The 57,671-nt window shown below is 59.2% G+C and carries 47 protein-coding genes and 1 tRNA gene (1 of these 48 running past the window's edge); 43 read left to right on the top strand and 5 right to left on the bottom strand.

What is annotated here, in order from left to right; genetic code table 11:
- The 6 genes from AAA021_RS00240 to AAA021_RS00215 form a co-directional block, all read left to right on the top strand.
- Positions 1–115, top strand: partial view of a YbaB/EbfC family nucleoid-associated protein gene (locus AAA021_RS00240; RefSeq protein WP_006235174.1) — the end only. Its footprint begins 206 nt before the window's first position; 115 of the gene's 321 nt are visible here — the last part of the coding sequence; the start codon falls outside the window, past its left edge; the stop codon is at positions 113–115.
- 13 nt (positions 116–128) lie between these two features.
- Positions 129–725, top strand: a complete 597-nt coding sequence (gene recR / locus AAA021_RS00235) for a recombination mediator RecR (protein WP_349087498.1) — start codon at positions 129–131, stop codon at positions 723–725.
- Positions 726–970: 245 nt separating this feature from the next.
- Positions 971–1,876: a hypothetical protein gene (locus AAA021_RS00230; protein ID WP_349087497.1), complete on the top strand. Its 906-nt coding sequence runs from the start codon at positions 971–973 to the stop codon at positions 1,874–1,876.
- Complete coding sequence (locus tag AAA021_RS00225; RefSeq protein WP_349087496.1) at positions 1,873–3,717, top strand: hypothetical protein; 1,845 nt, start codon at positions 1,873–1,875, stop codon at positions 3,715–3,717. Before AAA021_RS00230 ends, AAA021_RS00225 begins: the two co-directional genes overlap by 4 nt.
- 3 nt (positions 3,718–3,720) lie before the next feature.
- Entirely contained in the window at positions 3,721–4,659 is a 939-nt protein-coding gene (locus AAA021_RS00220; protein ID WP_022094220.1) for an FHA domain-containing protein, read from the top strand.
- A gap of 1,289 nt (positions 4,660–5,948) precedes the next feature.
- Positions 5,949–7,577: an ABC transporter ATP-binding protein gene (locus AAA021_RS00215; protein WP_117564924.1), complete on the top strand. Its 1,629-nt coding sequence runs from the start codon at positions 5,949–5,951 to the stop codon at positions 7,575–7,577.
- Positions 7,578–8,463: 886 nt separating this feature from the next.
- On the opposite strand, the gene AAA021_RS00210 is transcribed toward AAA021_RS00215, so the two are convergent.
- From AAA021_RS00210 to AAA021_RS00200, 3 genes are all read right to left on the bottom strand, one after another.
- Positions 8,464–8,643, bottom strand: coding sequence for a hypothetical protein (locus AAA021_RS00210; protein WP_147324165.1), 180 nt, complete (start codon positions 8,641–8,643; stop codon positions 8,464–8,466).
- 30 nt (positions 8,644–8,673) lie between these two features.
- Positions 8,674–8,877, bottom strand: coding sequence for a hypothetical protein (locus AAA021_RS00205; RefSeq protein ID WP_124785779.1), 204 nt, complete (start codon positions 8,875–8,877; stop codon positions 8,674–8,676).
- Positions 8,878–9,046: 169 nt separating this feature from the next.
- Positions 9,047–10,405 (bottom strand): SPASM domain-containing protein, encoded by a 1,359-nt coding sequence (locus tag AAA021_RS00200; protein ID WP_082421808.1) that lies wholly within the window; start codon positions 10,403–10,405, stop codon positions 9,047–9,049.
- 516 nt (positions 10,406–10,921) lie between these two features.
- On the opposite strand from AAA021_RS00200, the gene AAA021_RS00195 reads away from it, so the two are divergent.
- The 3 genes from AAA021_RS00195 to arcC all read left to right on the top strand — a co-directional run bounded on the left by AAA021_RS00195 (position 10,922) and on the right by arcC (position 17,045).
- Complete coding sequence (locus tag AAA021_RS00195; protein ID WP_349087494.1) at positions 10,922–11,404, top strand: FHA domain-containing protein; 483 nt, start codon at positions 10,922–10,924, stop codon at positions 11,402–11,404.
- Positions 11,405–11,887: 483 nt separating this feature from the next.
- Complete coding sequence (gene nifJ / locus AAA021_RS00190) at positions 11,888–15,427, top strand: pyruvate:ferredoxin (flavodoxin) oxidoreductase (RefSeq protein ID WP_349087493.1); 3,540 nt, start codon at positions 11,888–11,890, stop codon at positions 15,425–15,427.
- A 655-nt stretch (positions 15,428–16,082) separates the two neighbouring features.
- Entirely contained in the window at positions 16,083–17,045 is a 963-nt protein-coding gene (gene arcC / locus AAA021_RS00185; protein WP_006235166.1) for a carbamate kinase, read from the top strand.
- Between the two features lie 188 nt (positions 17,046–17,233).
- On the opposite strand, the gene AAA021_RS00180 is transcribed toward arcC, so the two are convergent.
- The gene (locus AAA021_RS00180) at positions 17,234–18,235 is read right to left on the bottom strand and encodes a C39 family peptidase (protein ID WP_229090551.1); all 1,002 of its coding nucleotides are present in this window, start codon (positions 18,233–18,235) and stop codon (positions 17,234–17,236) included.
- 355 nt (positions 18,236–18,590) lie between these two features.
- Here AAA021_RS00180 and AAA021_RS00175 point away from each other — a divergent pair, with 355 nt between their 5' ends.
- The 25 genes from AAA021_RS00175 (at position 18,591) to AAA021_RS00055 (ending at position 46,724) form a co-directional block, all read left to right on the top strand.
- Positions 18,591–20,042 carry an APC family permease gene (locus AAA021_RS00175; RefSeq protein ID WP_349087490.1) on the top strand — a complete coding sequence of 484 codons (1,452 nt, stop codon included), beginning with the start codon at positions 18,591–18,593 and terminating at the stop codon, positions 20,040–20,042.
- A 131-nt stretch (positions 20,043–20,173) separates the two neighbouring features.
- Positions 20,174–21,451, top strand: coding sequence for an amidohydrolase family protein (locus tag AAA021_RS00170; protein WP_349087488.1), 1,278 nt, complete (start codon positions 20,174–20,176; stop codon positions 21,449–21,451).
- Positions 21,452–21,563: 112 nt separating this feature from the next.
- Complete coding sequence (locus AAA021_RS00165; RefSeq protein WP_349087486.1) at positions 21,564–22,955, top strand: histidine kinase; 1,392 nt, start codon at positions 21,564–21,566, stop codon at positions 22,953–22,955.
- Between the two features lie 38 nt (positions 22,956–22,993).
- Entirely contained in the window at positions 22,994–23,728 is a 735-nt protein-coding gene (locus tag AAA021_RS00160) for a response regulator (protein WP_148332787.1), read from the top strand.
- A 92-nt stretch (positions 23,729–23,820) separates the two neighbouring features.
- On the top strand, positions 23,821–24,765 hold the full coding sequence (locus AAA021_RS00155; protein ID WP_349087484.1) for a zinc dependent phospholipase C family protein: 945 nt from the start codon (positions 23,821–23,823) through the stop codon (positions 24,763–24,765).
- A gap of 101 nt (positions 24,766–24,866) precedes the next feature.
- Positions 24,867–26,126: an MFS transporter gene (locus AAA021_RS00150; RefSeq protein ID WP_195233901.1), complete on the top strand. Its 1,260-nt coding sequence runs from the start codon at positions 24,867–24,869 to the stop codon at positions 26,124–26,126.
- A 171-nt stretch (positions 26,127–26,297) separates the two neighbouring features.
- Complete coding sequence (locus tag AAA021_RS00145; RefSeq protein ID WP_152067295.1) at positions 26,298–27,485, top strand: glycosyltransferase; 1,188 nt, start codon at positions 26,298–26,300, stop codon at positions 27,483–27,485.
- A complete protein-coding gene (locus AAA021_RS00140; RefSeq protein ID WP_349087482.1) occupies positions 27,482–28,825 on the top strand; it encodes a histidine kinase in 1,344 nt (447 codons plus the stop codon). The genes AAA021_RS00145 and AAA021_RS00140 overlap by 4 nt, the downstream gene beginning before the upstream one ends.
- Positions 28,826–28,897: 72 nt before the next feature.
- Positions 28,898–29,614, top strand: coding sequence for a response regulator (locus tag AAA021_RS00135; RefSeq protein WP_006235156.1), 717 nt, complete (start codon positions 28,898–28,900; stop codon positions 29,612–29,614).
- A 95-nt stretch (positions 29,615–29,709) separates the two neighbouring features.
- Positions 29,710–30,177, top strand: a complete 468-nt coding sequence (locus AAA021_RS00130) for a YfcE family phosphodiesterase (protein WP_022094114.1) — start codon at positions 29,710–29,712, stop codon at positions 30,175–30,177.
- Positions 30,178–30,585: 408 nt separating this feature from the next.
- Positions 30,586–30,663, top strand: a tRNA-Asp gene (locus AAA021_RS00125).
- Positions 30,664–31,022: 359 nt separating this feature from the next.
- Positions 31,023–31,508: an Rrf2 family transcriptional regulator gene (locus AAA021_RS00120; RefSeq protein ID WP_022094514.1), complete on the top strand. Its 486-nt coding sequence runs from the start codon at positions 31,023–31,025 to the stop codon at positions 31,506–31,508.
- Positions 31,509–31,529: 21 nt separating this feature from the next.
- Entirely contained in the window at positions 31,530–32,435 is a 906-nt protein-coding gene (locus AAA021_RS00115) for an adenine glycosylase (protein ID WP_349087480.1), read from the top strand.
- A 114-nt stretch (positions 32,436–32,549) separates the two neighbouring features.
- Positions 32,550–33,089, top strand: a complete 540-nt coding sequence (gene rbr, locus AAA021_RS00110; RefSeq protein ID WP_006235152.1) for a rubrerythrin — start codon at positions 32,550–32,552, stop codon at positions 33,087–33,089.
- 271 nt (positions 33,090–33,360) lie between these two features.
- The gene (locus AAA021_RS00105; protein ID WP_349087478.1) at positions 33,361–33,993 is read left to right on the top strand and encodes a hypothetical protein; all 633 of its coding nucleotides are present in this window, start codon (positions 33,361–33,363) and stop codon (positions 33,991–33,993) included.
- A 433-nt stretch (positions 33,994–34,426) separates the two neighbouring features.
- A complete protein-coding gene (locus tag AAA021_RS00100; RefSeq protein WP_349087477.1) occupies positions 34,427–34,849 on the top strand; it encodes a hypothetical protein in 423 nt (140 codons plus the stop codon).
- Between the two features lie 123 nt (positions 34,850–34,972).
- A complete protein-coding gene (locus tag AAA021_RS00095; RefSeq protein WP_349087475.1) occupies positions 34,973–35,503 on the top strand; it encodes a DUF6036 family nucleotidyltransferase in 531 nt (176 codons plus the stop codon).
- Entirely contained in the window at positions 35,500–36,063 is a 564-nt protein-coding gene (locus AAA021_RS00090) for a transcriptional regulator (protein ID WP_195361561.1), read from the top strand. Before AAA021_RS00095 ends, AAA021_RS00090 begins: the two co-directional genes overlap by 4 nt.
- A gap of 51 nt (positions 36,064–36,114) precedes the next feature.
- Positions 36,115–37,470: a DNA recombination protein RmuC gene (gene rmuC, locus AAA021_RS00085; protein WP_196026332.1), complete on the top strand. Its 1,356-nt coding sequence runs from the start codon at positions 36,115–36,117 to the stop codon at positions 37,468–37,470.
- 127 nt (positions 37,471–37,597) lie between these two features.
- Positions 37,598–39,400 carry an ABC transporter ATP-binding protein gene (locus tag AAA021_RS00080; protein WP_196026333.1) on the top strand — a complete coding sequence of 601 codons (1,803 nt, stop codon included), beginning with the start codon at positions 37,598–37,600 and terminating at the stop codon, positions 39,398–39,400.
- 63 nt (positions 39,401–39,463) lie between these two features.
- Positions 39,464–40,129: an endonuclease III gene (gene nth / locus AAA021_RS00075; protein WP_035136768.1), complete on the top strand. Its 666-nt coding sequence runs from the start codon at positions 39,464–39,466 to the stop codon at positions 40,127–40,129.
- Between the two features lie 157 nt (positions 40,130–40,286).
- Positions 40,287–43,919: a transcription-repair coupling factor gene (gene mfd / locus AAA021_RS00070; RefSeq protein WP_349087472.1), complete on the top strand. Its 3,633-nt coding sequence runs from the start codon at positions 40,287–40,289 to the stop codon at positions 43,917–43,919.
- Between the two features lie 211 nt (positions 43,920–44,130).
- Positions 44,131–44,994 (top strand): phosphatase PAP2 family protein, encoded by an 864-nt coding sequence (locus AAA021_RS00065; RefSeq protein WP_349087470.1) that lies wholly within the window; start codon positions 44,131–44,133, stop codon positions 44,992–44,994.
- 45 nt (positions 44,995–45,039) lie between these two features.
- The gene (locus AAA021_RS00060) at positions 45,040–46,065 is read left to right on the top strand and encodes an aminotransferase class V-fold PLP-dependent enzyme (RefSeq protein ID WP_349087468.1); all 1,026 of its coding nucleotides are present in this window, start codon (positions 45,040–45,042) and stop codon (positions 46,063–46,065) included.
- Positions 46,066–46,142: 77 nt separating this feature from the next.
- Complete coding sequence (locus tag AAA021_RS00055; RefSeq protein WP_035136775.1) at positions 46,143–46,724, top strand: GNAT family N-acetyltransferase; 582 nt, start codon at positions 46,143–46,145, stop codon at positions 46,722–46,724.
- Positions 46,725–46,769: 45 nt separating this feature from the next.
- Here the strand turns inward: AAA021_RS00055 and AAA021_RS00050 are convergent, their stop codons facing one another.
- Positions 46,770–47,492, bottom strand: a complete 723-nt coding sequence (locus tag AAA021_RS00050; RefSeq protein ID WP_161145298.1) for a GntR family transcriptional regulator — start codon at positions 47,490–47,492, stop codon at positions 46,770–46,772.
- A 205-nt stretch (positions 47,493–47,697) separates the two neighbouring features.
- Between AAA021_RS00050 and AAA021_RS00045 the strand changes: the two genes are divergently transcribed.
- From AAA021_RS00045 to AAA021_RS00005, 9 genes are all read left to right on the top strand, one after another.
- Entirely contained in the window at positions 47,698–48,690 is a 993-nt protein-coding gene (locus tag AAA021_RS00045; protein WP_349087467.1) for an SIS domain-containing protein, read from the top strand.
- Between the two features lie 397 nt (positions 48,691–49,087).
- Positions 49,088–50,170, top strand: coding sequence for a DMT family transporter (locus AAA021_RS00040; protein WP_349087465.1), 1,083 nt, complete (start codon positions 49,088–49,090; stop codon positions 50,168–50,170).
- 182 nt (positions 50,171–50,352) lie between these two features.
- Entirely contained in the window at positions 50,353–51,276 is a 924-nt protein-coding gene (locus AAA021_RS00035) for a PTS mannose/fructose/sorbose transporter subunit IIAB (RefSeq protein ID WP_349087463.1), read from the top strand.
- A gap of 36 nt (positions 51,277–51,312) precedes the next feature.
- Positions 51,313–52,107, top strand: coding sequence for a PTS sugar transporter subunit IIC (locus AAA021_RS00030; protein ID WP_006235136.1), 795 nt, complete (start codon positions 51,313–51,315; stop codon positions 52,105–52,107).
- A 13-nt stretch (positions 52,108–52,120) separates the two neighbouring features.
- A complete protein-coding gene (locus AAA021_RS00025; protein WP_035136780.1) occupies positions 52,121–52,954 on the top strand; it encodes a PTS system mannose/fructose/sorbose family transporter subunit IID in 834 nt (277 codons plus the stop codon).
- Positions 52,955–53,152: 198 nt separating this feature from the next.
- Complete coding sequence (locus tag AAA021_RS00020; protein WP_349087460.1) at positions 53,153–54,136, top strand: SIS domain-containing protein; 984 nt, start codon at positions 53,153–53,155, stop codon at positions 54,134–54,136.
- A gap of 159 nt (positions 54,137–54,295) precedes the next feature.
- The gene (locus AAA021_RS00015; protein WP_035136782.1) at positions 54,296–54,925 is read left to right on the top strand and encodes an HAD family phosphatase; all 630 of its coding nucleotides are present in this window, start codon (positions 54,296–54,298) and stop codon (positions 54,923–54,925) included.
- A gap of 354 nt (positions 54,926–55,279) precedes the next feature.
- Positions 55,280–56,287, top strand: a complete 1,008-nt coding sequence (locus tag AAA021_RS00010) for a YitT family protein (protein WP_349087458.1) — start codon at positions 55,280–55,282, stop codon at positions 56,285–56,287.
- A gap of 220 nt (positions 56,288–56,507) precedes the next feature.
- Positions 56,508–57,227: a GntR family transcriptional regulator gene (locus tag AAA021_RS00005; RefSeq protein WP_271747344.1), complete on the top strand. Its 720-nt coding sequence runs from the start codon at positions 56,508–56,510 to the stop codon at positions 57,225–57,227.
- The last annotated feature ends 444 nt before the right edge of the window (positions 57,228–57,671 follow it).

Raw genomic sequence — 57,671 nt, 5'->3', positions numbered from 1 at the left:
GCAGGACATGATCATGGCTGCCGTCAACGAGGCCGTCCGCGGCGTCAACGAGCTCGCCAACAAGCAGATGGGCGCCATCACCGGCGGCCTCAACATCCCGGGCATGCCGTTCTAAGACACGCATATATATGAGTGCGAATCACAGTCTGCAAAAACTGCTCGATGAGCTGGGCCGTCTGCCGGGCATTGGTCCCAAGTCGGCCCAGCGCATCGCCTATTACCTGCTCGAGGCCGATGCCGAGGAGGCCCGCCGCCTGGCCGAGGCCATCCTGGAGGTCAAGCAGGAGGTCCACTTTTGCAGCCGCTGCTTTAACTACGCCACGGCCGACGAGTGCTCCATCTGCCAGGACCCGATGCGCGATACCACTCGCATTTGCGTGGTGGGCGAGCCGCGCGACGTCCAGGCGATCGAGCGCACGGGCAGCTACCACGGTCTCTACCACGTATTGAGTGGCGTGATCAGTCCCATGGACAAGATTGGTCCCGAGCAGTTGCACATCCGCGAGCTGCTGGCGCGTCTGGGCCACGAGGATATCCATGAGGTCATCATCGCCACCAACCCCAACATCGAGGGCGAGACCACGGCGAGCTATCTGGCCCGTACCATCAAGCCGTTGGGCGTCGAGGTGTCGCGTCTGGCAAGCGGCCTTCCCGTGGGCGGCGACTTGGAGTATGCCGACGAGCTTACGCTTGGCCGTGCCATCGAGGCCCGTCGCGCGATTTAGGTGGCGAGCCTGCTCCTGCCATATGTTTTCCTCGCGACGCACGGGGTAGTCATAATTTCCCCGTGCGACTGTGAGTTTGTTGTGCAACAAAGATGCTTCGTATCCGCTTATCGCATGGATGCTTCCGCTCGCATCCTTAATTTGCCCATTCGTTGCGCAACCTTTTGGGTTCGCTGATACACTCAAATATGGATTTGAATGAATGCGCCGCTTCTGAGCGGCGTGTTTTTCTTGGAGGAGAACGCATGCGGCCCGGTGGCACTCAGACAAAGCGCGGCGCCGCGGTGCGCATGCGACGCCGACTGGGCTTGGCGCCGCGGGCGTACGCACTGCTGTCCTGCTCGCTGGTGCTGGTCATAGCTGGCGTTTCTGCCTATGGCATGACCGTGCCGTCCATGATGCAGGCGCATGCCGCACGCGAACCGCGCGTGGGGCATGAGGTCAAAAGTGATCTGGGCACCACGACTGGATATGCTTGGGCAAGTGTGGTCGGGCATATTGTGTTTGGCACTGACGATGCGGACGGCGCCGAGGCCCCGGACAACGAAGTCACGCTTGCCAATGGCAAAACCATCGTGCTCACCAACACCAAGATCATCGATCGGTTGTCCAACAATAGCGTGGCGGCAACGGTGAATAAGGTCGAGCAGCAGAAGGAGCAGGACGCCCAGCAGTCCGGAAAGCCCGGTAGCTCGGATACTTCTGGCTCCGGCTCGAATTCGTCGAGTTCGAGCGGCGGCTCTGGGTCGGGCTCCTCTACCGGAGGGTCTGGAAATGGCGGCTCGACGGGCGGCAACACTGACAACGATGCAAACTCCGGTGGCCTTTCCGCTGCTGAGGAAGAGAGCATTCACAGTTGGCTTGTGACCAAGTACAACATGCTCGACGGCTACGTTTCTCGTGCCAATGACGTGGTCTCGACCTATAACTCTACGGGAGATCCCAGGCCGTGCGACAGCCTGGTCGGGGAGATGTTTGTCATTCGAGCCGAGTTCGGTCGTCAGACATTCTCGCCCCGGTCAAAGTGGTATCAGCAGTATGCCAATCTGTGGGGCTGTTACACCAACCTATGTCAATGGGTCGGCCATTACGGCGATGATGACGTCGCACTCGGTAACTTCAACAATAACGTGGCGGCGCTTGCCCTATGATGACCGATCTTGCATCCACCACACCACAATCGCTCGGTCGCGATCCCATGGTCGGCCTGCGCCTGGCGCGTGTCGACGGGTTTGAGCCGGCCATTGCGCTCGGTCAGGACGAACTGCCTGCCTATCTGCGTCGTTTTACGATGCTGTTTGCCGACGATGCCACCATGCGCCGTGGCGGTATCGGCCGCGTGACGCGTGCCGTCAACGCCCAAGGCGAGGCCGTGGCACTCAAGCAGCTCATCTTGCCGACGCGCGATGAGTTTGACGACGATGCCGCTCACGAGGCGCTGGTCGCCAAGTTCAAGGCGGCGTTTCGCGAGGAATACGAATGCCATCGCGCCCTTTCGGGCCTTAAGGGCTTTCCCCGCCTCTATGGCTGGGGCGAGGTCGACGGTGTGCCTGCAATTGTCATGGAATGGGTCGAGGGCGAGACGCTTGCCCGCTTGCGTTCGCGACTCGCCGTGGACGATGCCGGACGCCTGTCGCCGCTTGTAGCGGCGCGTCTGGGTCGCGACCTGTTCGATCTGCTCTGCCGTATGAGCCTGGTGGGTGAGGGCTTTGTCCATCGCGATATCTCGCCCGCTAATATTATGGTGCGCACGGCGCGTCTACCGCTTGACCGGCAGCTTGCCGAGGGCACCTTTGACCTGTGCCTGATCGACTTTGGCTCGTCGCTGGCGCTTGAGCCTGCGTCGGCCGTGGCCGGTACCGGCGGCAAGGCATCCTTTACCGAGCGCTATGCCACGCTGCGTCGCGCGACGGTTGCCTATGCCCCGCCCGAGATGCTCACCGACGATATTCCCGACCTGCGCGCTTTGCGTATGTCGCCGGCGATTGACGTCTATGCCGCGGCAAGCACGGTTTACGAGCTCATTGCCGGCGTCGCGCCATACGAAGCCGCGCCGAGCACTTCGGGCACCTCGGGTTCGCGCAAAAAGACGCGCGACATCGCGAGCCCCTACCGTCTCAAGATGGACACGCGGCCCGGCTATCCCATTGGTGCCCATGCGCCCGGTTGTGATTTGACTCAGCTGCTTCGTCGTGAGCCCGATGTGGCGCTCGCCGCGGCCGAGCAGGCCCAGCAGCTAGGGCTTGAGCCGGATTCCGAAGAGCTACGCGATGCGCTGGCGTTTGTCGATGCCCAGCTGTTCGACGTGGTGATGGCCTGTCTGTCCAGCCATCAAAAAGATCGTCCCGAGCCGGCGGCGGTCGAGGCGGCGCTCTCGGCGTTTTGTGACCACTATGCGCAAAATGTCGGTCGTTCGCTCCGCGGCGAGCCGCTCACGCCGTGCCCCATGGATGCATCCGGCCGCGCGGTTCGTCGCACGGCGATGATCGGTGCGGCGGTCGTTTGCAGCGTGGTTTGGGCTGTGGTCGTGGTTTCGGCCGCGCTGCTGGCGTCGGGCGCCCGCGTGACGGCGACTTTGGGATCGCTCGTGTGGTCTGGGTCGCTACCGGGTATTATTGCCGCACTGGCGTTGGCACTGCCAGGCATAGCCGGCGTTGTCACGGGGGCATTTGCGCGCAATCGGCGCTCGGGGTTCCTGCAGGGTGTGCTTGCGCTTTCTGCCTGCGAGGTTCCGGTGTTGGTTGTGGCTGCATGTAGCGTATTTTCCCAACGCGCCGTGATGGGCGGCCTTGTTGCCGCTCTGGTTGCAACCTATACGCTTACGTGGTTTTTGCTTGCGATGGGCTTTGCCTTTGAACTTCCCGTTTCGGCACCGCGACGCACAAAAGCCCAGATGGCGACTCCGCTTGCCGGTGGAGCCGCAGCTGCCCGTACTTTTGGCGGACCTGTCGAAGTATCGTCCGATTCTATTTCTACGACCAAGGAGGCCTAGGTCATGGCATCTCAAGTTGAGCTCACCCCATGCGGGGCCATGTTTGACATCTTTAAGCGCGCAGCGCATCTGAGCCATATCGAGCTGTGCGGCTTGGTGCTTTCGTCCCGTCCGCTCGCCGACGGCCGCAGCCCGCAGAGCCGAGCCGCCGATCGCTCTTGGGTTTCCCGCTTTATCGTTCGCGCGCCGGTCGGCACGCTTCAGCAGCGCTACTTTGCCGAATACGGTACCTCGGCTGCGCGTATTATGTCGCAACTGGCCCTGCGCCAGCGCAATCCCATGGACTCCACGGCTGTGATCAATATGGTGTGCGGTCCTGCAGGTGAACCGATGGTACGCGCGCTCGAAGAGTGCCACCAGGACACGAATCTCTATCGCAACGCGCTCGATCGCCTGTCCCAGGCGGCGGAACTCATGCCCGCCGAGCGCGCCGAGGCCGTGCTGGTGCTGTTTGTCGCCGTCGGTTGTTCGGCGGATGTGCGGTCCTCGGTGAACTATGCCATCGACTACGCGCACGCGACCTGTGGCGGAGGCACATCCACGCCGCGTTCGCTTGGCATGTCGATGACCGCGGGCGAACGCGAACCCGCCCCGGCGCACCCCTTGGGCTTGCTGCGCGTACAAAACAGTTTTGTCGTGAGCGCCCCGCGCTGGATTCAGCCGAGTGAGCAGGGTGTTGAGATTGGCGCGCTGGCCACTGGCGAGGGCGATATTACCGACGTCGGCGACGATGTCTCGGCCCGCCATGCCCATATCTGGTGCGATGCTCAAAATATCTGGCACGTCGAGGACTTGTCGTCCACCAACGGAACCGTGGTGGTAAACGGGGCCACGCGCGTCTGCATTCAGGTCGAGCCCGGCCGTTCCGCCCAACTCAATCCCGGCGACGAGCTCAAGCTCGGCGAATCCACTACCTACGCCATCCTCTTCGGTGCCCTCTAGCCGGCAGATAGGGACGTTTCTTTTCTGCCGGCACTTGGGGACACTCCTCGGCGCGCCAGAGCCAGTCGCCCGGGGATGGAGGGGCCATTTTGGCCCTTGGCGGTCAGTCGGGGCGAAACTAGAAGATCTTTCCGATTCGCGGCTGTTCATGCTTGTAGAGCATCTAAAACAATAGGATGTTATTCTGGAATATGCCGGGTGCGTGAACTTGCCTGTCTTAGCCTTAATAAGGTATAGGGGAGTTTGGCTCAGGGGTTCCGTCTTGTTCTTCAGCGCAGTATTGTGGGACAGATTTGCTGAGATTGGCGCCTTACACCGCAGAGCGCACGGAAGGCTCTCGATTTGTGTTCTGGCCCCAGAATACAGGGCCTGATACTTACCAACTGTGGCATGGATGTAACATCTGTAGAAATCAACCCTTTTGTTGTCGACCTTTGTAAGAAAAACACTGCCATCAACTCTTTGGATGACGAAACTAGGGTGCTTGAGGGGAGCCTTTACTCCCCTCTGAGAGATGACTCATGTTTTTCGCTTGTCGTTGTGAATCCTCCGTTACTGCCGATTCCGGATGAGATTCCTTATCCCTTCGTTTGAGATGGAGGACAATCGGGTCTGGATAAAACACTTCGTATTCTTAAGGGTGGCGATACGCATTTAGAGAAAAACGGTAAATACTGCTAATAGGGGTGACGACGATGGTGCAGGGGCGACCCGCGATGCTCTCATCAATACGTCGGATACTTGGGAAATCAGGTCTAGATGCATGTATGATGATGCTGTGTGGCTATTCAATTAATCCGCGTTCCGAATGGGTGCAGGGTATAGCTGCGACATCGTATGCTTTTGACCCGGCGCGATACTCAGATATTTCTGAGGCGGTTGACGAAGTTTATACGCACTATGCCGCGCAAGGCGTTTCGGAAGTTTGCACATCTACGTTACGGGCTTAGGTTTCTTCAAGCGAGCAGGCCGGTTGCGTTATTTCGAGCGATTTTTCTAGTCTAGACGACAAAAGGCAAAGGATTTGATGGGTATAAAACGCGGACGTTTGTGGGCGGATGCTCAAATCTATTGTGGCAATCGGGCGGTTGAAAAAGATATTTCAACCGCCCGATTGCCAGGTTCGTCGGAGGAGATGTCCGATTCCGACTCTCTTGTAGGAAGAGCTTGAGATCGTATTGGCCCAAGGCAATCTTAAAGCAGTCTCATTGGCAAATCTTCGCTCCTGTTGTGTTGAGGTGTAAGGTATCAGTGATTGATGTTTTGTGGCGGGTAGATTGGGGCCTTCCTTGATTCGATGCGTTCTCTCGAGGTTCATCAGAGCAAAAGGGGCTTTCGTCTTCATTGCTATCACGGTGATTGGAACCGCTCTCTCCTATGCCATGCCATACGTGAACGGGAAATTCTTAGATTTTCTTCTCGGTAACCGCAGCGAAAGAGACGCCGTACTCTTCGCGCTCCTGGTTGCGTCAATAGGAGTTTTCTCCACCCTCTTTACTTATTTTGCAGGAACACTTTCCATTCGCATAACCACGAGACTTTCCTTTGATCTTCTCAGGGAGGCCGTCTTGCGTTTTGAAAGAGACGATTACTTGGTGAGTCGGACCATCGATCCAGCCTATACAACGCAACGGATTATTTCCGACTCCAGCGTGGTCTCATCCTTCGTTTTGGCGAATTTTATCAGTGCGCCGCTGTCCATTGTAGCCATTCCCATCGTATTGCTTATCATATGGTCAATTGATTCAACTCTCGCGGTGTTTTCCATCATTCTCCTCATCGTGTATTTCTGTGTAATTACTGGGTTGAGGAAACTTTTGTATAGGGTCACGTATGAGAAGAAAGAGGCGGACAGCGCCTTTTACGCCGCAATTGCATCGCAGCTTAATCAGATTCTCAACATTCAACTGACATCTTCGTACGGCAAGAGCGAACAAGCGCTCGACGCTGGGTTTAAGAGCTATTTTCCCAAAGTTTTGCGCTCCGGAAAGCTATCATATTCTCTGACATCGCTCGATGGTCTTTTCGCAGCGTTGTTTCAAGCGGTGATACTTGTTGTTTCCGGAGTACGAATCATTAACGGAACTATGTCAATAGGCGAGTACACTATCATCGGTACATACTTCGCGGTTCTCTTTAAGACTTTGAAAAGTATGATGTCATTGTTCAAATCCTATCAAGATGCCAAAGCATCATGGGATAGGACGGCTATCGCGACGAGAGAAAAGGAGAGATCGGGGTGGAATCGGACCGATTTAGCTAAACTCGATGAAATAAATGACATTTCGGTATCTGATTTGGAATTCTCGGTTGCCCTTCCAGACGGATCTGTCCGAGAGGTCCTCGGCGGGTTTTCTTTCAAGTTTTCCGGTCCTGGTACATATTGCATAGTTGGGGAAAACGGAAGAGGCAAGACGTCACTTCTTTACTTGATGCTCGGGCTATACTCATCGAAAGGCAAAGTAAAATACAACGGCGTGCCAATCGAAGAATGCGACTTGGATTACATACGTGCGAGAGAGATATCGTGCTGCCCACAGTCGTGCTTCGCGCCGGACGAAACGGTGAAAGAGCTGTTAGAGTATTTCGACACGCCCTTTTCTTCCTATCACCGGGGTGTAGATGGCCTACTTTCGCTGGAAAACAGCGTGAAGGAGTTGCTCGGGAAACGTTGCTCCGCGCTTTCGGGCGGTGAGCTGCGCCGAGTGTACTTATGGTCGGCGATTTCACGCAAGTCGTCAGTTTTGGTACTCGACGAGCCCACGACTGGGTTAGACGCTGTAAGCCGCGCCGAGCTTGCGGCCTATGTTAAGCGCAACAAGCAAAGCCAGCTGATCATCGTTGTCTCTCACGATGACGAGATGGTCGGCGCGGTAGAAGGGGTAGTGGATTTAGGCAGCATGTACCAGGGTAAATGATGACAAGTGTAGTGCTACCCAACTGGCAGAGATAACAAAAAGGCGATGCAGATGCACGTAGCATTCAGGCGGTTCGGACTCGGTGCCTTCACGCCATCGCAACGCTTTCAGATATAGTTCTCGTTCTCTTACTAAAGGAAACTTTAGTCTACGTCATCTTGTCGAGACAGAGGTGAAGCGAAGTGTTGTCGCGACGTATCTTATTCCAGGTGGCTCAGTATCAGCGTGAGAATCGCACCAAAGTGTACTTACGATTCTCGTGTCCCACGGACAACATGAGCTGAGCATTGAGGTTCCACCCTTTGCTGCAACTACACGGGGTTGGACGGCAATGAATATGCCGGGCCGCATACCACGCGCAGCGGGGGTCCATGTCCCAGTATGTTGCCTACAGCAGCCTCGATGTCCACGCACACATCATCTCTGCCTTCGCGTTCAATCCATTTGCCGGAGAGTGCGAGGGTTGCCAGGCCGTAGAATTCGAGCCGAACAAATGAAATGCGGTATCAGCGCATAGGATTAAACTGACGATTGCTTTGCACTGAGAATACGCTTGGAAAGCCGCTATGGGTGGCGGCCCGGGTTAAATAGAGAAGCCCGTCCGATCACTTTCATGTGGCGAACGGTCGGGCTTCTTATTCCACTTGCCAATGCTCGGCTCATATTGGAAGAAAGCTACGCTAATGTTTGCGTGACACTCCTATTTTCTCCGAAGAAAGAGTCGGATAATGAAGAATAGAATTAAAAAAGGTGCCAGATATAACGCAAGTATAAAGGCTAATCCAACGAGACCTTGCAATAATGGCATAACTCCTCCCAGACACGAGATTTTGGTATTTGTTCCCATCTTATTCTGAATTGGACCAAATAGTTCCTAGCCACAAAACTACTCGTCAACTGGATCGCACCAATCTGCTGGCAAAACACAGCTTGATTCTTTATCGACATAGCACCAATCCGCAACAGGGCACTCGGCGATGTCGTAAAAATTGCATATATCAACTCCAAGACAACAAGGCTCAACGGGAGGATGTTCATTTGAACCAACAGGATGGATATGCTTCATAACAGCTCCTCACCTTAATCCAATTAGAGACTACGTTTGATCAATGCCACAGTGATCTACAACGCAGATGCTGCCGCCATCCATGTCATAGTCGCAGTAATCGTATGCACCACAGCCATCTGCTTTATCATAAACAGTACAGATGTCAGTAATGCCCAAGAGGCAGTCAAAAGACATCGGCTTCACGCCTGCCTCGTCGCCACTTCCTGGATTAATCGGATGAATATGCTTCACGACTACCTCCCTTTGAGTGCAGAAAAACCTCAATATTGTGTATAACAAACCAAGATGTCTAGTTCACCATATTTCTAGAATGGTTTCGGCGAACGTAGCAATAAGCTTCGCAGACGGTAATCAGAAGAACGAACACCTCCACAATGGTGACAGCAATGCGCTGAACCGCTTATTCCGATACAGTAGCTTCTCGTTGATTTTTCTCCTGCGAAGATGAGTGGCGGGAAATAAGGTCAAAAGCCATCTCGTAGCACATTTTTCTATATTCACATGATGCAGGGTGTAGACTCTTGGGCAAGTAGCCGTGCTCGTCTGCAGCCTCCCAGCTACAGCCCCCACCACAGAAAGACCGAGCCCAACAGTCCGTACAGTCAATTCTTTTTTCGACACCCTGACTCCAGTTTTCAATATACCTAGTTTCGTCAATTCCGGTGACGATGTTGCCCATTTTGAATCGCATCATCCCGACAAACCTGTGACAGGGGTATACGTCCCCTTCGGGAGTCACGGAAATAAAACGCCTGCCAGCCCCGCATCCGACAAAGGCGATCCTGTTGCTCATAATCAAATCAACTGCAGTTTTCAATGTTCTAAACAAGGGCTTTTCCCCTTGATCAATCTGTTTGAGATATTGATCCGCCAAATCTATTAGGCCCGCCCTGATTTTGTTTAATGAGTGTTCGTCGAGTTTGATATTCTCATCGAATGAGCTCACGGGCGAGAAGTAAATCCTTCTGAAGCCCATCTCTTTAAACTGAAGATAGTCTTCAACAAGGTTACAGTTATTATTTGTTAAGGTCGCTCTTGCGCCGAAGGGGAACGACTCGGAAAAACGACGAACGTTTTTGTCGATATCGGAGAAAGAGCCGCCTCCCGTCTTGTACGGGCGCGATGCATCGTGCTTGCATCCTGTACCATCGAGACTAATCAGAACAGAAAACCCGTGCTCCTTGAAAGAATTCACAGCAGTGTCATTCAAAAGCGTTCCGTTGGTCGTAATAGAATAGGTAAAGTTTCTATTGGGGTATATTCTTTTTGAATAGTCGACCGTTTTCCATATCAGCGGCTCGTTAATCATGGGTTCCCCACCAAAAAAGACGATCGCAAGCGTTTCGTTTTCCGATGAACTTGCGACGAGGTAGTCGACCGCCTTGAAGGCTATCTCGTCTGTCATCAGCAGAGGAGACGTTCCATAATCTCCTTTACCGGCAAAACAGTAACTACAACCAAGGTTGCATGCATGTGAAACGTGGAGTTCGATGGATCTAAGTTTTCGAGGCGTGTCTTTTGTTAAGAAAGTCCGCTCAGACAATCGTTGATACTCATCAATGTCGTCTTCAAGTTCTGCTATGGTCGTTTGGTCGTAGCCTTTCGCAGCAAGTGACTTTGTTAGCAACTTCGAGTTGACCGTTCTTCCCGATGCTTCAAATATGCGAAGCGCATCTTCTGATGCTTGGTCAACCTGAAAGCAATTGCGAGTGACCTCATCGAAGCAGTAACGACGATCACTTACTGAGAAAAAATGCATACGTTCCTCAATTTCATGCTGGACTGGCACTAACCTTGTTTATTGTTGCGCAGCTATAAAAAACCACCAGCGGGGATTCGGTGTGCGGCCCAATCGGACTCCCAAAAGGTTCTATTTGAGACTGGCAAGCTTTGTGTTGTTGGCACTTCGACAGCGCTCTTTATTCCAACATGGAGCCTCGCAGTTTGAGTCGACTTGCCTCTGGAAGGTCCGATCTTAACTTGATTTAGGATGAAAACAGATTACAGGCGCGCTCCTCTAGAAAGAAAGGAAACCAATCGCCGCCTTTCACCAGGAAAGTTTTTATAGCCCACCTCGAGCAAAATGAAAGATGCGAGAGCGATTGGGGAACAACGCGAATCTCCCCTTTTGGGTGGGAGCGAGCCTTCAGCCACCGGCGAACGACTCGCCCTGGTCAGAATCTGGAAGTGGTGCCGGGCCGCTTGGGCCTCCCCGGTGACTTCGTGGGGCTTACCTGCCTGACGTCGAGGAGTACATCCGCAAGATTCGTTCCCTATGCCGTTTGCTCTCACGCCCGCCTTAGTTCCAAGTCGGGCGAGCCGCCGCGCTCATGCGACCCGTGGCGACGACACGTCGACGCCGCGCTCGCTGAGCACATCTTCGGTCGCGGGCGAGCACGAGGTCGCGCCGGCGCATCCGCTGGGACTGCTGTGCGTGCAAAACGGCTACGTGGTGAGCGTCCCGCGCTGGATTCAGCCGAGTGAGGAAGGCGTTGAGATCGGCGCGCTGGCAACGGGGGAGGGCGGCATCACCGACGTCGGCGACGACGTCTCGGCCCGCCATGCCCATATCTGGTGTGACGATTCTGGCACATGGTTTGTCGAGGACCTGTCGTCCACGAACGGCACCGTGGTGGTAAACGGGGCCACGAGTGTGTGTATCCAAGTAGAGCCTGGTCGCTCCGCTCAGCTCAGTCCCGGCGACGAGCTCAAACTCGGCGAATCCACCACCTACGCCATCCTCCTCGGCGCCCTCTAACTCATCCCCCCCCCCAATGAGTTGCGGTGAAATAGGGACTGATTAAGGCCGTTAACAGCAAAAACAGTCCCTATTTCACCGCAACTGCTGTGGGGTTCCAGGGGACTGTGCCCATCGGTGCCGGGCGCACAATAGTCACCCGAGGTAAACCTTTACCGGCCACCTATATTTGCCGAAATATGGCTTGACGGCGGGGTACAATAAACCCGCATGCGGATTTCCGTTGCGGGCGCTTCCCATCGCCGGGGCGTGCCCGGGAGCATCCGGCATGCGGCCTTTGCGGCGCTCGGTCATGTGCAAGACGGGTAGCTGGGCCTGTGGAGCGCGTGCAGCCCTCCTCGCCTTGGCATGCCTTCTCTCCACGCCATGTACCTGCTGCTGAGTCCGCCTGCCAGATGATTGGAAGCAACAACGAAAATCCCATCACGCCAATATCCCGGCGATCGCCGGGGCCTGTATACCTATATGAGAGGAGAGGGGTATATGGCGCGTAAGTTTAAGTCTATGGACGGCAACGAGGCGGCCGCATATGTTTCGTATGCGTACACCGAGGTAGCGGGAATTTATCCCATTACGCCGTCCAGCCCGATGGCCGACCATGTCGACCAGTGGGCGGCCCAGGGTCGCAAGAACATCTTCGGCACCCCGGTCAAGGTCGTCGAGATGGAGTCCGAGGCAGGTGCAGCCGGTACCGTTCACGGTTCGCTGGGCGCCGGTGCTCTGACCACCACCTACACGGCTTCTCAGGGTCTGCTCCTGATGATCCCGAACATGTACAAGATCGCGGGCGAGCAGCTCCCGGGCGTCTTCCACGTCTCCGCGCGTTGCGTCGCTTCGCACGCCCTGAACATCTTCGGTGATCACTCCGACGTCATGGCCTGTCGTCAGACCGGCTTCGCCATGCTCGCCGAGGGCAACGTCCAGGAGGTCATGGACCTCTCGCCGGTGGCTCACCTTGCCGCCATCGAGGGTAAGACCCCGTTCCTTAACTTCTTCGACGGCTTCCGCACCAGCCACGAGATCCAGAAGGTCGCCATGTGGGACTACAAGGATCTGGCCGAGATGTGCGACATGGACGCCGTCCAGGCTTTCCGCGACCACGCGCTCAACCCTGAGCACCCGCACACCCGCGGCAGCCACGAGAACGGCGACATCTTCTTCCAGAACCGCGAGGCCTGCAACAAGGTCTACGACGAGCTTCCCGCCGTCGTCGAGGGCTACATGAAGAAGATCAACGAGAAGCTCGGCACCGATTACGGCCTGTTCAACTACTACGGCGCTCCCGATGCCGACCGCGTCGTCGTGTGCATGGGCTCCTTCTGCGACGTGCTCGAGGAAGTCATCGACTACCTCAACGCTCACGGCGAGAAGGTCGGCCTGGTCAAGGTTCGTCTGTTCCGTCCGTTCTCCATCAAGCACTTCGTCGACGTTCTCCCCGAGACCGTCCAGAAGATCGCCGTCATGGACCGTACCAAGGAGCCGGGTTCCATCGGCGAGCCGCTCTACCAGGACGTCGTCTCCGCTCTCTACGAGGCCGGCAAGACGGGCATCAAGGTCGTCGGCGGCCGTTATGGCCTGGGCAGCAAGGACACGCCTCCCGCGTCCGCGTTCGCTGTCTTCGAGGAGCTCAAGAAGGACGAGCCCAAGCGCGAGTTCACCATCGGCATTGTCGATGACGTGACCAACCTGAGCCTGCCCGAGGCCGAGGATGCGCCCAACACCGCAGCCCCCGGCACCATCGAGTGCAAGTTCTGGGGTCTGGGTGGCGACGGTACCGTCGGCGCCAACAAGAACTCGATCAAGATCATCGGCGACCACACCGACAAGTACGTCCAGGCCTACTTCCAGTACGACTCCAAGAAGACCGGCGGCGTCACCGTCTCGCACCTGCGCTTTGGTGATTCCCCGATCCGCTCGCCGTACTACGTGACCAAGGCCGACTTTGTCGCCTGCCACAACCCCAGCTACATCGTTAAGGGCTTCAAGATGGTTCGCGACGTCAAGCCGGGCGGCACCTTCCTGGTCAACTGCCAGTGGAGCGACGAGGAGTTCGCCGAGCACATGCCCGCCGTGGCCAAGCGCTACATCGCGAACAACAACGTCAACGTCTACCTGATCGACGCTATCGACCTGGCTGCCAAGGTCGGCATGGGCAAGCGCACCAACACGGTGCTCCAGTCCGCCTTCTTCGCGCTGGCCAAGGTCCTGCCCGCCGAGGACGCCCTGCAGTACATGAAGGACGCGGCTACCAAGTCTTACATGAAGAAGGGCCAGGCCATCGTCGACGCCAACCACAAGGCCATCGATGCCGGCGCTACCGCCTTCCGTAAGTTCGAGGTTCCGGCCGACTGGGCTACCGCCGAGGATGCCGCTCCCGTCGAGCTCTCCGAGGAGACCAAGTCCGCTATCGCCCAGCAGGTCAAGAACCTGCTCGAGCCCATCGATCGCATGGATGGCGACAGCCTGCCCGTTTCCGCCTTCGTCGATTGCGCCGACGGCCAGTTTGAGCTGGGCGCCTCCGCATACGAGAAGCGCGGCGTCGCCGTGGTCGTTCCCCACTGGGACGAGACCAAGTGCATCCAGTGCAACCAGTGCGCCTACGTGTGCCCGCATGCCACCATCCGTCCGTTCGCGATGACCGAGGACGAGGCTGCTGCCGCGCCCGAGGCTACCCGCACGCTCGACGCCATGGGCCCCAAGGCCAAGGGCATGAAGTTCACCATGGCTGTGTCCCCGCTCGACTGCATGGGCTGCACCAACTGCGTCAAGGTCTGCCCCAAGGGCGCCCTCGAGATGGTTCCCACCGAGCAGGAGATGGACCAGCAGCCCGTTTGGGACTACATGGTCGAGAACGTCTCCGAGAAGAAGGAGCTCATCGCGGCCAACGTCAAGGGTAGCCAGTTTAAGCAGCCCTACCTGGAGTTCTCCGGCTCCTGCGCCGGCTGCGCCGAGACCGCCTATGCACGTCTGGTGACCCAGGTCGCCGGCGACCGCATGTTCATTTCCAACGCCACCGGCTGCTCCTCCATTTGGGGCAACCCCGCTGCCACCGCTCCTTACTGCAAGGACAAGGACGGTCACGGCCCGGCGTGGAACAACTCCCTGTTCGAGGACAATGCCGAGCACGGTCTGGGCATGGCCGTCGGTTACGAGGCCGTCCAGCACAAGCTGATCGCTGCTACCCAGGACATCATCGCTGCCGATGGTCCGTCCGATGAGCTCAAGGCTGCCGGCCAGGCTTGGATCGACTCCGTCAACGACACCGAGGCTTCCAAGACCGCTGCCGCTGCCTACGTTGCCGAGCTCGAGAAGTGCGGCTGCGACGCCTCCAAGGCGATCCTCGCCGACAAGGCTTACCTCACCAAGAAGTCCTTCTGGATCTTCGGCGGCGACGGTTGGGCCTACGACATCGGCTTCGGTGGCCTGGATCACGTCCTGGCTTCCGGCCACAACGTCAACGTCTTCGTCTTCGACACCGAGGTTTACTCCAACACCGGTGGTCAGGCCTCCAAGGCCTCGAATCTGGGCCAGGTCGCTCAGTTCGCCGCTGCCGGTAAGGTGACCAAGAAGAAGTCCCTGGCCGAGATCGCCATGAGCTACGGCTACGTCTACGTGGCGCAGGTCGCCATGGGCGCCAACCCGGCTCAGACCCTCAAGGCCATCCACGAGGCCGAGGCCTACGACGGTCCGTCCCTCATCATCGGCTACAGCCCCTGCGAGATGCACTCCATCAAGAAGGGTGGCATGCAGAACTGCCAGGCCGAGATGAAGAAGGCTGTCGAGTGCGGTTACTGGAACCTCTTCCGCTTCAACCCCGAGGCTGCTGCCGGCAAGAAGTTCTCGCTCGATTCCAAGGAGCCCGCGGGCGGTTATCAGGAGTTCCTGATGAACGAGGCCCGTTACGCTTCGCTGACGCGTTCCTTCCCCGAGCGCGCCGAGGAGCTCTTCAAGGAGAACGAGCAGGCCGCTATGGACCGCTACGCTCACCTGCTGAAGCTCAAGACGGTGTACAACGAGGCCTAGGTCTCCCACCGCAGGATCTGAGGACTGACCTTCGCGGACGTCCTCGGACATGAAAGAACCCCCGCTGCGCACTACGTGCGGCGGGGGTTCTTTCGTCCTGCGGAGCGTCCGCAAAGGTCAGCCCTCAGATCCTGCTACGACTACGTCCTTGGATTGTGTGGGCGGATGAAGGACGTAGTTGGTCGGGTATTCCGTCCCCTTCGCTGTTTCGCGGCTTTGCCGCGAAACCTCGCGCCACTTTGGGGATGGATGGGGGACTTGGCTGTTGCCGCCTTTTCGGAGCCTTTCTTTATTCCTTTTGCTGGATGAAAAGCCCCTTGTTTTTGCAGGGGTGCATACTCGACTTATAAGTGCATAGAATCTCGTATAGTGCGAGTAAGATATTGCGCTGCCTGTTTTGTGTTTAGCAAAGATATAGTTTGCATAATCTGGTCTAATCCCTGCTCTATTAAAATAAAGTTGCACGTAAATGGCGTAGATATGCTTGAGCTGGAGTTCTGTACGCTGAGCGGATAAAAACGACCGTTCACCGTTCCGCTATTTTCAAAATGAATAAAATGAGCGATAAAGAGAATATAAACCTTAATAAACTCGCGTATCGCACGGACGCGGGTTATTAATGGGTTGTAGGCCTTTTACAGAAAGGATTCCAGCAATGTCTAAGCCTCTTGGCAAGCCCGATCGTATTGTCGTCGCCCTTGGCGGCAACGCCCTCGGCAACAACCCCGTCGAGCAGATCGAGGCCGTGAGCAACACCGCCCATGCCCTCCTCGGCCTCATCGAGCAGGGCAACGAGATCATCATCACCCACGGCAACGGCCCGCAGGTCGGCATGATCCAGAACGCCTTCGCCGCTGCCCACGATGCCATCGGTACCCCCGAGATGCCGCTGCCCGAGTGCGGCGCCATGTCCCAGGGCTACATTGGTTATCACCTGCAGCAGGGCATCGGCCGCGAGATGCACAAGCGCTATAAGCGTTGGCACGCCGCCACCGTCGTCACCCAGATCGAGTGCGACCCGGATGATCCCGCGTTCAAGAACCCGACCAAGCCGATCGGCCCCTTCTACACCGAGGAGCAGGCCAAGGAGTTCATGGCCGAGGATCCCTCCAAGGTCTTCGTCGAGGATTCCGGCCGCGGCTGGCGTCGCGTCGTCGCCTCCCCCGATCCCAAGAAGATCGTCGAGGCTGACTCCATCCTTAACCTGCTCGACAACGAGTTCATCGTCATCGCCTGCGGTGGCGGCGGCATCCCCGTCGTCCGCGACTACGAGAACAAGGGCTGCTACAAGGGCGTTCCCGCCGTCATCGACAAGGACCTGGGCGGCGAGCTGCTGGCCGAGGACTGCGACGCCGACGTTCTGTTCCTGCTGACCGCCGTTGAGCATGTCGCCATCAACTTTGGCAAGCCCAACCAGGAGGAGCTCGAGGACCTCACCGCCGACGAGGCCGAGCGCCTGGCCGACGAGGGCCAGTTCGGCAAGGGTTCCATGGAGCCCAAGGTCCGCGCTGCCATCAAGTTCGCCCGTTCCCGCAAGGGCCGCACCTGCATCATCGGCGCTCTGGACAAGGCCGCCGAGACCATGGCTGGCCTCTCCGGTACCCGCATCCACGAGTAGTCTCTACTCTGTTGCCTCTCTCGTGGGCGCCAGGCAAAGCGCCCACAAACTAGCCTCTCTTCATGAGCCCCGCAGTCCGCTCCGACTGCGGGGCTTTTGCTATTCACCTAGTCATTGGGGACGTTCTTAAATGACTAGTCAAACAAGAGCGTCCCCAATGACCACTCATTTAAGTCTGTCCCCAATGACTAGTAGTAGGCCCACATGGCTTCGACTTCGTTGAGGACCTCTACGACGCCCCAGCGGCGGGCGCTGCGGCTGGCCGAGTTGGGGTCGTAGACGCCAATCTGGTTGGCGTCGTCGATGCCGTAGAGCACGATGTAGTGGCCTACGTTGGTAAACGTACCGGGGCGCACTGCGGCGATGACGGGCGCACCCGAGCGAAGTGCTTGGGTAATCGATTCGCGATCGTTATAGAGCTGTGTTCCGTTGAGCCCCAGCTGCCACGCACCGCCTGTCATAAACGACCACTCGGTGGCACCGGTGGGGGCGTAGTTGCCGGCTTCGGCCAGTGCGCATATATCGACCGGCGTCTTATCGGTGTGGCCGGTCTTAAAGATATAGACCATGGTGAGGCAAGTGGGACCGCAAGCGTTTTCGCGAATAGTGCCGCCGGCATAGGGCAGCTCCGACCATGCGGGGTCAATTTGGTAGATGTGGGGCATGGCGCCGGCCTGCCATTGCGAGCGTGGGGTCGAGAACGCAAAGGAGTAACCGGGCGCGACGGGAGCTTTAAGCAGCTTGTCCTCGGCAGTGGGCTCAAGACCGGCTGATCCGTGGGAGATACAGGATCCCAAAAACACAAAGACGAGGCAGGCGGCGATGGAGCAAAGCGCAAGGCGTAGGCGGCGGGCCGGAAGCGCGTGGCTTGTGGTGTGCGACGCGGGGTGAGGGGCGGAATTGCCGCGATCGCGTTGAGGTCGCGAAAAGGAGCGCTTGACGTAGTAGTCGGTCTTACGGCGATCGTAGCGGCGTGGCTGCAATGTGTCGGTCTGACGTTGGCGTGTGCTCGTACTCACGCGGTCTGACTGCTGCACGGTACGGCTTTGCTGCCGCGAAGAAGCCCCGGGCTGCTCTTGGGGGCGCTGCGGGTTGTCGTTGTCGGAGGTGCTTCTGGGCGTTGGCGTGGTGCGGCCGGCAAGGCGCACGCTTTGTGGCCGTTGGTCGCCGTCATTGTATCCGTATGCCATTCGAATCACCTTGCCTCATGTGTAACTTGTCTATCCTACATAAAAAGATGCACGACACATGGGTATGTGCGCCAAAAGCCCGACAAATGGTATGAACGTTGCCGCGCCGCGCGCCAAGCGTCACGGCAACAGGTCTTCAAAAGCAGACAAGATGAAAACGTCCAAGACGAATGACGTCTCCCGCCGTTCGTCCCAAAAACGGCGCCGCTCGTTTTGCAGTTCTGCCTTCGGTCGAGCTACAAGCGGCGCTGCTGTGCCAAGGCCGTATCTTAAAGCCACGAAATAAAAGCGCGCGGCAAAACAGACCGCGCAAGGGGTGACGTCAAGGGGCGTCAAAAAGGAAAGGAGGGGAACAATGGCGGACAAGAACGCAGAGGTTGCAGTCGAGGATAACGGCGGCATGAAGAAAACGCTCTCGCTCTGGAACTTCTTCACCATCGGTTTCGGTGCCATCATCGGTACCGGTTGGGTTCTGCAGGTCGGCGACTGGATGGTCGTGGGCGGCGGTCCCGTTCCCGCTATGATCGCATTCCTCTTGGGTGCAATCTTCCTCGTGCCCGTCGGAGCTGTTTTCGGTGAGCTCACGGCTGCTATCCCCATCTCGGGCGGCATCGTCGAGTATGTCGATCGTAGCTTTGGCCGTACGCTGAGCTACATCACCGGATGGCTTTTGGCCCTGGGCAACGGCATCCTGTGCCCGTGGGAGGCCATTGCCATTTCGACCCTCGTGTCCGAGATGTTCGGTAGCCTGCCCGGTCTTGAGTGGCTGCGCGCCGTCAAGCTCTACACCATCCTGGGGGCCGACGTCTACCTGTTCCCGACGCTGATCGCGCTCGGCTTTGCAGTCTACGTCATCTTCCTCAACTTCCGCGGTGCCAGCTCGGCCGCCAAGCTCCAGGCCTTCCTGACCAAGGCCCTGCTCTGCGGCATGCTGCTCGCCATGGGCGTCTCGCTGTTCACCGGCTCGCCGGACAACGCCATGCCCGTGTTCTCCCAGGTCGCCGGCGCTGGCGGCGGCAAGGCCGCTACCGAGAGCACCAGCCTGTTCGCCGGCATCGTGTCGGTCCTGGTTCTGACTCCGTTCTTCTACGCCGGTTTCGACACCATTCCTCAGCAGGCTGAGGAAGCAGCCGAGGGCCTCAACTGGAACAAGTTCGGCAAGATCATCTCCCTGGCCCTGCTGGCCGCTGGCGGCTTCTACATGGTCTGCATCTACTCGTTCGGCACCATCCTCGACTGGCATGAGTTTGTTAAGAGCCCGGTTCCCGCGCTTGCCTGCCTCAAGGGCATCAACATGCTTCTGTACCTGGCCATGCTCGTCATCGCCACGCTTGGACCCATGGGTCCGATGAACTCCTTCTACGGCGCCACGAGCCGCATCATGCTCGCCATGGGCCGCAAGGGCCAGCTGCCCGAGCAGTTCGCCGAGGTCGACCCCAAGTCCGGCGCTCCCAAGCTCGCCTGCGTCGTTCTGGGCGTCATCACCGTCGTCGGTCCGTTCCTGGGCAAGAACATGCTCATCCCTCTGACCAACGTGTCGGCTCTCGCCTTCATCTTCTCCTGCGGCATGGTCGCCCTCGCTTGCCTGCGTATGCGCTTCACCGAGCCCGACCTGCCTCGTCCCTACGAGGTGCCCGGCGGCAAGTTTGGCATCTGCCTCGCTATCGCTGCCTGCGCCATCATCATCGGCCTGCTCGTGATTCCGTTCTCTCCCGCCTCCCTCAACATGGTGGAGTGGAGCATCGTGATCGGCTGGTTGGCTATTGGCCTGGCTCTCATGGCCTTCACCAATTCCCGCAAAAAGTAACGCCGAGCCGGGGCGGATCAGGTGCGCGGGACCCTCTCTTCCGCGCACCGAACCCGGCACCACTTGGGTAGCTTTGTGAGGCCTTAACCCAATACGGCCTCGCCCACTATATGGATCCATAAGGAGGAACCATGTCCACTAAGTATGCAATCGTTGGCGGCAAGCTCATCGACGGTACCGGTGCCGAGCCGGTCGAGAACTCCCTCGTTCTCGTCGACGACAACGGCAAGATCGAGTACGCCGGCACTATGCAGGACCTTCCCGAGGGCGTTGAGGTCATCGACGCCGCCGGCAAGACCGTCCTTCCCGGCCTGATCGACACCCACCTGCACTTCTCGGGCAACTTGACCGACGATGACACCGACTGGGTCATGCAGCCGCTCCTCGAGAAGCAGGCCGTCGCCGTCAAGCAGGCCTACGACTGCCTCACCCACGGCCTCACCACCGTCTGCGAGATCGGCCGCTTTGGTATCCAGATCCGTGACTGCATCGACAAGGGCGTCTTCAAGGGCCCGCGCGTTCTGGCCACCGGCCTTGGCTTCTGCCGCGTTGCCGGCCACGGCGACTCCCACCACTGCAGCCAGGAGCTCAACAAGGAATCGCACCCCTGGGGCGATCAGGTCGACGGTCCTTGGGATCTGCGCAAGGCCGTCCGCCGTCGCCTGCGTGAGAACCCCGATGCCATCAAGATCTGGGCTACCGGTGGCGGCATCTGGCGCTGGGACTCCGGCCGCGACCAGCACTACTGCTCCGAGGAGATCCAGGCCGTGGTCGAAGAGGCAAAGATGGTCGGCATCCCCGTGTGGAGCCACTGCTACAACAACCACGCCGCTGCCTACGATTCCGTTCGCTTTGGCTGCGAACAGCTGATTCACGGTTTCGATATCGATGAGCGCACCATGGACCTCATGGCCGAGCAGGGCACCTTCTTCACCCCGACGATCGCCTTCCTGCCCACCTGGTACGCCACCTATCCGCCCGTCTACGTCCCCGAGCTGCACGACAAGTACGAGGGCACCCTGGTCGAGAAGGAGCTGCAGCGCAACTACGACTGCCTGCGCGAGGCCAAGAAGCGCGGCGTCGTCATGACGATCGGCTCCGACTCCTTCTCCTTCGTCACCCCGTACGGCACCTGCTCCATCGAGGAGATGTACGAGTTCGTCGACAAGATCGGCTTCACTCCGGTCGAGACCATCACCTGCGCCACCCTCAACGGTGCCAAGATGTGCCACATCGAGGACGAGACCGGGTCCATCGAGGCCGGCAAGTGCGCCGACCTGCTGGTCGTCAACGGTGACGTCGCCGCCGACATCCACGTGCTCAACACCGACAACATGGACGTCATCATGAAGGACGGCTGGATTGTCGAGGGCGGCACCTTCGGCGAGGCAAACAAGTACAGCGCCTAAGCTACCGTTCATCGATGGCTTGATGTAAAACACAGTATTTGATTGCATAATGCAATGGAGAGGGTCGCTTGCGGCCCTCTCCATTGCTATGGGGTGCGTCGGTAAGAAGGAGATGACGGTGGATCTCAATAGGCTGATTCTGGGCAAGAGCTACAACTCTACCAAGGTCTTTCGTACCGCTCAGCATGTGGTTCAAGCCATCTTGCTCGGTATTGTCGTTCCGCTGCTTATCCTGCTGCTCATCTGGGATCTAACCGATAATCCCAATCCCGTTCCGGCCGTTGTCGTCATTGCCGGCTTGGTCATGCTGTGCTTCTTCTTCTCGTACGTCTTTGTCGTTCCCGACGACCTCACATCGAGCGCAACCGACCGCACGCTCGCCATCGCTTCAAAAATATTCGCCTACACGTCGCGCGGCCTTACGCCCGAAGCTGCCCTGGGCGCCTCTAAGATCATCCTGTCCGAAACTATCGCCTCTGCCATCTGCTTTACCGACGGCAAGCAGGTGTTGGCAAGCTGGGGCGAGGACTCGGCAAAATGCCCCGCGGGCACCCCGGTGGTGCTGCGGACTACGCTCAACGTGATCAACAGCGGTGAGCAAAGCGTGTTCTCGCGCGATGCCTCGACCGAGACAGGTGGCTACTTTCCGCGTCTGCGCGCCGGTATTGTCGCACCGCTTACCGTGCGCGGGCATTGCGTGGGCACGCTCGAGCTGTATTATCCCCGTCTGAGCAGCATCGATATGCGCCAGACGGCGCTTGCCTCGGGCTTTGCCGACCTCATTTCCACGCAGCTTGCGAGCTTTGAGCTCGAGCGCCAGGACGAGCTTACGGCCCGCGTGGAGCTGCGCGCCTTGCAATCGCAGGTCGATCCTCATTTTCTGTTTAACACCATCAGCACCATCGTGTCGCTCGTACGTACCGAGCCGGACAAGGCAAGGTCGCTGCTGATCGACTTTTCCAATTACTACCGTCAGACGCTTTCTGATTCCGATACCCTCACAACGCTCGAGCACGAGGTGGAACAGGGCACTCGCTATATCAATCTTATGCAGGCTCGTTATGGCGACGGCCGTCTGCGCGTCTCGGTCGATATCGACTTTGAGGTGCGCGATTGCATGGTGCCGCCGTTTATCTTGCAGCCGTTGCTCGAAAACTGCATCAAGCACGCGCAGCGCGAGACCGAGCCGCTTTCTATTCATGTTAGGGCTTTCGAGACCGATGACGGTTTGGAGATCATCGTCGAGGACGATGGCATCGGTATGAGCGAAGAAGTCTGCGCGCATCTGTTTGAGCAACATCGCCTGGAGGAGCCCGAGAGCATTACCGCCGACGGTTCCATCAAACGAGGCTGCGGCCTGGCGCTCTTTAACGTACTTCAGCGCATCCATTTCTTTTACGGAGAAGATTCCGGCATGCGCGTGAAGTCCCAGGAGGGCGTGGGAACGCAGGTCATCGTCGAGCTGAACGGCGAGCCGCATGAGCCGGCGCCGTTGACGGCGTAGCACGCGGTTGGATTGAGAGAAAAAGAGGGGAAGCACATATGTCCGAAGGCTGGAACATCTTGGTGGTTGATGACGAGCCTCCCATTAGGGCTGAGCTACGCTATCTGTTGGAAAAGGATACGCGTGTGGGTCAGATTGCCGAGGCGGGCAATGTCACCGAAGCCGTGGAGTCGATTCTGTCGAACAAGCCCGACGTGTTGTTTTTAGACATTACCATGCCCGGTCGCTCGGGAATTGAGCTTGCCGAGACGCTGCAGAACCTAAAGACGCCGCCGGTGGTTGTGTTTGTGACGGCGTTTGCCGAGTATGCGGCTGATGCCTATAACCTCGATGCGGTCGACTATGTCGTCAAGCCGGTCGAGGACGCACGCCTGTCAAAGGCACTCGACAAGATCGAGGCAGCCTTGGGTGTCCGTCGTGTTATCCACGCTCCGCGCCAGCCTTTGCGTCTGACGGTGGACCGCGGGGGCAAAAAGGTGTTCATTCCCGCCGCAGACGTCTGCTACTTTGAGGCGCGTGCCGATTTTTGCAACGCCGTCTGCGCCGAGGGAACATACCTGATCAATGAGTCGATTTCCTCGCTCGAGCGGCGCCTGGCCCCCGAGGGCTTTATCCGTGTCCACCGCAGCTATCTGGTCAATTTGGAGGACGTGCACAATGTCGAGATCGGTTCCACGGGTCTTATGGAGCTCAGGCTCGATCGCGTAACCTCGACGGTGCCCGTGTCCCGCCGTCGCGCTGCCGAGGTTAAAGCACACTTGGGGCTTGCGTAGACGGTCTGCGTGCCGTCGTTTACCATCGCAGGTTTGGCATGGGCGCGCGGTGGGCATAATGGGTGGCATCGAATGAAATCGAAAGGATCATTATGCCCGCGCTTATCACCCATCATCTCTTTGGCGAGGAAAGCATCGACCGTCTTCCGCAGGGTGTCATCACGTCCGATGAAGAGCGCATTGCCTTTATCTTGGGCAACCAAGGCCCCGACCCGTTTTTCTTTCACATTCTGACACCGCGTGTTTCCGACTGCACGCTGCTGGCGCAGGTCATGCATCGGTCGCGCATGTCTCGCCAGTTCGCGTGCCTGCGCGACGGCGTGTCGCATCTGCTGCCGCGCGACGCCAGCTTGGGTCGCGCCTTTGCGCTGGGCCTGCTGTCTCATTACGTGCTCGACCGCAACGCCCATCCTTTTGTCTATGAGCAGCAGTTTGGCATCGTGGAGTCCGATTCAGAGCTTGAGGATTCGAGCAGTCAGGTTCATGCCGTGATCGAGAGCGACCTGGATGTACTGATGCTGCAGCTTAAACGCGCCGGCGCTACGGTCGACGATTACCCGCCGGCGGGCGAGATCGTCACCACCGATCGCATCAATCGCGTGGCCGGCGTGCTGATGAGCTATGTTGCCGGACGCGTGTACGGCATTGACATTCCGGCGGGGGAGTACGGTGCTGCCGTTGCCAATATGCAGCGACTTTACCGCGCGATTGAGCCGGCCGGCTCCGCAAAGACGCGCGCGATCTCGCTGGTTGAGGGCTTGGTGCACGACTACTCGCTGCTCGACGGCCTTGCTCATCGCGTGACGACGGAGTTGCCCGAGCGCACCGGTAACCTGGGCCATCTGACATGGAAGAATCCCTTTACCGACGAGGTCTCGAACGAGAGTTTCCCCGAGGTCTTTGATCGCGCGCTGGGCGATTACGAGTGCACGGTCGCACGTTTTATCGAGACCGGTGACATGGATGCCGTGACCAGTCACGTCAACTACAGCGGTCGCGTGCTCAATGCCGATGAGGAGTTCGACCGCGAGGAATAGGGCCCGTGCGTGCCCCTTTGCCGAATCCTTACCGGCGGTTCTGGACAATTGGGGTACGATGAACTAACTGCATATCGGGCGAATACGAAGGGTCCCTGTCCATGAAATACACCAAGCTCGAGCGTAACTGGGTTATGTATGATGTGGGCAATTCGGCCCTCGTGCTGCTCAATACCTCGGTGGTGCCCATTTACTTTAACGCCATCAATACCGGCGCTTCCTCGGCCGACCTGGTGGTCGCCTGGGGCAATGCGCAGACGATCGCCTCGCTGGTCATCGCCATGCTCATGCCCATTCTGGGCGCGCTTGCCGACTACGCCGGCAACAAGATCAAGTTCTTCTTGGGCTTCTTCCTCACGGGCCTGGTGCTTTGCCTGGCGCAGGCTATCCCAATGTCCGCCATGGCATTTTTGACCGTGTACGTGCTGTGCACCATCGGCCTTAACTCTTCTATGACGTTCTACGACGCCATGCTGCCCGACATTACCACCGACGAGCGCATGGACGCCGTGTCCAGCTCGGGCTATGCCTGGGGCTATATCGGTTCCACCGTGCCGTTCGTCATCTGCCTGGCGCTCATCATGGGCGGCCCCGCTCTTGGCGTCCCCACCATGCTGGCAACGCGTCTGTCGTTTATCATCACTGGCGCCTGGTGGCTCATCTTTACTCTGCCGCTCATTCGCACCTATAAGCAAAAGTACGGTCGCGAGCGCGGTCCCGAGGACACCATCGGCCACATCGTGGGCGGTGTGTTCTCCGAGGTCGGACACACCATGCGCGAGATCGCCCACAACAAGACCGTGCTGGTCTACATGGTCGCGTTCTTCTTCTACATCGACGGCGTGCACACGGTCATTTCCATGGCAACCAGCTACGGCTCGGCTTTGGGCATCGATTCGACGCAGTTGGTGCTGGCGCTGCTCGTTACGCAGTTTGTTGCTTTTCCGTCTGCCATCATCTACGGCAAACTCGCCGGACGCGTGGGCACGCTCAACATGATCCTGGTGGCCGTCGCCGCCTACATGGGCATTGTGCTGTTCGCCGCGTTCTTCCTAAAGACCGCCTTCGAATTCTGGGTGCTTGCCATTATGGTCGGCCTGTTCCAGGGCGGCGTGCAGGCGCTCAGCCGTAGCTACTTTGGCCGCATTATCCCTAAGGAAAAATCCAACGAGTACTACGGCTTCTTTGACATCTTTGGTCGTTATGCAAGCGTCATGGGCACCTTCCTGGTGTCGGTCGTCACCTCGCTGACCGGCAACCCGTCGCTGGGCGTCCTTTCCATTGGCGTGCTGCTGGTCGTTGGCTTTATGCTGCTGGTCCGCCTGTCCCGCATGACTCGGGCGGCAGGGCATGCCGCATAGGAGCGAGCGGCTATTGTGCCTGTCCACGGTACTCTTTTGGGGTTATCCGCAATAAACATTGCGACTTGCGAGCAATGATTTGCCCAAGTGGGTATGATGGAATCAGCTAGGTCGCGGGGCGTCGCCTGTGTTTGGCGGCGTCCCGTTTTTGTGTTGCAGGGAGGGTAAGGCATGAACGCCACAGTCGTGATTCCAACGTATTGGGCGGGCGATGACGCTTGCGCAAACGCCCCTGGCACCTATGACCATTCGACGCGACTCAACGCCGACAATCCCGAACTCGACCGCTGTCTGGCCTCGCTTGAGCAGGTACGTGACATCCCGCGCATCATCCTTTTGGTGGTCTGTCCCGTTTCTGCCACAGCCGATGTGTCGCTGCGCGTGCACGAGATTGTCGACGCGCATCCCACGCTCAAGGTCACCGTTGTCACCAACACCCAGGCCTCGCGCATTGCAGACCGGGTTGCTCAGATCGCGCCCAAGGGTTCGGGCGAGTGCGTGAGCCTGCGAGGCTACGGTGCCATCCGCAACATGGGGCTAGCCTGTGCCGCTGTGCTGGGGCATGACGCGGTTATCTTTTTGGATGACGATGAGACTGTCATCGACGCCGACTTTATGAAGCGCGCGACCTATGCGTTGGGGCAGCAGACGCGTCAGGGCTTGCCGATCTTGGTCAAGAGCGGCTATTTCTACGATCGCGACGGCTCGCCGCTGGCTCCCACGGACAAGGCGGGCATCTGCCATCGTTGGTGGACCAAGCGCATCGAGTTCAACCGTTGGATGAAAAAGGCGCTCTCGGGCACCCGCATCTCGCGCTCCAACTACGTGTGCGGCGGCCTGATGGCCCTGCACGCCCGCGCCTTTACGCGTGTAGCCTTTGACCCGTTTATCACCCGCGGCGAGGACTTGGATTACCTCTTTAACATGCGCATGTTTGGCTACGACGTGTGGTTCGATAACGAGTGGACCGTGCGCCATCTGCCTCCGGAGTCCGAAAAGCGCTCACCGCGCTTTATGCAGGATGTATACCGTTGGTACTACGAACGGGCCAAGTTGACATTCGCCGCGCATCAAAAGGAGCTCATTCCCGTTACGGCGGCATCGCTCATGCCCTACCCGGGCCCGTGGATTTCGCGCGAGCTCGACGACCGCGTGCGCAAGACCGCTATGGTCCGCAGCGTGTTTACCCGCGAGCATGAGGGCTACCTGCGCATCTGGCGCCACGGTATTGACGAGGCCAAGACCTACGCGCGCCAAAACGCCGCAAGCTACCTGCGTTTCCAGAGCTTTTGGCCCAAGATCATGGACGGGCTTTGGCGTGACGCACAACTGATCAGTATCCTGGAGGGGGCCGAATGATCGACCGCCGCGCCCAGCGCGATAGTTCAATATCAATCTTTCGCATCATTGCCGTTGCCTGCGCCATTTGCGTGCTGGTGTACTTTATTTTTTCCTTGGTGACCGGTATCGAGCCGATCGCCACGGTGATTGCCTGCGCGCTGCTGTGCATCTTTCTGTGCATCTTTATCTTTTTGACGCTCAATCCCGATTCGGTGCGCTCCCAGTACACCGAGGAGACGCTCTCGGTGGCCTCGGCCATGCTCGAGGACATTAAGGGCGGTCTGACGCAGGAGTCGGCGCGTTTGGTGTGCCGGCGCATTTTGCCCGAGACGCGCGCCATGACGGTGGCCATCACCGACGAGGGCAACGTGTTGGCCTGCGCGGGCGAGTTTGAGGAAAAACTACTGCCAGATTCTCCCATCCACACGCTTGCCACACGCTACGTTATCGAACATGGCATCGTGCAGTCGTTCAACCGTATGGTGGATGTCGTGGGCTCGGATGGCTCGCACAACCAAGTCCCCGCCGGCATTATCGCCCCCATCAAGGTGGGCGATCGTACCGTCGGCACGCTCAAGTTCTACTACAAGACCCCGCGCGCCGTCGACCGTACCCAGTACGCGCTTGCCTCGGGCTTTGCCGAGATCTTGTCCACGCAGCTCGCCATCCACGAGCTCGAGGTGCAAAAGGAACTCACAGCGCGCGCCGAGGTGCGTGCGCTGCAGGCGCAGATTAACCCACACTTCCTGTTCAACACGCTGAACACCATTGCATCGTTTACGCGCACCGACCCGCTGCGGGCCCGCGAGCTGCTTCGTGAGTTCTCATCGTTCTATCGTGCTACGCTCGACAACTCGGGATCGCTTATTCCGGTCTCGCGCGAGGTTGCACAGACCAAGCGCTACCTTACCTTTGAGAAGGCCCGCTTTGGCGAGGACCGCGTGCTTGCGACGTTCGATGTGTCCGAGGACGTGGAAGATACGCTGGTGCCGGCGTTCGTGATCCAGCCGATTGTCGAGAACGCCGTACGTCATGGTATGGGCGATGACGACGCCCTGAGGATCGACGTGACCGTTCACCAAGACGGCGAGGATGCAATCTTGATTGCCGTGGCCGATAATGGCGTGGGCATGGATGAGGGTACCGCCGCCAGACTGTTTGACGAGCGCTCTGCCCGTCCCGACGCCAGCTCTCCCCAGGGTGGCGGCGCCGGTGTGGCCATGCACAATATTTCGGAGCGCATCCATCGCTTTTATGGGCCGCACTCCTATACGCGTGTCGAATCGGCGCCGGGCAAGGGCACCAAAGTGCTCCTTCATCTTGATTTGTCAGAGAGCATCTTTGACATTCAAGAGTAAAATAAAGGGCTACGGGCTCAACGTCATGCGACGGATGCCCGGCGTAGTTAGTTGACGAAAGGTTTTATCCCTATGCTGCGTGCGATGATTGTGGATGATGAGGCGCCGGCTCGCTCGGAGCTTCGCTTCCTGCTCGAGCAAACGGGCAAGATCGGCACGATCACGGAGGCGTCGAGCGTCCGCTCCGCCATCGAGATGCTTATGGAAAGTCGCGTGGATGTCGTGTTTCTCGATATCTCGATGCCCGGTGCCTCGGGCCTGCAACTTGCCGAGGCGCTGCATAAGCTCAAAAATCCGCCGGCGATCGTGTTTGTGACTGCGTATAGTGACCATGCGGTCGAGGCATTCGACGTGGATGCCGTCGATTATCTGATGAAGCCGGTCGAGGAAGCTCGCTTGGATCGCGCGATCGAGAAGGTCATGCAACGCGCCAAGCCGGTTACGGACAGCAAGGTGACCATCGAGCGTATCCCGGTGGAAAAGGGCGGCCGCAAGGTGCTCATTCCCGTGGACGACATTCGCTTTATCATGGCCAAGGACGATTACTCCTGCATCTATACCGTCGATGATCGCTTTTTGTCGACGACCTCGCTGGCGCAGTTTGAGGCCAAGCTCTGCGACTTTGGCTTCTTCCGTGTTCACCGCCGCTATATCGTCAACTTAGCGTGCGTTACGGACGTCGAGACGGTGCCCTCGGGCGCCATCCAGCTGGGCATTACGGGCGTCGACGAACGCGTGCCGGTTTCGCGCCGCCGCGTCGTGCCGCTCAAGAAGGCTCTGAGTCTCTAGCACACTGGCCCCGCAGCCCTGTAGACCCATCGTCTGCGGAGCCGTGGGGCTTTTTTGTATGTATCTGCCGAATCGTTTTTTGCGGAAGGGATCCCATGAACAGCGCAAGCGCCAAGCGCATCGACATCATCTCGGACACCCACGGCTATTTATCGCCTGCGCTCTTGGATGAGCTTGAGGGCGCAGACCTGATCATCCACGCCGGCGATCTCACGTCAGAGATGGACTACGAGCACCTATGCACCATCGCCCCCGTGCGGGCCGTACTGGGCAACAACGATTACTACCGCGACTACGGTCCCGATGTAGACCGTCTTGCGCTCTTTACCTACGAAGGCCTCAAATTCGCCGTAGCCCACTACCGCGAAGACCTTCCGGTGGGATCCGTAGACGTAGCCATCAATGGTCACACCCACGTAACCAAAGAAGCCCAAGTGGGCCGTTGTTTAGTCCTCAACCCGGGCAGCGCTAGCTACCCCAGAGGCACCCGAGGCCCCACCATGGCCAGAATGCTAGTAAAAGACGGCAAGATCATAAGCACCAAATTTATTGATCTAGAGTAACCACAACAAAAACGGGGGATGCAAATGCGTCCCCCGTTTCCATTTGAGCCAAAGGCAGAGCTTCAACAAAAACAATCAGACCAACCCCGCCGAGGAGCACGCGGGCTAGCCGCGCAGCGGCGCACGCCCGCAAAACTGGTTGAATAATGTGACGGCAGGGAGGGCTTCCGGGGCTGAGGGCGGGGGTTAAGTTTGTCGCGAGTTCCACACGCAAAGGAAAGCACTTAATGTGCTTTCCGTCTTGCGCAGGACTGTAGAGCAGCAAACTTAACCCCCGCCCTCAGCCCCGGAAGCCCTCCCGGATGGCCCCAAAAAATTTTTCAAAAAAGTTGTTGCGCGCCGGACAGACTTCTGTGTATACTAATCCCCGCAGCGCACGCGAGCGGAAACAAACGCGAACGTCTGCCTGGGGAGTTAGCTCAGTTTGGTTAGAGCGCCGGCCTGTCACGTCGGAGGTCGCGGGTTCGAGCCCCGTACTTCCCGCCAACGCAATTAAAGCCACGTCTTCGGACGTGGCTTTTTGCGTTTGATGCACTTTGTTTCGATAGAACGATCGCCCTGGTGCATCTTCGCCCAGAATCCCCGCGCCTTCGGGAACGCAAGTAAAATCTAATAAGTATATCTGTCTGAACAACAGCTTTGGTGCGCAACACCTGTTCTACGAGACAGGGGGTTAGGTTATACTAAATTGCACTGTGCGCCGCATCTGATGCATTTCGCTCCAAGCGCGGCACTCAGTGGATATCCGATTTACCATTTGGATGTCCTGGCGGTCATTTAGCGTCTCGACACAAGCTCGGCCCCGGAGCTCGTTCGAGCTGTTCGTATTCCTTGAAAGGGGAAAAATGGACATATCGAGGAAGACTGATTACGCCCTTCGAATGCTGGCGATGCTTGCTGAGGATCCGGAGTGTTTGCTTTCTGTTCGCACCGCTGCCGAAGAGGTCAATGTCCCGTATTCGTTTGCCCGCTCGATTCAGCACGGTTTGGTCCAGGCCGGTATTGTGGAGAGCCTGCGTGGCGTCCACGGTGGCATGCGTCTCAAGGTCAGTCCGGACGACGTCACTATCCGCCAGGTCGTCGAGGCCGTTCAAGGTCCTATGGTTATGAACGATTGCACCGCGCCCGATGGTGACTGTGCGCGCATGGGCGCGTGCTGCTATCATCCCCTGTGGGCCGGAGCTCAGGCGTTGATGCGCGACTACCTCGATTCCGTTTCGCTCGGCGACATCGTCGCTCACCGCCAGTTCCCGGCCGTCGATCCCAAGTTCGCCGACCGCGAAGCGTTTCCCGAGTACGCCACCTGCGCGTGCGCTTACCGGGAGGAATAGCGCCGCATAAGGAGCATAGCCATGATTCAGGACCCCTTTCGTTCGATGATTCGTTCGGAAGGGGTCCTGCGTTATCGCGACCTTCCGTGGCGCCGCACACGCGATCCGTACATCATTTGGCTTTCTGAGGTCATGCTGCAGCAAACACAGGTGCCGCGTGTGGAGGCGCGCATGCCGGTGTGGCTCGATCGTTTTCCGACTGTGCAGGCGCTTGCCCAGGCCGCGCCTTCCGATGTTTTGGACGCTTGGCAGGGCATGGGCTACAACCGACGCGCTCTGGCGCTTCACGGGGCCGCTCAGCGCGTTGTAGAGGACTGGGACGGGGAGTTTCCGCGTGAGACGCATGACTTGGTCGCTCTGCCTGGTATTGGCCCGGCAACGGCGCAGGGTATCCGTTCGTTTGCGTTTGATCTTCCGGGCGTGTATTTGGAGACCAATGTGCGCACGGTCTTTTTGCATCATTTCTTTCCCGATGTGCCGGCCGTTCCCGATCGCGAACTGGTGCCGCTGATCCAAGCTGCCTGTCCGGCGGTCCCCGGTGCGGCGGCGGACGAGATCGCGCCCTTTGCCGCGCCTCAAGACGATGCCGACACGCCGCGCGCGTGGTATTACGCATTGCTGGATTACGGCGCGTATCTTAAAAAGACACTGCCCAATCCGTCCAGGCGGTCGGCGGGCTATAGTCGTCAGTCCAAGTTTGAGGGCTCGCGCCGCCAAAAGCGCGCGCATATCGTGCGTATGTTGTTGGCAGCGCGTGATGGGCAGCCTGCGGGCATTACGGTTGATGAAGCTGTTGCAGGCGTTAACGAGATGGAGACGGCAGCCGGCCGGGAGCCGGTTGAGCGCGAGCTAGTCGCAAGTATTCTTGCCGATCTGGAGCGCGAGGGCTTTTGCCGCTCCGAGGGCGATCGTTGGCTGAGTGTATAGCTCGCTCGAATCTGAAGAACAGGATTATAAGGTTTAAATTCTCGGCTTGAGGGCATCCTAAAGACAAGGCCGCTCAAAGCCTATGGGCGGCATGTGTTGAAGGGAAGTACACCTATGGATTTTGAGAACTCTCAGACCAAGAAGAACCTCGAGACTGCTTTTGCCGGTGAGTCCCAGGCGCACACCAAGTATCGCTACTATGCATCCAAGGCCAAAAAGGACGGCTACGTTCAGATCTCGAATATCTTTGCCGAGACGGCGGGCAACGAGTCCGAGCATGCCAAGCTGTGGTTTAAGTACCTGCACGACGGTGCCGTTCCGGGCACTCTGGACAACCTGCGCGACGCCGCCGCGGGCGAGAACTACGAGTGGACCACGATGTACGACGAGTTCGCCAAGACCGCCGAGGAGGAGGGCTTTGCCGAGATCGCCGAGAAGTTCCGTGGTGTCGCCGCCGTCGAGAAGGCCCACGAGGAGCGCTACAACAAACTCGTCGAGCGCATCGAGTCGGGCGAGGTGTTTGAGCGTGAGGGCGTGAAGGTATGGAAGTGCCTGAACTGCGGGCACCTGCACGTTGGTGCCGAGGCGCCTGAGGTGTGCCCGGTGTGTAACCACCCGAAGGCGTACTTTGAGGAGCAGGTGGTGAACTACTAGCGCTTGGCGCTGGCTGCTGCGGAGCGCAGGGCGGGAAATGCCTTTCCCTCTCGCTCACGGCTGCGCAGGGTCGCGCGAGGCAAAGGCATTTCCCGCCCTGCGCTCCGGCTTCGGGTCGTTGCGTGCTCGTTACAGAAAAGCTGATAAGAAGTTTGTGTGCCGCCCCTTATGGGGCGGCACGTTTTTGTGGGGGCCGGTTGGGGCGGTGACGTTGCTTAGAGGGTACACTGGGTAGCGTTGGCTATTCGTTTCCTCTTGTGAGGTGTTGGTTATGGGTAAGAAGTCTCGGGCTCGGGTTGCTGCGGCGGGAACTCGCAAGGATCCTGGTCGTCGGGTTGCCGAGGGTAAAAAGGCCGATCGTGCCGAGAAGGACAAGAAAGTCGGCGCGCATGCTCATCCTGAGTGGGCGCCTCATTTGAATTCGGCTAGTGAGGATTTGACTGCCAAGTTGTTTACTCTGGTCGAGGTAATTTTGGGCGTGGTGCCCCTTGTGGTTATCGGTTTATTCTTGGCTTCGAAGGACGCCACGAGTGTCGATAAACTCACCGAGGTCTTTTCGCAGGACCCCTCGATGGTGGTCTCGTTTATTTCTGCGTGCTTGCAGCCGTTTGTGGCGTACATGCTGTATATGGTCTACCGCAAATACTGCGAGGGTGATGCGGGCTTTGCCGCCGGTAACCTGATCGGTCTTTTGTGCTCCGAGATCCTACTGCTCAATATCCCGGGCGTCATCGGTATGGGCATCTTGCTGTGGCGTGTTTGGCGCAACGTCGCCCCGCACTTTGAGAGCTGGTTGTTTGAACGCCGTGCAATGGGCGTGCTGGCAGACATCGCCGGGTCGCTCGTGATTCTCGTCTTGGCATTTATGTGCGCCACCGCCGCCCGCGGTCTCGCGGGCATGTAGTCTGTTCTCACCGACCACGGGGCGCAGGGCGGGGAAACCTTCCCCTCTCGCTCACGGCTTCGCAGGGTCGCGCGAGGCAAAGGTTTCCCCGCCCTGCGCCCCGGCGTTGAGTCGTCGCATGCTCGTTACAGAAAAGCTGATAATAAGTTTGTGTGCCGCCCCTTTGGGGCGGCACTTTTTGTGTGGGGTCCCGGTCTCCACAATTTTCGTCAAGCTATTGGTTAGATTTTGGTCAGTTGGCGTAAGGGTGGAAGGCCAAAAGATTGTTGGCGAAAAAAGCTCAGAGAAAGTGCTGGTAGGGGAGTTGTTGAGCTTTTCGACAGCTTTTGAGCAAAAGAAACTTTGTGGCTATTGCCGGCGATTGCGTTGTCGCGGTCATGGCGGTGCGGGATGCTGGTCGTAAGCGTCGAATGCTCCGATTTTGGAGGCCAGCATGGATCTGTTTCTTGAGACTCCGCAGCAACAAGCTGAGCGCATGCTGCGTCAGCAGCAACGACTCATGGAGATGCAAATGCAGGGGGCGGCAGCCCAGCCCCCTGCGCAAAATGCCACGCCTGTGGTTTCGCCTGCGGGCGAATCGGCACCAGAGGCCTATTCCGTACAGCAAGATTCATATGCGCAGGAGCTCGCGTTCGACAAGCGTCGTGCGCGTCGTCGCCGCGTGGGCCAGCGCCTGCGCACATTGGCGATGATCGTGCTCATCCCGCTGGGGCTTGCGGTCATCTTTCTGGCGTCGTATGCCCTCACGTGCATCCTCAACGGCGCATCGCCCAACGAGGTGCTCCAACATCTAGCGGCCCTGGGCCAGCGCCTAGGCGACGCCATAACAACCATCCGCACCGGCTGGGAGAGCTAGCGTTTGTAACATTAGGACTTCTAGGGTGTAGGGATTATCGCCACGAGCGGAATTCTTGCATCCTGTTGGTCCTGTCGTGCGACTGAATAGTATTATTGAAGTTGAATAATAATAGGATTTGTTATGCATAAGCAGGATTTAGAGCAGACTCTGTTGGGCATTGACGAAGAGGCAGAGCTGGAAATAGGTCCAAGAGACGACAGGCCGAGCGTTGTATTGGTGGGAGGAAGCGCCTTCATGCTAAACGATGTGACGAATCGTTCGGTTACACATGACATCGATGTGTTTGAGGCGGACAGGTGCCTCCGCGAGATCATAGCTCGATACCCCGAGGTGAATGGTATGGCGGTGGCATATTGTAATCAGATGCCATTCAATTACGAAGATCGTTTGATCCCCTTGGATATTGGGGCGCGTTTTATCAGGTACTTTACGCCATCCTTGGAGGATCTGGCGGTAATGAAGCTCTATGCCTTCCGTCCGAACGACATCATCGATCTTCATAGTCAGGCATTCGTCGACCGACTTGATTGGGGGCTGCTCGAACGGCTTATATTCGACGAGGGAGAAGCACTGGCGTCGTCGCCTTCGGAGCGGAGTTATCAAGAGATGGTCTGTGCATACAGGCAATACAAAAAGGAGGTGCTCGGTTGAATCTGACCTTTGAGGGATTCTTAAAAGGCTATTGCCGAGAGCTATCCGGACAGCAGTCGCTCAGTTTTAGAAAACTGGTTAAGCAAGCGACGACGGTTGCGCCGCGCGTGGCGGAGCCCCTGTTTTTGCTCGCTTTGGCACAGGGTAAAGCCGAATACGTTCTGGGCTTATCCGAGGGTTCGTGGATGGAAGAGGGTTACCGAGGCGTTTTGTCCTTGTACGCCCAAACGGGTAGCCTGGCATCTCTATGCGCCGAGGATAAACTTCCTAATCGTTATGCCAACGTTTGGCGTGCGTATAGAGCGGTGAAGGAAAAGCCAGTGGCGGACAGAAGGATCAACGCCCTGATGCGAAAAAGAACGTTGGGAGCGCTAGAGGAATCGGGCGTAACGCGCTACGGTCTCTGCCGCGATTTGAATCTGAATAAGGGAAACGTGTACGCATATTTAGCCGGTGATGACTCAAAGGTGAGCAGGGAGACGGCACGCCGCATTATGGAATATGCGGAGGAGAGGGGCGCCCAAGAAGGGACCGGGCGCCCGGTGCGTATGGCGGGGTAAGATTGATCGCGGTTTTGATTGGTGCTCGATTGGGTTTGTTGGGCGGAGTTTATGTCTGCTATTGATATTGTGCTTGTTGTGATCGCCTTGGTGGCGGTGGGGGTTGCTGTGGCTTGCGCCCTCCAACTCAAGAGCCTGCGTGCCGAGTTGCGGGAGCGTGGCGACAGTAGCGCGGAAACGCTGGCAGCACTCGAGCAGGCTAACAAAGCGCTCGATGCCCTGAACGTCGCGCTGGCCGAAACCCGTCGCACGGCCAATGCCATCGCGCAGCAGCAGACGACCGATGCGGCCGTAGAGCAGCAACGTTACCTGACCATCGCGCGCGAGTTCTCGCAAGCCGGTGACCGGATGGATGATCTGCGCCGCGAGACCGCCCAACAGCTCGGCGCCAATCGCGAGGGCATCGAGCATCGCCTGGACAAGGTGCGCGAGACGGTCGATGCTCAGCTGGGTGCCATCCGCGAAGACAACAACGTGCAGCTCGATCAGATGCGCGCGACGGTGGACGAGAAGCTCTCTCGCACGCTCAACGACCGACTTTCGGCATCGTTTAAGCAGGTGAGCGACCAGCTCGAGGCCGTGTACAAGGGCCTGGGCGATATGCAATCTATCGCCACCGGCGTAGGCGACCTCAAGCGTGTGCTGGGCAATGTAAAAGCGCGCGGCATTTTGGGCGAGGTACAGCTGGGTGCGATCCTGACGGACATCCTCACACCCGACCAGTATCTGGAAAACGTTGCCACCAGGCCCGGCGCCTCGGAGCGCGTTGAGTTTGCCGTCAAGCTGCCGGTAGACGAGGGCGATCCCGTGCTGCTGCCGATCGACTCCAAATTCCCGGGCGACGCGTACGAGCATCTGCTCGACGCCCAGGAGTCGGGCGATGCGGAGGCCGTTGCCGCAGCGCGCAAGACGCTCGATATGATGGTGAAACGCGAGGCAAAGGACATCTGCGAAAAGTACCTGAGTGTGCCGGCAACGACCAACTTTGGCATCATGTTCGTGCCGTTTGAGGGGCTGTACGCCGAGGTCGTCAGCCGACCCGGGCTCATCGAAACCCTGGGCCGCGACTATCATGTCAACGTTGCCGGTCCCAGCACTATGGCCGCCATTCTCAACAGCCTGCAGATGAGCTACCAGACGTTTAGGCTGCAAAAACGTACCGACGACGTACTGCGCGTGCTCTCCGCCGTCAAGGCCGAGCTGCCGCGCTATCAAAAGGCGCTGCGCCGCGCCCAGCAGCAGATCGAGACCGCGGGCAAAACGGTCGAGGGCATCATTACCACGCGCACCAACGTAATGGAGCGCAAGCTCAAGGACATCGACGCACTGGAAGACGCCGACCAAGTCGATGAGATCTTGGGACTCACGCCCGCGGGCCTTCCCACAGACCAAGAAGACGAGGACTAATTGCAACAAGACGGCGGGGCACCGGTGCAAACGCGGGCGCCCTACCGCTTTTCGTATCGCACTTGTCTGGAGCGTGCTCCAATGTGCAACAATGGCGTTTCGCCCTATCAGATGCGAAAGGAAGCCCATGTCTCAGAGAAGCACCAGCCCGCTCAGCCGCTCCACCGTGCGCCGCACGCTGCAGCGGTTTTGGGGTGTCACGCGCACGCAGCCGCTGATTGTCTTTCTCTCGGTGTTCTCGTCGGCGGGCTACATCTTTTTGCTGACGTTTGCCAATACCTATGTGATGGCCCTCATTGTCGACCGCGTTCAAGCCGGTCCCGTGGTGGGTGACCAGGTGTTTGAGGTCTTCGGCCCCTATATCCTGGCGCTCGTACTCGTTAACCTGGTGGGTCAGATCCTCTCCAAGCTACAGGACTACACCGTCTACAAGCTCGAGATCGCAGGCAACTATCACCTGGCGCGTCTATGCTTCGACACGCTCTCCAACCAATCCATGACATTTCACACCAGCCGCTTTGGCGGATCGCTCGTGAGCCAGACGAGCCGTTTTATGAGCGGCTATACGGGGCTGGTGGACGTGACGGTGTATTCGCTCATCCCCACCATCACCTCGGTCATCTGCACGGTGGCGGCGCTCGCCCCGGTGGTGCCCACATTTACCGTGATCCTGGTGTGCATCATGGCCGTCTACATCGCGTTTGTCTGGCTTATGTACAAGCGCATCATGCCGCTTTCGGCCGCGACGTCCGCCGCGCAGAACAAGCTCTCGGGCGTGCTCTCCGACGCGGTCACGAACATCTTGGCCGTCAAGACCTGCGGGCGCGAGGACTTTGAACGCGATCTGTTCGACGCCGCCGATCGTGCCGCGCGCGACGCCGAGACGGTCTCGATGCACGCCATGATGCAGCGCAACTTTACGACCTCGGGCCTTATCGTCATCACCATGGCCGTGGTGAGTGTGTTCGTGGCGGGCGGCAACGCGTGGTTTGGCATCTCGGCCGGCTCGCTCGTCATGATCTTTACCTACACCTATAACCTCACCATGCGCCTGAACTACGTGAGTTCCATGATGCAGCGCATCAACCGCGCGCTCGGCGATGCGGCCGAGATGACGCGCGTGCTGGACGAGCCACGTTTGGTGGCAGACGACCCGGACGCCTCTGAGCTCAAAGTGACCGAGGGCGCGATTGATTTTGAGCACCTGAGCTTTGCGTACCGTGATGCTGCAGCGGGCGAGAGCGTGTTCGATGACCTGGCGCTTCATGTGGCGGCGGGCCAGCGCGTGGGCCTGGTAGGCAAATCGGGCTCGGGTAAGACGACGCTCACCAAGCTGCTGCTGCGCCTGGACGATGTTCAGGGCGGCCGCGTGCTCGTGGACGGTCAGGATGTCTCGCGCTGCACGCAGCAGAGCCTGCGCCGCCAGGTTGCCTACGTGCCGCAGGAGGCGCTGCTGTTCCACCGCTCCATTCGCGAAAACATTGCCTACGGTCGTCCCAACGCCACTGATGAGCAGATTCGCGAGGCCGCGCGCCTGGCCAACGCCCTGGAGTTTATCGACCGCTTGCCCCGTGGCTTTGACACCATGGTGGGCGAGCGCGGCGTCAAGCTCTCGGGCGGCCAGCGTCAGCGCGTGGCTATCGCCCGCGCCATCCTAACCGACGCGCCGATTCTGGTGCTCGACGAGGCGACCTCTGCCCTCGACAGCGAGTCCGAGGCGCTGGTGCAGGAGGCGCTCGAGAACCTGATGCGCGGCCGCACCTCCATTGTGGTGGCGCACCGCCTGTCTACCGTGGCGGCGCTCGACCGCATTGTGGTGCTGGCCGATGGCGAGATCGTCGAGGACGGCACGCATGCGCAGCTCGTCGAGGCGGGTGGCGAGTACGCGAGCCTGTGGAGCCGTCAGACCGGCGCATTCTTGGAGGCGTAAGCGTCTCGGACGTGGGACAATTGTGCCCATAAGTTTATTGTGCCGTTGAGCCGAGGAGTCGTTATGCCACGCGAGACCAATGCCGCCAAGCGCGAGCGCGCCATCGAGGTGTGTGAGCGCCTCAACCGTCGCTATGGCCCGGTCGAGTGCTTTTTGGACCACGAGAATCCCTTCCGCCTGCTGATCGCGGTGCTGCTCTCGGCGCAAACGACCGATGCGCAGGTCAACAAGGTGACGCCGCGGCTGTTTGCCCAGTGGCCCACGCCCGAGGCCATGGCTGGGGCGAGCGTGGCTGACGTGGCAGACACCATCAAGTCACTCGGCTTCTACAAGAGCAAAGCCAAGCATGCCGTCGAGGCCGCGCAGATGATCGTCGCCGACTATGGCGGCGAGGTGCCGGCCGACATGAAGGAGCTCGTGAAGCTGCCGGGCGTGGGACGCAAGACGGCGAACATCGTGCTCAACGTGGGGTATGGCATCGTGGAGGGCATTGCGGTGGACACGCACGTCAACCGCATTGCGCACCGCCTGATGCTGAGCCCCAAGACGCATGCCAAGGAGCCGCTCAAGACCGAGCAAGATCTGCTCAAGATTTTGCCGCACGAGTATTGGGAGTCGGTCAACCATCAGTGGATCACCTTTGGTCGCGAGATCTGCGATGCCCGCAAACCCAAGTGTGACGAGTGTCCGCTGGCAGATTTGTGCCCCAGCGTGCGCGTAGCGGGGTAGGGCGGAACGCATTTTCGTCTGGCGTTTTTTGCGGGGCTGGGTTTGTCCTTGAGCCGGAGTCCTCTCCATGCGCTACCATGACAGACAATGTATTTGACGTACGACCCGCCGAGCTTGCCCCGGCGGGCTTTTGGCGTTGCGATGCCGGAGGAACAGCATGCTCATTCACCGTATAGCCGCGCAGCTCTACACTGCCGAGGCGCTGCAGACCGTCGAGGCCGGACTCGATGCCGGCGAGGACGTGACGCTGGCCGTGTCGCAGTCGGGCCGCACGCTTATGGCGGCCGCTCAGTTTGCGCGCCGTCCGCGCCCGACGGTCTACATTGTGAGTGGCGAGGATGCGGCCGATCGCGCCGCGCGCAGCCTTGCCGCCTACGTTGGCCTGGCGCACGTGTGCCGTTTTCCCGAGCGCAAGGACTATCCGTGGCGCGAGCAGGCGCCCGACGATGCCGTGGTGGCGCAGCGCTGCGAGGCTCTGGGGCGCATCGTGCGCGGGGACAACTGCATCATGGTTGCCTCGGCCCGCGCGCTGCTGCGCTGCGTGCCGCCGGTCGAGAGCCGCTACTGGGAGTCCACGACCTTCGCGGTGGGCGAGGAGATTCCTTTTGACGAGGTGTCGCAGCGCCTGGTGGGCATGGGCTACACCAATGCCGGCGCCGCCGACGCGCCTGGTCTGTTCCGCGTGCACGGCGACACCGTCGAGGTGTTCCCCGCGCAGGAAAAAGCGCCCGTGCGCATCGAGTTCTTCGGCGACGAGATCGATCGCATCCGTCGCATGGTGAGCTCAACGGGGCAGACCATCGGCAACGAGGACAGCATCGAGATCTTCCCCTGCCGTGAGCTGGCGCTTACCGACGAGGCCGTCCACAACATGCATGTGGCGCTTTATCGCGCCAGCCAGGACGACAGCAAACTGGCAGCGCTGCTCGAGATGGTGGATGCGCGTATCGTCACGCCCGAGCTCGACCGCTTTTTGCCGGTGATGTACGGCCAGACCGTGAGCCCGCTGGCGCACGTGAGCGGCAAGGCGCTCGTGGTGCTGTCCGAGCCGCGCTCGCTGTTCGACGATTGCCTGCGTGCCTACGAGGATATCGAGGCCCGTGCCGGCGAGGCGGGGGTCGACCGACTGGATGGCCTGTATGTACGTGCCCAGCAGCTCGATTTTGGTGCTCAGCAGCGCCTGAACTACGTAAGCCTCATCCGTGCCGGCGGTGCGGTTACGGCCGAGCTCAAGATTGAGCAGCCGGCCATCGCGGGTTCGGACAATCGCTTTATGACGCGCATTCAGGAAGTCGTGGGCAAGCGTTACGCCTGCGTGTTTGCCATTCCCGACCGCGGTGCGCGCGAGTCGATGGAGCTCACCTTTGGCGACGAGGGCATTACCTTTGAGGAATCGCTGACCGCGGCGCCCGAAAATGTCGGCGCTATCGGCGAGCGCGTGCGCGTGGCGGCGGCAGATTCTGCCGACCGTGCTGCCCGTCAGGATGCCCATGCTGCAATTCGCGAGCGCAAGGCCGATGCGCTCAACGCCCGCTCGCTCGAGGCAGGTGCCGCCCAGGCAGCCGCCGGCGCCGCCGTGCCTACTATCTCGCGCGGACGCGTGACCTTTGTCGATGCCGCTCTGCCGCAGGGCGTGGTGGTGCCCGATGCCAACCTGGCCGTGTTCTCGATTGCCGACCTCAACGCCCGCATGGACGCCAACCGCGCGCGCAGCCGCCGCAAGGTGGACATTACGCAGATCACATTCCCGTTTAAGCCGGGCGACTACGTGGTGCACGCCACTCACGGCATCGCACTCTTTAGCGAGATCGCGCGCCAAGAAGTGGGCGGCAAGGAGCGCGACTACTTTTTGCTGGAATATGCCGACGGCGACAAGCTCTACGTGCCGCTCGAGCAGGTCGACCGCATCACGCGATACGTCGGTCCCGACGGTGACAAGCCGCGCCTGACCAGGCTCAATACCGCCGACTGGACGCGTGCCACCAACAAGGCACGCAAGAACGCCAAAAAGCTGGCGTTTGACCTGGTCGATCTGTATACGCGCCGCTCGTCGATTACCGGTATCGCCTGCCCGCCCGACACGCCCGAGCAGATCGAGATGGAGCAGAGCTTCCCTTACGACGAGACGCGCGACCAGCTGGAGGCCATCGCCGACATTAAGGCCGACATGGAGGCGCCCAAGCCCATGGACCGCCTGCTGTGCGGCGACGTGGGCTTTGGCAAGACCGAGGTCGCTCTGCGCGCGGCGTTTAAGTGCGTTGACTCCGGCCGCCAGGTCATGGTGCTCTGCCCCACGACCATTCTGGCCCAGCAGCACTACGAGACGTTCTTTGAGCGCTTTGCTCCGTTTGGCCTTGAGGTCGAGGTGCTCAGCCGCTTCCGCACACCGGCGCAGCAAAAGCGCGCACTCAAGGCGTTCGCCGAGGGCACGATTGACGTGCTTATCGGCACGCACCGCCTGCTTTCGGCCGATGTGAACCCCAAAAACCTGGGCCTGGTGATCATTGACGAGGAACAACGCTTTGGCGTGCAGCACAAGGAGCAGCTCAAGAACCTGCGCGAGCAGATTGACGTGCTCACGCTTTCGGCCACGCCTATCCCGCGTACCATGCAGATGGCTACGAGCGGCGTGCGCGATATGAGCCTGATCACCACGCCGCCGACCGGGCGTCGTCCCGTGATCGTGCACGTGGGGGAGTACGACCCCGATGTGGTGAGCGCGGCGATTCGCCTGGAGGTGGGCCGCGGCGGCCAGGTGTACTACGTGTCCAACCGCGTTAAGACCATCGATGACGCCGTGGCGCGCGTGCATGAGGCCGCGCCCGAGGCGCGCGTGGGCGTGGCACACGGCAAGATGAGCCCGCGCGAGGTCGAGGACGTGATGATTGAGTTCGCGACCAAAAAGATCGATGTGCTCATCGCCACGACCATCGTGGAGAGCGGCATCGACAACGCAACGGCCAACACGCTGATCATCGAGGACTCGCAGCGCCTTGGCCTGGCGCAGCTCTACCAGCTCAAGGGCCGTGTGGGCCGCTCTGCCACGCAGGCCTACGCGTACTTTATGTTCCCCGGCGAGCTGCCGCTCACCGAGGAGGCAACGGCGCGCCTGACCGCACTTTCCGAGTTCCAGGACCTGGGCAGCGGCATGCGCATCGCCATGCGCGACCTAGAGATCCGTGGCGCCGGTTCGCTTATGGGAGCCGAGCAGCACGGCAACCTGTCGAGCGTGGGCTTTGATCTGTTTACGCAGATGCTGGGCCAGGCCGTGGCCGAGGCGCGCGGCGATGACGACGCCGGCGTGGAGGCGGCGAGCGTGGGTATTAACCTGCCGGCCGACTACTTCTTGTCCGAGGAGTACCTGCCGGCGGTGGACCAGCGCGTGCTCGTGTACCGTAAGCTCGCAGCGGCCGAGGACCTGGAGAGCATTGACGAGGTGCAGGAAGAGACCGAGGCCGCGCATGGTGAGCTGCCGTTGGCGGGACTCAACCTGTTCAACCGCGCGCGCATCCGCATCCGCGGCGAGCGCTTGGGGCTCGAGAGCGTCACGCTCAGCGGCGGCCGCATCACGTTTTTGGGCGTTGACGTGCCCAAGAAGGTGGCCTTTGAGCTTAAGACCCGCTATGGCGCGGTGAACTTCCCCAAGAGCCGCAAACTGTCGGTACCCTACAAGGCAGGCGCCGGTGCGGGCAGCGGCCTGGGTCGCGGTCTCGACGCCAACGACGGCACCGGCCCCGTGGCCGCGGCACTCATGCTGCTGCAACAGCTGGGTGCCAGCGACGACGACTAACGGGTCGACGCTGCAAACGCTCCATTTGGGCAATCTGACCCTCACTCGTCGGTCGCGTACGCAAGTACGCTTCCCTCCTCCTTCGGGCCACCTTGCCACAAATGGAACGTTTTCGCTCACTTATGCTCAACCTGTAAGGGTATTTATGGGACAAAGCTATCTTTGCCCCACCACGTTGCGGGTCGACCCTTCGCCCGACCGAAAGGAAAGCATGTTCGGATACATCTATAAGAAAGATGTCGCCATTATCGCGGTTGTCCTGTGCCTTTGTCTGGGCGTGGGCAGTTTTTTCGATTACCAAATCTCGAGCATGCTGTTTAACTCATCCAGCTTGTTCGGTCGCTTTGTCGAGGCGACCGGCGAGCTGCCGTTCGAGCTGACGGCGAGCGTCGCGGGCGTTATGCTCGTACGCGCGGTGCGTCCCGACTCCAAGGGGAGCAAATGGCTCGCCGTGCTCGGCATCCTCGTCAACGTTGGCCTGACCGGCTACGAGATCGTTTCGTCCCTGCGGGTTGGCGGTAAACTCATTGCCGTTCAGCTGGTGCTGACGTTTGTGCTGGTGATCGCCGCCAACCTTATCGTCTATCGCCTCACGCGCGCGACCGAGCCTGACGAGCTCACGCGCTGGGCGTTGATGGTGCTTGCCGTGTGGGTCGCTCAGGCCATTATCCTCAACGTGATCGTCAAGCCGTTGTGGTCGCGCCCGCGCATGCGCGTGATCGAGGTCACGCCGGGGCTCAATTTTCAGCCGTGGTGGGTGATTGGCAACCCCGACAAGTGGAGCTATATCGCCGCCGGCGTAATCAAGGACGGCTTTAAGTCGTTCGCGAGTGGACACACCGCGCATGCGGCGATTGGCCTCATGCTCGCCGGGCTTCCCGCGGCGGCCTTTAAGGAAAAGCCGTCGCGCCGCCGGGTGGTCTTTTGGACGGCGGCTGTGGTCGCGGCGCTCGTCGCCTTTGGCCGTATCGTGATCGGAGCGCATTTTTTGAGTGACGTGAGCTGCGGCTTTGCCCTGGTGCTGGCGCTTGAGTGCCTTGCCGCGCGTATTGCCTATCCCAACGGCGTACAATAGCTCCGTTTGAATCATCTGGCCGATACCCGGTAAGAGAGGATTGCCATGCTCGCGTTTAACAACGATTATTCCCACGGCGCACACCCGGCGGTGCTGCAGGCGCTCGTCGACACTAATATGGAGCCGCAGCCCGGCTACGGTACCGATGCACATACCGAGCGTGCCAAGCACCTTATTCGCGAGGCCTGCCAGGCCCCCGATGCCGACGTGTTTTTTCTGGTGGGCGGCACACAGGCCAACGCGACGGTGATCGACATGCTTCTCGCGCCGTACGAGGGCGTCGTTGCTGCCGAGACTGGCCACGTCGCCTGCCACGAGGCGGGCGCCATCGAGTTTGGCGGCCACAAGGTGCTCACCATCCCCGGCTACGAGGGCAAGATGCACGCCGAGGACCTCGAGAACTATATCCAGGTGTTCTACGAAAACGAGAGCTACGAGCACACAGTGTTCCCGGGTGCCGTGTACGTGAGCCTATCGACCGAGTACGGCACGCTGTACTCCAAGGCCGAGCTCGCGGCGATTCACGCAGTGTGCCAGAAGCGCGAGATTCCGCTGTTTGTGGATGGCGCCCGCCTGGCCTATGCGCTGGCGGCCGATGAGTGCGACATTACCCTGCCCGAGCTGGCGCAGCTGTGCGACGTGTTCTACATCGGCGGCACCAAGTGCGGCGCGCTCTGCGGCGAGGCTGTGGTGTTCTGCGGCATGCGCGCCCCGGCGCATCCCATTCCGCGTATTAAGCAGCACGGCGCGCTGTTGGCCAAGGGCCGCCTGACGGGTGTGCAGTTTGAGGCGCTCTTTACCGACGGCCTGTATTTTGAGATTGGCCGTCAGGCGATCGAAACCGCGCAGGCGCTTCGTCGCGTGCTGCACGAGCACGGCTACCGGTTCTTCTTGGAGACGCCGACTAACCAGCAGTTCGTGATTCTGCCCAACGAGGACATGGCGCGCATTCGCGAGCATGCGGCGATCGAGTACTGGGAAAAGTACGACGAGACCCACACGGTGGTGCGCTTTTGCACCAGCTGGGCCACGACGCAGGAGGATATCGACGCGTTGGCGGCTGTCCTGTAGCCTGATGTAATGACGGGGGGCCGCCTTGCGCTGGGTTTGGCGCAAGGCGGCCTCTGTTTTTGAGGGGGAAGGGTTGTATGACCGAGATGTCCGAGCCGACGATTCGCCTGGCGACGCCCGATGATGCGCCGGCGTTGCTTGCCATCTATGAGCCGTATGTGCGCCAGACGGCGATTACCTGCGAATACGAGGTGCCGAGCGTTGAGGAGTTCGCCGGGCGTATTGAGCGTACGCTCAAGCGCTATCCGTATTTGGTGATGGAGTTGGACGGGCGTCCGGTAGGCTATGCCTACGTGAGTCCGCTTAACAGCCGCGAGGCATACGACTGGTCGGTCGAGACGTCGATCTACCTGGCACGCGATGTGCGCCATGGCGGGCTGGGTCGCAAGCTGCACGATGCGCTCAAGCAGTGCCTGATCGCGATGGGCATCACCAATATGTGCGCGCTCATCGCCGTGCCGCACGACAAGGACGACGAGTATCTAACGCACAATAGCCAGGACTTCCATGCCCATATGGGATATCGCTTGGTGGGCGCCTTCGATCGCTGTGCCCAAAAGTTCGGCCGCTGGTACGACATGTGCTGGATGGAGTTGGTCCTGGCCGAGCGCACGCCCAACCAACCCAAACCAACCTGGTTCCCCGATCTCCTCGCCTAAAACCACCACAAAGGTGCCTGTCCCCTTTGCGGTGGTTTTGGCAGGTTAGCCGATGGGCTCGGTGTATTTGGCGCGGTCGGTGCGTTGGATGCGCTTAGAGACATGGAGCGGTCGGCCGTCGGTGTCGTAGACGTAGTCGGTGATCAGGATCAGCGCCTGCCCGCGCTCGACGTTGAGCAAAAACGCCTCGTTTTGCGAGGCATAGCACACCTCAAAGGTCTTATGTCCCTGTGCTGGCGCGCGATGGAATTCTTGGCGCAGCGTCGCGTAGAGCGAACCGTTGATATCGCGGTCGATGAGCGACTCGAAGCTTGGCGGCAGGTAGGTGGTCTCCAGGCACAGCGGCGCATCGTCCAGATAACGCAGGCGGACAAGTTTGACGAGCTTGCTGCCCACGGCGGCATCAAAGAACTTAGCTATGCTGCCGCCCGCCTTGGTAAAGCCCGAGTCCACCGTGCGCGTGGTGGGCTTCATGCCCTGGCCTTCGACCTGCTTGGTATAGCTCGAAAACACCAGGTTGTTTTCGTGGAGCGCGGGCGTGTCGGCCACAAAGGCGCCGCGCCCGCGCTCGGTGCGCACCAGGCCCTCATCAACGAGTACCTTAAGGGCGTGGCGCACGGTGCTGCGCGACAGCCCCGATTCGTCCATGAGTTCCATCTCGGACGGCAGCTTGTCTCCGCGTGCGTAGATACCGGCGGCGATGCGGTCACGCAACATGCCCGCCAAGCGCTCGTATTGGCTCAGTTTCTTTTTAGACGAAGCGTTCATGTGATCAACCTGTATCTAACTTGTATGCGAGTCTAATCAAGCATGTATTCAATACAACAACAAAACTGCTGGTAACGAGAAGTCGAAAACCTTACCAGCAGAATTTCTAAGTCAAATATAGCATACAACTAGTCGACATAACCAAAACATGTATGTAACTTGTATGCCATCGAGAGCATCAAACGAGAAGAAAGGCTGATGCACGATGACTACTCAGGAACAGGTTAAGGATGTCGTCTCCCAGGTTTTGGCTGACAAGGCAGACAAGGGCGGCATCAAGCGCGTCGTGTGGATTGGCACCGGCGGATCCAACGGCGGCAACTATCCTGCCCAGTACTTTATGGAGCACGAGGCCACGCAGGTCGTGAGCTCCAGCTACACCAGCAACGAGTTCGTGCACGCAACCCCCGCCTACGTTAACGAGAACACCCTGGCCGTCGTCGTGTCCATGCGCGGCACCAAGGAGACCATCGTCGCCGCCCAGGTCGCCAAGGACCACGGCGCCAGCACCATCGCCATCTATGTTGACGAGTCCGGCCTCACCGAGGTCTGCGACTACAAGATCCAGTACGACAGCTTGGCCGTCGACGAGTCCTGCATGGGCCGTACCAACTCCGCCGTCGTGACCATGATCGCCATGGAGCTCACGCAGCAGACCGAGGGCTATGCCGAGTACGAGACCGCTATGGCCGCCTTCGACCTGGTTGACCCCATCTATCGCAAGGCCGTCGAGTACACCCGTCCGCTTGCCGCCAAGTGGGCCGAGCAGAACGCCGACAAGCCCTGCATTAACGTCATGGCCCAGGGCCCGCTCTTTGGTGCTGCCTACGTCTTTAGCATCTGCAACGTGCAGGAGATGCTGCAGATCGACTCCTGCACCATCAACACCTGCGACTTCTTCCACGGCCCCTTCGAGATCCTGGACAAGCGCACCTCGCTGTTCCAGCTCATCAGCGTCGGCCGCAGCCGCTGCAACGACGAGCGCGGCATCCGCTTCGTCAACCAGTACGGTGGCGAGCGCGTCTATCAGCTCGACGCCAAGGAGCTCGGTCTCAACGACATCAAGGACAGCGTGAGCGAGTACTTCAACCACCTGATCTTCGCCCCGATCCTCAACAATGTGTACATGCGCGCGCTCTCTGCCGTCACGCACAAGGACTACATGACGCGCCGTTACATGTGGAAGCTTGAGTATTAGTTACGCGGTTTTACCAAACGCCGTAACGGCTCGACGCTGCAAACCCACCTGAGCGGCAATCTGCCTTTCAGCTTCAGCGGCATGACCAGAAGGTCAATGCCGCTTCGCTTCAAGGCACCTTGCTCGCTCAGGTGGGTTTTCGCTGGCGTTGCCAAAGCATCGGCGTCGCCTTGGCCCAGATGCGGCACTTGGAGACGTTCGGCACTTGGGGACAGTCCTAGTCATTGGGGACAGGTTACTTTGCACCAAGTTGTCGCATATGAACCTGACCCCTTTGCACCAATGGGTTGTAGCGGTAGAGCAGATTTTTCCGCTCGCCGATTTGTGTCTTGAAAAATGTATATAACGACTATAACGTAGTGTGAAACATATTGGAAACAATACCGAGGAGGCTGCGTTGAAGAAAAGCAATCTGGGCTATGTGCTGGTGCTGATCGCCGCGCTTATGTGGGGCAGCATCGGAATCTTTGTAAACGGCATTGCGGCCATGGGCGTTTCGTCCCAGAGCATGGCGGCCTTTCGCTTGTTGGTCGGAGCGCTTATCTTGGCGCCGGTTCTGATGTTTATGGGCTGCCGTCCGGGTGAGGGGTCTACCGTGGCTCAGGGTCCGCTGGCCCTGTTCAAGGCAAGCCCTAAAGAGCTTGTTCCCTGCGCACTTGTCGGTATCGTCGGTTTGGCCGCCGCTAACACCTGCTATTACGAGTGCATGGGCGAGGTGGGCATGTCCACGGCCTCGGTGCTGCTCTACACCTCGCCGGTGTTTGGCGTCGCGCTCGGCCGCGTGCTTTATCGCGAGGACGTGACCCCTAACAAGCTCGTTGCCATTGTCTTTAACATCGTTGGCTGCGTGCTTGCGGTGACCAATGGCGACCTTTCCGGTTTTCATTTTTCGGTTTGGGGCGTCACGTCGGGCGTGATTGCAGGCCTTTGTGGTGCGTCGCTCGCGGTGTTTAGCCGAATAGCAACCAAGACGGTCCACCCGCTGGCTGTCACGTTTTGGGGCTTTGTTTTTGGCGGTGCGGTTATGGCAGCTATCGCGGCTCCGTGGCCAGATGTCGCCGCGGCAATGTCGCCACAGCTGCTGCTGTTGTTCCTTGGCTTTGGACTCATCCCCACAGCCGTGGCCTACATCTTATATATGCAGGGTCTGTCCATGGGGCTCGAGACGTCGAAAGTTCCCGTCGTAATGTCATTCGAGACGGTCGTCACCGTACTGGTGGGCATTGGTGTCTATGCCGAGCCCGCCGGCGCGATCAAGGTCCTGGGCATTGTGCTGGTGCTCGCGTCCATCCTGATTATGAACACCGACTTCTCCAGGCTGCGCAACAGTGTGTTTGTCGGTCATGTCGTTGAGAGCATGACCTTTAAGCCCAATGCGTGGTGGACGGAGAAATCGCAGGACATGGATCTGTTCCGCGAGCGCACCGGCATCGCGCTGGAGCCCACCGTGCAGGAAAGCCCCTGGTACTTCGTGCGATAGGGGATTGGCGCGGCGTCTGATCTGGGGTTATCCAGCCAGCGCCGGCCTACCCAGCCCCAACGTTTCGATTACGTTAAACCCGTCAACGGTCGATTTTCACCCGCGAGCGGTCTTTATACTAATTAGCAATATCCGCAACGTATAAGACGTTATAATGACCATAACGAAAAGGAGGAGGCAAGATGAATCAGATCATTCTCGCATCTCATGGCGGCCTGGCCGCAGGCGCCAAAGACACGCTCGAGATGGTTCTCGGCGACGTGTCGAACGTCCACGTCGTGTCGCTTGCTCGTGACGACAAGGAGCCCATCACCAATAAGGTGGACGCCATGATCGCCACGTTCAACGCGGACGACACCGTCTATGTGCTGACCGATATGCTCGGCAGCTCGGTCAACAACAGCATGGTCGAGCTTTCCAAGAACGGCACGAAGTTCACGGTTGTCAGCGGTTTCAACATCCCGCTGGCGCTCACGCTCGCTATGAGCCCCGTCCCCGTCAAGGGTGCCGAGCTCGCGGCCCTCATCAACGAGGCCCGCACCGGTCTGACCAACCCCAACGCACCGATCGAGGCTGCCGCGGCTCCCGCCAAGAAGGCCAAGGCGCCCCGTCACAGCTCCGGTCCCGCCAAGATCGTCCTCGCACGTCTTGACTACCGTCTGCTGCACGGCCAGGTCGTCTTTACCTGGACCACCAAGGTTCAGGCCGAGCGCATCATCGTCGTCGACAACGCTGCCGCCAACGATGACATCAAGAAGGGCGCTCTTAAGCTGGCCAAGCCCCAGGGCGTGCGTCTGAACGTCTTCACCGTCGAGCGTGCCCTCGCCAAGATGGACAAGCTCAACACCCTCGGCGAGCGCGTCATGTTCGTCTTTGGCAACACTGCCGAGATGCTGCAGTTCTGCCAGGGCTACAAGCTCGACGCCATCAACCTGGGCGCCACCGCCAACCACGACGGCGCCGATCAGGTCGGCGGCAAGGACAGCTCCGTCTTCCTCGACGCCACCCAGAAGGCCGACGTCAACCAGCTGCTCGACATGGGCATCAAGCTCTATGTTCAGCAGACCCCTACGTATCAGAGCGTCGACATCGACGCCAAGCTGTAATCAACCAGGCTTTTGCCTGACTGAAAGGAGAAGGGTATGAATACGTTCATCAGTGCGGTGCTCGTCGGCCTCGTCGGCGTGTTCTGCATGTGGGACTCCCGCCTGCTCGGTCGTCTTAACTTCGAGCAGCCCCTCGTTGGCGCTACGCTCGTCGGTCTGCTGCTGGGCGATGTGCCCACCGGCCTTGCCGTCGGTGCCGCCGTCGAGCTCGTGTCCATGGGCCTGGTGCAGGTCGGCGCCGCCGTTCCGCCCGATATGGTCCTGGGCGGCATCGTGGCCGCTGCCTTTGCGTGCCTGACCGATGCTTCCGCCGAGACCGCCATGACGATCGCCATCCCGGTCGCCGTCCTGGGTCAGCTTCTCGGCATCGTGTTCCGTTCCATCATCGCCGCCCTCACCCATGTGGCAGATAGCGCGATCGATAACGGAAAGTTCAAGACCGCCTACCGTATGCACATCTGCGCCGGCTCCGGTCTGTACGCCGTCATGTACTTCCTGCCGATCTTCCTCGCCGTCTTTGTTGGCACCGACCTGGTTCAGGCCATCGTCAACATGGTTCCCGAGTGGCTGTCCACCGGTCTTAACGTTTCGACCAAGATCATGACCGCCTACGGCTTGGCCCTGCTGCTCACCATGATGATCAAGAAGGGTATGACTCCGTTCCTGTTCATCGGTTTCCTGCTCGCCGCTTACCTCAACCTGTCCGTCATCGCGGTCGCTCTGATCGGTGTGTGCCTGGCTGTCGTCTTCATGGGCTTCAAGTTCAACGGTTCCCATGCAGCCGCCGGTGTCGATTCCGACTACGATCCGCTCGAAGACGACGAAGACTAAGGAGGAACACACTATGGCAACCGCAACCAAGGACGTGTCCCTGAACAAGAAGGTCAGCCAGTTCTTCTGGCGCTCCTGGGCCATCCAGGCCTCTTGGAACTACGAGCGTCAGATGAACATGGGCTTCCTCTACGGCATGGTTCCCACGCTCGATCGCCTCTATCCGGATGAGTCCGACCCCAAGCAGCTCGCTGCTAAGAAAGAGGCTTACCACCGTCACATGGCGTTCTACAACTGCACCCCGCAGACGAGCGCTTTCATCCTGGGCCTCTCCGCCTCCATGGAGGAGGAGTACGCCAAGGATCCCGAGAACTTCGACCCCGATTCGATCAACGCGGTCAAGACCTCCCTCATGGGTCCGCTTTCCGGCATCGGTGACTCCTTCTTCCAGGGCACCATCCGCGTTATCGCCTTTGGTCTGGGCGTTCAGCTGGCTCAGCAGGGCTCCATCATGGGCCCGATCCTGGCCATGCTCATCTCCATCGTCCCCTCCGTGCTGATCACTTGGTTCGCAGCCAAGATGGGCTATCAGGGCGGCCACGAGTACCTGAGCAAGCTTCAGGGCGGCGACCTCATGGAGAAGCTCATGTATGTCTGCGGCATCGTGGGCCTTATGTCCGTGGGCGGCATGATCGCTACGCTGATCGGCGCCACCACCCCGCTGCAGTTCGCTGAGGGTACCGTCGTTATCCAGGACATCCTGGACGGCATGATGCCGCAGATGATCTCCCTCGGCCTCACCGGCCTTATGTACTGGCTCATCAAGAAGAACGTCAACACCGGTTGGCTTCTCGTGATCGCCATCGTGGGCGGCATCGCCCTCTCCGCGGCCGGCATCCTGGCCTAGTCGCGACCAAGCGTCTAACCGCTTTCCCCCGGGGGCCTGCCTGACATCCCATACCCCAGGCAGGCTCCCATCCCTATACGTGACAATAGGCCAGTCCCTTTGTCGCATCTTCAACGGACCGGCGATTCGGTCCAAATCACGGTAACCCTGCGTGCGCCCGGCAAAGTGGCGCCGCAAAAATCGAAAGGAATGTGTCAGATGTACGAGATCGATCTTAACCTCCCTAAGCAGATCGTCGCTGACGTCCTGTCCGACCACGAGATTCACAGCGTCGCTTTCGTCGGCTGCGGTGCTTCCATGTCTGACCTGTACCCCGCCAAGTACTTCCTGGCCAACAACACGGACAAGCTGAACGTTCAGATCTTCACCGCTAACGAGTTCAACTACGATACGCCTTCCTGGGTCAACGAGCACACCTTCGTGATCACCTGCTCCCTCGGTGGCTCCACGCCCGAGACCGTCGAGGCCAACAAGACCGCCAAGAAGCACAACTGCCCGGTCGTCTCCCTCACCAACAAGCCTGGCTCCGCTCTGACCGTCGACGCCGACCACGTTATCGTTCACGGCTTCCACGCCAACTACGCTGCCAAGTGCGAGAAGCCCGGCTATGCCATCGCTCTTGCTCTCGAGATCCTTCAGCAGACCGAGGGCTATGACCACTACGAGGACATGATCACCGGCCTCACCAACATCTTCGATCTCTGCGAGAACGCCGCTCAGCACTGCAAGAAGCTCGCCAAGAAGTTCGCCGAGGACTTCAAGGACGACAAGATGATCTACTTCATGGCTTCCGGTGCCTCCGAGAAGATGGCTTATTCTCACGCCGCCTTCCTGTTCACCGAGATGCAGTGGATCGACGCCGCCGCCTACAACACCGGCGAGTACTTCCACGGCCCGTTCGAGGTTTCCACCGAGGGTAAGCCCTACGTCTTCTTCATGTCCGATGGCGCTACCCGTCCGATGGACGCCCGCGCCCTCACCTTCCTTGAGCGCATGGGCGCCAAGGTCGCTCTGATCGACTCCAAGGACTACGGCCTGGCTGACGCCGTGCCCGCGAGCGTCGTCACCTACTTCAACCCGCTGCTGCACCTCGCCGTTATGCGCGAGTACGGCAACCAGATCGCCGAGGCCCGTCAGCATCCGCTGACCATGCGTCGCTACATGTGGAAGCTTTCCTACTAATCACAAGTAAGTAGACCTTACGGGTTGATTGAGAGGGGATGGGGTTTGCGCCCCATCCCCTTTTTTGCTCTGGGGAGGGCGTGTCTGTCGCGTCGCAAATCCCAGATAAAACCTACCAAAATAAACCTGTCCCTTTTTGGCAGGTGGGAGGAGATGCGTATGATCAAGGCAGTGCTGTTTGACATGGACGGCGTGCTGGTCGATACCGAGTGGTTCTACAACCGTCGTCGCGTGGCGTTTATGGAGGAGAAGGGCTTTCACTTTGACGAGATCCCCGATCTTTCGGGGTCTAACGAGCCCGCCATTTGGAAGTCGCTGGTACCTGACGATGTTGAGCTGCGCGAGCGCCTGCGCGTGGAGTACAAGCAGGTCTACAGCCCAGACCATCCCGTTCCGTATGCCGAGCTGCTCAACGAGCAGACGGAGCCGGTGATGCGCAAGCTGCACGAGCGCGGCGTGAAGTGCGCCATCGCAAGCTCGTCCTATCGCGAGCTCATTGACGAGCTGGTGGGGATTGCCGGTATCGCCGACGTGCTGGACTACACCATCAGCGGTCACGAGTGCAGTGCGTTTAAGCCCGACCCCGAGATCTACCTGCGTGCCATGGAGGCGCTGGGTGTGGAGCCTACCGAGTGCCTGGTTATCGAGGACTCGCCTTTGGGCATCGAGGCTGGCAAACGTTCCGGCGCCCGCGTCCTGGCACTGCGCCCGCACGAGGGCGTCAACCTCGATCAATCGCGAGCCGATGCCGTTATTGATAATCTGACCGACATTTTGGCCGCTTTGTAGTGTCAATCCGCCGCGAGAAGCACGGGTTCAAACGTTTTTTGCGGTGGACTGGCTCAATTTGGTTTCGATTTTGATCCGTTTGGCTTCGATTCGGACTAAGTGAGTAGACTTTTTGGTGCAGGACGAGCACAAAGCGCATCTGCTCTAGTAAAACCGCAGGTCACAGGGGTGGCGGTTTTGGGTGTGCTCTGCAGGTCGCGTAAAGTCTACTCACTTGTAATTTGGGCCTTTGGTCGTGGGGTTGCTGGTCCCGCTTTGGTTGTCGAGAGAGGGTGAATTGAAGCGCCCCCGCACGCTCCATGCTACAATCGCGGACATACCCCACAACTACATCTGCCTTCGAAAGGAGCCTGCGTGGCGAACGCCATCGATCAGCTCACGGACCGAGTGCTCGTACTCGGCCGCCTCACCATCGTCCGCCGCGCTATTACTGCCGTGGCGGTCACGATTTCCGCCGTTCTCCAGACATTCCTGATCCAGGCGTTCATTCAGCCCGCCGACTTGCTTCCGAGCGGCCTCACCGGCGTTGCGGTCCTGCTCGATCGCGTTACCTCGCTGGGCGGCGTTCACATCGACATCTCGCTCGGCATGCTTGCGCTCAACATTCCCGTGGCGCTCCTATGCTGGAGCGGCATTAGCAAGCGCTTCGTCATCTTCTCGATGATGCAGGTCGTGCTCTCGTCGCTGTTCCTCAACGTCTTTCACTTCGCTCCATTTTTGGGCGACAAGATTATGCTCATCATTTTTGGCGGCGTGGTCTCGGGTCTGGGCGCTGCCATCGCGCTAAAGTCCGGCGCATCTACCGGCGGCACCGACTTTATCGCGCTGTGGGTCTCCAACCACACGGGCAAGACCATCTGGGGCGTCATCTTTGGTTTCAACTGCTTTATCCTGGCGATCTTTGGTTTTATGTTTGGCTGGGACAAGGCGGCGTATTCCATCGTGTTTCAGTTTATTTCGACCAAGACCATCGACAGTTTCTATCGTCGCTACGATCGCGTGACGCTGCAGATCACGACGCGTAAGGCAGATGAGGTCATGACCGCCTATGTTGACCATTTTCAGCATGGCATTAGCTGTGCCGAGGTCATTGGCGGATACAGCCGCGAAAAGATGTACCTGCTGCACGCCGTTGTCTCGACCTACGAGAGCCAAGACATTATCAAGCTGGTGTGCGACATTGATCCCGATGCCGTGATCAATGTGTTCCACACGCTCAACTTTGTGGGCGGCTGGTGGGGCGGTCATGTCGACGAGCCCATGCCCACGGCCGTTCCCGATCCCGACAAGCCCGCACGCATGGCCAGCAGGCAGGCGCGCCTCAGTGAACAGGACAGCCTGCAGCAGGACGACGGCAAGTAGGGTTTTGGCATTTTGCTGGCCTGACGCAATCCTGTCCGCTTGAGCCTCCCGAAAGCCTCGCTGCTTTCGGGAGGCTCTCGTTTGCCTAGATAAAACCTGCCAAAATGAAGCTGTCGCTTTTTGGTAGGGAGGGTGTATCGTTTTATCAATATGAGGTAACATGAAACTAGACGTTATATACGTATTAGTTATTTCAATATTTCGATAAGAGTAATCAGATATGCCTGCGCCCAAAAATGCACCGCTTTACCAGCAGATTTACGACGAGATCAAGGACGCGATCGAGAAAGGTGTTTATGCACCCAAGGAGCGTATTCCGTCCGAGCTTGAGCTAGCCGAGCAGTACGACGTGAGCCGCATTACGGTGCGCCGCGCCGTCGAGGAGCTGTGCTCCGATGGCTACCTGGTTAAGCAGCAGGGCCGTGGCACTTTTGTCTCCACGCCGCACATCAACCGCCAGTTCCACGCTTCGACGCTGCAGACGTTTACCGCGCTGTGTGCCGATAATGGCATGAAGGCGGGCGCGCATGTGGTCGATCGCCAGATTGTGCCGGCACGTCAAAACGAGATGGAGTTCTTTGGCCTGCAGAAGGACGCGCTGCTGCTGCACATCAAGCGCGTGCGTACAGCCGACGGCGAGCCCATCTTTGAGGAGAACATCTTTGTGCCGTTTGACGCCTACCGTGAGCTGTTGACGGCCGATCTTGAGGACAAGTCGATTTTTGCCGAGGTCGAGCGTGTTGGCGGAACGCCGATTGTCTCGGTTGGCTACCGCACGGTCGAGGCCGTTCGTGCCAATACCGAGCAGGCGGCCGAGTTGGGTATTGCTCCGCACGATCCCCTGCTCAACCTGCGTGCCAGCTTTACCGGTCCCAATGGAGAGCCGGTCCTGATGGGTAAGCAGTACTACGTGGGATCGCGCTACGTTATGGTCATGTAAGTTACGCGGTTTTACCAAACCGCGTAACGGGCCGACGCTGCAAGCCCGCCAGAGCGGCAATCTGCCTTTCAACTTCGGCGGCATGACCAGAAGGTCAATGCCGCCTCGTTTTAAGGCACCTTGCTCGCTCTGGCGGGCTTTCGCTCATATGACCCAATCCGCTGTCAAGAGCCACAATGGCCCCGCCGACCGCTTGCAATCGGTCGGCGGGGCCTGCCGTTGAACCCGTCCCGGTCCGCCCCCGGCATGTCGTCGACGCCTTCGGCTCAGTCTCATATCCGCGGATACCGTTCTGTCGGCCCGCACTCCATTCCTTCGGCGGGGTTCCCCAAGTCTGTCGAGGCGCATGCGGAGGGCTCCGCGCGCACAGCGAAATAGGGGGTATCCCCGAAGGCCGCCCGGCTCGCCGGGACGGGGGCTATGTCTATTCCGCGCCCTCCCGGC

It is taken from the genome of Collinsella sp. CLA-JM-H32 (genome assembly GCF_040098165.1).
Classification (GTDB): Bacteria; Actinomycetota; Coriobacteriia; order Coriobacteriales; family Coriobacteriaceae; genus Collinsella.
This window is presented reverse-complemented; position numbering and strand designations above follow the sequence as displayed.

Coding starts and splice junctions, on each gene's coding strand:
- recR (WP_349087498.1), top strand. CDS start 129: ATGAGTGCGAATCACAGTCTGCAAAAACTGCTCGATGAGCTGGGCCGT.
- AAA021_RS00230 (WP_349087497.1), top strand. CDS start 971: ATGCGGCCCGGTGGCACTCAGACAAAGCGCGGCGCCGCGGTGCGCATG.
- AAA021_RS00225 (WP_349087496.1), top strand. CDS start 1,873: ATGATGACCGATCTTGCATCCACCACACCACAATCGCTCGGTCGCGAT.
- AAA021_RS00220 (WP_022094220.1), top strand. CDS start 3,721: ATGGCATCTCAAGTTGAGCTCACCCCATGCGGGGCCATGTTTGACATC.
- AAA021_RS00210 (WP_147324165.1), bottom strand. CDS start 8,643: ATGAAGCATATCCATCCTGTTGGTTCAAATGAACATCCTCCCGTTGAG.
- AAA021_RS00200 (WP_082421808.1), bottom strand. CDS start 10,405: ATGCATTTTTTCTCAGTAAGTGATCGTCGTTACTGCTTCGATGAGGTC.
- AAA021_RS00195 (WP_349087494.1), top strand. CDS start 10,922: ATGCCGTTTGCTCTCACGCCCGCCTTAGTTCCAAGTCGGGCGAGCCGC.
- nifJ (WP_349087493.1), top strand. CDS start 11,888: ATGGCGCGTAAGTTTAAGTCTATGGACGGCAACGAGGCGGCCGCATAT.
- arcC (WP_006235166.1), top strand. CDS start 16,083: ATGTCTAAGCCTCTTGGCAAGCCCGATCGTATTGTCGTCGCCCTTGGC.
- AAA021_RS00180 (WP_229090551.1), bottom strand. CDS start 18,235: ATGGCATACGGATACAATGACGGCGACCAACGGCCACAAAGCGTGCGC.
- AAA021_RS00175 (WP_349087490.1), top strand. CDS start 18,591: ATGGCGGACAAGAACGCAGAGGTTGCAGTCGAGGATAACGGCGGCATG.
- AAA021_RS00170 (WP_349087488.1), top strand. CDS start 20,174: ATGTCCACTAAGTATGCAATCGTTGGCGGCAAGCTCATCGACGGTACC.
- AAA021_RS00165 (WP_349087486.1), top strand. CDS start 21,564: ATGACGGTGGATCTCAATAGGCTGATTCTGGGCAAGAGCTACAACTCT.
- AAA021_RS00160 (WP_148332787.1), top strand. CDS start 22,994: ATGTCCGAAGGCTGGAACATCTTGGTGGTTGATGACGAGCCTCCCATT.
- AAA021_RS00155 (WP_349087484.1), top strand. CDS start 23,821: ATGCCCGCGCTTATCACCCATCATCTCTTTGGCGAGGAAAGCATCGAC.
- AAA021_RS00150 (WP_195233901.1), top strand. CDS start 24,867: ATGAAATACACCAAGCTCGAGCGTAACTGGGTTATGTATGATGTGGGC.
- AAA021_RS00145 (WP_152067295.1), top strand. CDS start 26,298: ATGAACGCCACAGTCGTGATTCCAACGTATTGGGCGGGCGATGACGCT.
- AAA021_RS00140 (WP_349087482.1), top strand. CDS start 27,482: ATGATCGACCGCCGCGCCCAGCGCGATAGTTCAATATCAATCTTTCGC.
- AAA021_RS00135 (WP_006235156.1), top strand. CDS start 28,898: ATGCTGCGTGCGATGATTGTGGATGATGAGGCGCCGGCTCGCTCGGAG.
- AAA021_RS00130 (WP_022094114.1), top strand. CDS start 29,710: ATGAACAGCGCAAGCGCCAAGCGCATCGACATCATCTCGGACACCCAC.
- AAA021_RS00120 (WP_022094514.1), top strand. CDS start 31,023: ATGGACATATCGAGGAAGACTGATTACGCCCTTCGAATGCTGGCGATG.
- AAA021_RS00115 (WP_349087480.1), top strand. CDS start 31,530: ATGATTCAGGACCCCTTTCGTTCGATGATTCGTTCGGAAGGGGTCCTG.
- rbr (WP_006235152.1), top strand. CDS start 32,550: ATGGATTTTGAGAACTCTCAGACCAAGAAGAACCTCGAGACTGCTTTT.
- AAA021_RS00105 (WP_349087478.1), top strand. CDS start 33,361: ATGGGTAAGAAGTCTCGGGCTCGGGTTGCTGCGGCGGGAACTCGCAAG.
- AAA021_RS00100 (WP_349087477.1), top strand. CDS start 34,427: ATGGATCTGTTTCTTGAGACTCCGCAGCAACAAGCTGAGCGCATGCTG.
- AAA021_RS00095 (WP_349087475.1), top strand. CDS start 34,973: ATGCATAAGCAGGATTTAGAGCAGACTCTGTTGGGCATTGACGAAGAG.
- rmuC (WP_196026332.1), top strand. CDS start 36,115: ATGTCTGCTATTGATATTGTGCTTGTTGTGATCGCCTTGGTGGCGGTG.
- AAA021_RS00080 (WP_196026333.1), top strand. CDS start 37,598: ATGTCTCAGAGAAGCACCAGCCCGCTCAGCCGCTCCACCGTGCGCCGC.
- nth (WP_035136768.1), top strand. CDS start 39,464: ATGCCACGCGAGACCAATGCCGCCAAGCGCGAGCGCGCCATCGAGGTG.
- mfd (WP_349087472.1), top strand. CDS start 40,287: ATGCTCATTCACCGTATAGCCGCGCAGCTCTACACTGCCGAGGCGCTG.
- AAA021_RS00065 (WP_349087470.1), top strand. CDS start 44,131: ATGTTCGGATACATCTATAAGAAAGATGTCGCCATTATCGCGGTTGTC.
- AAA021_RS00060 (WP_349087468.1), top strand. CDS start 45,040: ATGCTCGCGTTTAACAACGATTATTCCCACGGCGCACACCCGGCGGTG.
- AAA021_RS00055 (WP_035136775.1), top strand. CDS start 46,143: ATGACCGAGATGTCCGAGCCGACGATTCGCCTGGCGACGCCCGATGAT.
- AAA021_RS00050 (WP_161145298.1), bottom strand. CDS start 47,492: ATGAACGCTTCGTCTAAAAAGAAACTGAGCCAATACGAGCGCTTGGCG.
- AAA021_RS00045 (WP_349087467.1), top strand. CDS start 47,698: ATGACTACTCAGGAACAGGTTAAGGATGTCGTCTCCCAGGTTTTGGCT.
- AAA021_RS00035 (WP_349087463.1), top strand. CDS start 50,353: ATGAATCAGATCATTCTCGCATCTCATGGCGGCCTGGCCGCAGGCGCC.
- AAA021_RS00030 (WP_006235136.1), top strand. CDS start 51,313: ATGAATACGTTCATCAGTGCGGTGCTCGTCGGCCTCGTCGGCGTGTTC.
- AAA021_RS00025 (WP_035136780.1), top strand. CDS start 52,121: ATGGCAACCGCAACCAAGGACGTGTCCCTGAACAAGAAGGTCAGCCAG.
- AAA021_RS00020 (WP_349087460.1), top strand. CDS start 53,153: ATGTACGAGATCGATCTTAACCTCCCTAAGCAGATCGTCGCTGACGTC.
- AAA021_RS00015 (WP_035136782.1), top strand. CDS start 54,296: ATGATCAAGGCAGTGCTGTTTGACATGGACGGCGTGCTGGTCGATACC.
- AAA021_RS00005 (WP_271747344.1), top strand. CDS start 56,508: ATGCCTGCGCCCAAAAATGCACCGCTTTACCAGCAGATTTACGACGAG.